Source organism: Cytobacillus sp. FSL R5-0569 (assembly GCF_038007265.1).
In the GTDB taxonomy this organism is placed as follows: Bacteria; Bacillota; Bacilli; order Bacillales; family Cytobacillaceae; genus Cytobacillus; species Cytobacillus kochii.
Genome location: NZ_JBBOWW010000001.1, coordinates 4,611,048 through 4,668,718, shown reverse-complemented (window position 1 = coordinate 4,668,718; position 57,671 = coordinate 4,611,048). Strand labels below are relative to the sequence as shown.

Sequence of the window (57,671 nt, the reverse complement as noted above, 5' to 3'; positions counted from 1 at the left end):
CAAATGCCAACTTATCAATTTGGTCTGATTGAGGGTAGCTTTGCTGTGGGCATGTTAGTAATGAGTACGATTCTGTCGTTAAAAGCAGAGATGAAAAATAAATCATTCAGTATTGGAATTGGTATGGTGTGCTTGGGAATATTGTTAATGTTAATAGGGATGCCACAACTGATAGAGATTTCTAATCAAGTGGTCTTCGTTTATTTAATAGGGATCGTGCTACTCCTAGCGGCAGCAATCATGATTATTAATATTCCGGTGATGGTACTCATTCAAAAAAGTACAAAAGATGAATATCGTGGAAGAGTGATGGCCATACTCGAAACAGGTGCGAGTGCAGCAACACCTTTAGGGTATATCCTATTTGGTTTATTTCTTGAATGGTGGCCAATATGGGTGATCATGCTCGTTTCAGGAGGCAGTATTATTTGTATGATTCTTTATCATACAAGAAATAAACAGTTTTTTAACCTATTACAACAAACTGACCAAACCAAGGTCGTTTCAACCGAAGCATAAAAGGGAAAATCGTAATGAGAACCTTCTAGAATGATTGAACCTTCATTCTTGGAGGTTTTTTGCATGATTGCCTGTTTTCTATGATAGATAAGGATGATTTGGTTATGAAAGAATATATTTACACGAAATGAAGCATTCATTCAGTTGAATACCTATCCATGAGTGTATACAATAATAGATGCGGGCTTGTGCCCAATTTGAGAGGTGAATCTATTTGAAAAATGTACATAAACTTACTGAAGGGGCAGTTTTATTAGCTGCTTTTGCTGTGTTACTATTGATGTCCCTTTATTTGCCGATTATCGGAACGATTGTCACTTTCGGCTTACCGGTTCCATTTATGTTATTTGCCGCTAAAAATAAGCGTAGTGATGCGGCTATCTTTTTTGTTGCGGCTATTTTGATTTCATTCATTGTTGGAACCATTACAGCCATTCCATTAACCCTTATCTTTGGCTTAACAGGTTTAGTGATTGGAGAGTTAATTAAGCTGAAGAAAGAACGGACAGCGATGTTGCTCGGTGGTTCTTTAGCGTTTTTAGCGATGTTTTTACTCGTTTTTGCTGGCATGAACGTGCTATTGAATATCAATTTTGTTGAGGAACTAAAAGTAGTTCTTGAGCAATCAATGGATATGACAAAAAACATGTTATCTACGATAGATAATAATGAAGCAGAACAAATTATCAAGCAGTTAGAAGCGACAATTACTGCATTAGAGACATTACTTCCAAGTCTCCTTGTGCTTTCTTCTGCAATGTATGTATTTATTATTCAGCTGATTGGCGTACCCATTGTCAGGAGATTTGGTATTGAAGTGAAAAAATGGCGTTCATTTGCCGATATCAGTTTCCCGAAAAGTATTTTATGGTATTATTTATTAACCATCCTTGCCCAAATTGTCATGAGACCAGAGGAAGGTTCTTTTACAACGATGGCCATTATGAATCTCCTTTTCGTTTTACAGCTAATTATGGTGATTCAAGGGCTCGCCTTTATCTTCTTCTATAGCAGATTAAAGAATTGGCCAAAGATTGTGCCTATTGCCATCCTCATATTTACCTTTTTAATGCCAATCTTCCTTTATATTGTGAGGATATTAGGTATAATTGATATAGGATTTGATTTAAGAAAACGATTAGATAATAGGGATGCATAACACTACTGTTTAGGAGTTGAAAACATGCCCTCGTATTTAGAAAAGAAAACGATGCGTTATTGCCTGTTTGCTTTAATTGGTGTAACCGTCGTTCTTCTAGCGATTATGGCGTTGTACAATTGGATATTGAGTCTCGTTGCGCTCCTCCTTTTCGGCATTCCTTTCTACCTATTATTTAAGTTTGATTATGAGCAGAGGAAGGAAACAGAGGAGTACATATCGACCTTATCTTACCGTGTGAAAAAGGTAGGGGAAGAAGCATTAATGGAGATGCCAATTGGAATTATGCTGATTAATGATGAGTATTATATCGATTGGACGAATCCTTATATGGCATCATGCTTTGGGGAAGATACATTGGTAGGGAGATCACTTTATGATGTGGCAGATGCCTTAATCCCTATCATTAAGAAAGAGATTGAATCAGAAACCATTACGCTAACAGATCGCAAATTTCGTGTGGTACATAAGCCTGATGAACGTCTGCTTTATTTCTTTGATGTAACAGAGCAAACGCAGATTGAAAAATTATACGAAGATGAACGTACCGTTATTGCTATTATCTTTTTAGATAATTATGATGATTTAACACAAGGAATGGATGACCAGACAAGAAGTAGTTTGAATAATCTTGTCACCTCTATTCTGAATAAATGGGCCATGGAAAATGGCGTTTTCTTTAAGCGCGTATCTTCAGAGCGGTTTATCGCCGTCTTTAACGAAAGTATTTTGGATCAATTTGAGAAAAGTAAATTCACCATTCTTGATTTTGTCAGAGAAACGACGGCAAAACAAAATGTGCCACTCACATTAAGTATAGGTGTCGGAGCAGGGGTTTCCGATTTGCCAGAACTAGGTGTCTTAGCTCAGTCTAGTTTAGACCTTGCTCTCGGTAGAGGTGGTGACCAGGTAGCAATTAAACAGCCAAATGGGAAAGTGAAATTTTTCGGAGGGAAGACGAACCCTGTCGAGAAACGCACGAGGGTGCGGGCACGCGTTATTTCGCACGCTTTAAAGGAATTAGTCTCAGAAAGTGATAAAGTCATCGTCATGGGTCATAAACGACCGGATATGGACGCAATTGGTGCTGCCATTGGTATTCAGAAGGTAGCAGAGATGAACCATCGTGATGGCTATATTGTCGTTAATAAAGACGAATTTGATCAAAGCGTAAATCGTTTAATGGGTGAGATAGAGAAAAAAGAAGAGCTTTATGCGAAATTCATCACGCCAGATCAAGCGTTAGAGCTGGCAACTGACGATACTTTACTTGTTGTTGTTGATACCCATAAGCCTTCTATGGTGATAGAAGAGCGATTGCTTGCTAAAATAGAAGATGTAGTTGTGATTGATCATCATCGTCGCGGCGAAGATTTTATAAAAAATCCGCTGCTCGTTTATATGGAGCCTTATGCCTCTTCAACAGCAGAATTAGTGACGGAATTGCTAGAATATCAACCGAAGAATCGTAAAATTGATATGCTTGAGGCGACTGCACTACTCGCTGGAATTATCGTTGATACGAAGAGCTTTACGTTAAGAACAGGCGCCAGAACCTTTGATGCAGCATCTTATTTAAGAGGACTAGGAGCGGATACAGTCCTTGTGCAACGATTCTTGAAAGAAGATGTCGACACGTATATTAAACGGGCGAAAATCATTGAAACGGTAGAATTTTACCGAAATGGCCTTGCCATTGCTAAAGGTGCTGAGGACGATATATACGACCAAGTGTTAATTGCGCAAGCAGCCGATACATTACTGGCAATGGACGGTGTGACAGCTTCATTCGTCATTTCTTATCGTGCTGATGAAATGATTGGTGTGAGTGCTCGCTCATTAGGTGATATTAACGTACAGGTCATTATGGAGGCGCTAGAAGGGGGCGGCCATTTGACAAATGCTGCTACTCAATTAGATGATGTCTCAATCAATGATGTGGAAGGTAAATTAAAAGAAGCAATTGATGAGTATTTAGAAGGGAGAAAAGAAGAATGAAAGTCATTTTCTTAAAAGATGTTAAAGGAAAAGGGAAAAAAGGTGAAGTGAAGAACGTAGCAGACGGCTATGCACATAACTTTTTAATTAAACAAGGACTCGCTGTAGAAGCAAATAACTCAAATGTGAGTTCATTGAATGCACAAAAAAAGAAAGAAGAAAAAGAAGCAGCAGCTGAGTTAGAAGAAGCGAAACAATTAAAAGAAACATTGGAGAAGTTGACACTCGAATTTTCAACAAAAGCTGGAGAGGGCGGTCGTCTATTCGGTTCGATTACAAGCAAGCAAATTGCCGAAGAATTAAAGAAGGCGCATGATATTAAAATCGACAAGCGTAAAATCGAATTAAGTGACGCCATTCGTACTTTAGGATACACAAAAGTACCGGTTAAACTGCACACAGAAGTATCAGCTACGTTAAATGTACATGTAAAAGAAGCCAATTAAAGAATTTAACAACGCATCAAAAGAATTCATGGTAAAATAATAGAGTGAAAAAATGTGATCGGTGAAGGCTGATCACATTTTTGTCATCTAACGTGTTTAAAATGTGTCAGTATGAGGGGGTTCTATTTGTTTTGAGTGAATTATTTGCTGATCGTCTCCCTCCGCAAAACATAGAGGCTGAACAAGCTGTTCTAGGCGCAATCTTTCTGGAGCCTTCCTCGTTAACAATGGCTTCAGAACTATTAATTCCTGAAGATTTCTATAGAGCGGCTCATCAAAGAATTTTTAATGTCATGCTGAAACTAAATGACAAGGGAGAAGCCGTTGATTTAGTAACAGTAACAGAAGAATTAAACGCAGCCAAAATGTTAGAGGATACAGGCGGAGTAACTTATTTAAGTGAACTAGCTGCATCTGTTCCAACAGCAGCAAATATAGAATATTATGCTAAGATAGTAGAAGAAAAATCGATCTTACGTAGACTCATCCGTACGGCAACAGACATTGCCCAAGATGGATATGCGAGAGAAGATGAAGTTGAATCACTACTTGGCGAAGCAGAAAAAAATATATTAGAAGTATCGCAACGTAAAAATGCAGGAGCTTTCCACAATATTAAAGATGTGCTTGTGCGTACGTATGATAATATCGAGGTCATGCATAACCGTAAAGGTGATATCACTGGAATAGCGACTGGGTTTGCTGAGCTTGATCATATGACAGCAGGCTTTCAACGCAATGATTTAATTATCGTTGGCGCTAGACCTTCCGTTGGTAAAACAGCTTTTGCCTTAAATATCGCGCAAAATGTTGCTGTAAAAACACAAGAAAATGTTGCGATATTTAGTTTGGAGATGGGGGCTGAACAGCTCGTTATGCGTATGCTTTGTGCGGAAGGAAATATCGATGCACAACGTCTCAGAACAGGTTCTTTAACCGATGATGATTGGGGAAAGCTGACGATGGCGATGGGGAGCCTATCGAATGCGGGCATTTTTATTGATGATACACCTGGTGTTAGAATCACTGAAATTCGTTCAAAATGTCGTCGCTTGAAGCAGGAACATGGCTTAGGCATGATTCTCATCGACTATTTGCAGCTTATTTTAGGTAGCGGCCGTTCTGGTGAAAACCGTCAGCAAGAAGTCTCTGAAATCTCTCGTTCCCTAAAAGCACTTGCGAGGGAGCTGCAAGTACCTGTTATTGCCTTATCTCAGCTATCCCGTGGCGTTGAGCAACGACAAGATAAACGTCCAATGATGTCTGATATACGTGAATCAGGAAGTATTGAGCAGGATGCTGATATCGTTGCCTTCTTATATCGTGATGATTATTATGACAAAGAGTCCGAAGACAAAAATATCATCGAAATCATCATCGCAAAACAACGTAACGGCCCGGTTGGTACCGTCCAGCTCGCCTTCGTCAAAGAATATAATAAATTCGTCAACCTAGAAAAAAGATTTGACGATTCATTTGCTCCGCCTGGGGCATAAAGAGGGAAACAGCATTTGGCTGGTTCCCTCTTTTTTAATGGAAGTCGCGACAAATGGGTAAATATAAAAGGAGGGGGGAGATTTGCATGTGTTTTGAGATAGATATTGGTGGTGAAGCGGAAGTGGTTTAGGGGCAAAAATGATAAAGATAACGAGGCAAAAGCGAATTGCTCGTCCATCAGGGGAAAAATGTGAAAGATAGCAGAGCAACAGTGAATTGCTCGTACATCAAGAGGAAAAAGCATAAACATATCCGAGCAAAAATAATCCCCCATATATGTAATAAAAATCAATACGATATAGATAATAGTACAAAAACCACCTAACCTTCTTTTTATTTTCGTATATTTACTAACGGAGTTCAAATAACTGAGAAGCAGTAAAAACAGGTGTCACCCAACCCTTGATGCAAGATTACACAATTGTTTCACGAACGTATTTTTCGTTATATGAATAAAATGTTCGTGTTTTATTGACTTTATCATAATAAAATTGTAGAATTAGTTTGTTTGATAAGGGAAAAAGAAACCTCGGAGGTGCATTCGTAATGTCATCAGTAGTTGTTGTAGGAACACAATGGGGAGACGAAGGTAAAGGGAAAATCACGGATTTTCTATCAGAGAATGCGGAAGTGATCGCAAGATATCAAGGCGGTAATAACGCTGGACATACAATTAAATTTAACGGTGAAACGTATAAATTGCATTTAATTCCATCAGGTATTTTTTATAGTGATAAAATTTGTGTCATTGGTAACGGGATGGTCGTTGATCCAAAAGCATTGGTACAAGAATTGGCTTACTTACATGAAAAAGGCGTGACAACAGATAATTTACGTATAAGTAACCGCGCCCATGTCATTTTACCTTACCATTTAAAATTAGATGAGGTAGAAGAAAACAGCAAAGGCGATAACAAAATTGGTACAACGAAAAAAGGAATCGGACCTGCTTATATGGATAAAGCCGCTCGTGTTGGAATCCGTATCGCAGATTTATTAGATAAAGAAGTATTTGAAGAGAAGCTAGCTCGTAACTTAGCGGATAAAAACCGTTTACTTGAAAGAATTTATGAAACTGAAAGCTTCAAAATGGAAGACATTCTTGACGAATATTATGAGTACGGTCAACAAGTGAAGAAATATGTATGTGATACATCCGTTGTATTGAATGATTCACTTGATGATGGCCGTAGAGTATTATTTGAAGGTGCACAAGGGGTTATGCTTGATATTGATCAAGGAACATATCCATTCGTTACCTCTTCTAACCCAGTAGCTGGCGGTGTAGCAATCGGTTCTGGTGTTGGACCAACAAAAATTAAACATGTTGTTGGGGTTTCCAAAGCATACACAACTCGTGTAGGAGATGGACCTTTCCCAACGGAATTAAATAATGAGATTGGTGATCAAATCCGCGAGGTTGGTCGTGAATATGGTACAACAACAGGTCGTCCTCGTCGTGTTGGTTGGTTTGATAGTGTCGTTGTTCGACATGCTCGTCGTGTGAGTGGAATTACAGACCTTTCACTTAATTCTATTGATGTTCTTACAGGTATTGATACTTTGAAAATCTGTACAGCTTATAGCTACAAAGGCGAAATCATTGAAGAATTCCCAGCAAGCCTAAAAGTCCTTGCTGATTGCGAACCAGTATATGAAGAGCTGCCAGGCTGGACAGAAGATATTACAGCTTGCAAATCTTTAGATGAGTTGCCAGCAAATGCACGTCACTACTTAGAGCGTGTCTCTCAATTAACAGGCATTCCATTGTCAGTATTCTCTGTTGGCCCTGACCGTACGCAAACAAATGTGGTCTTAAGCCCTTGGAGACAAAACTAAAAAATAAGCTTTTTAAGATCGTACCTGTAGAAGGTACGGTCTTTTTTTTCTACCTTCAACATTGTATAGGTGTTTGTACAAGCCGTTTTTATCTATTTTCATCTAGTGGGCCAATTCTTGTAACAGATAATGGTACATGTGAAGTCAATGAGTATTGTCAGCCAAATGATGAAGGAATTGCTACGAGGGCAACGGATGGGTTCCGCGTCATTAAACGGACAGGGGGGAACCAAGTATTAGTTTTGATCAAGCCGAATGATGATGAAAACCGAAAGTTAAAAAGAGACATAGCAGTGATAGAAAAGCTACAAAAGCAAAGCGTTGTGACGATGCAGGAATATCATACGCAAAAAAGAAGAGAGTGACGTAAAGATGCAGGGCTTTACAACTGGAAAATGCAACAATTAGTCGTGAAATAAAAGATTTGAAAAATCAATTAGCTTCTCTAATGAGTAGATTGGATGGAAATAATCATCCTTAAAAATCTAAATAAACGACTTCACTATAAAGATGAAAAGGTGGAGTCGTCACTTTTACATAGAGTGATGTTGAGGATAGTAGAATGGTTTAGAAAGCAAAAAATTAGGGCATTGAACGTACAAAGGTGGTGGAAGAATTTGAAAATATTAAAAGGCATTTATTCATTGATCTTGTTTGTAGCAGGAGTCCTTCATTTTGTCCGGGAACGAAATTTTCGTAAGATTGTGCCGGAATCTTTACCGTTTAAAAAAGGGATTGTCCTCATTACAGGTGTGCTCGAGGTCGCATTTGCGATGTTACTTTGGGCGAAAAGAGGTCAAAGTCTAGTAGGTAAGCTGCTTTCATTCTTCATGGTGCTTGTTTTCCCAGCGAATATCAACATGGCAGTAAAAAATAATACTTTCTATAATGGTAAAAAGATTCATCCGTTATTATTATGGATGCGTTTACCGCTACAAATCCCACTTATTTTAGGGGCAATTAAACTCACACATCCATCTATTGAAAAAAAGACTAAATGACCTATGTTATTTAGTTTTTTTCTTTTTTATTAGATAAGTGATGAGAAGATTTTAACTAGAAAAAGTTTTTTAAAAAAAATATTAAAAAAGGAGTGTACAAAGCTATCACCCTATGATAATATAAAAAGCGTCGTCAAGAAAAGAAAACGCTTCAAATTAAAAAGCGAGCCATTAGCTCAGTTGGTAGAGCATCTGACTTTTAATCAGAGGGTCGAAGGTTCGAGTCCTTCATGGCTCACCATTTTTATATTCGTATGGCCCCTTGGTCAAGCGGTTAAGACACCGCCCTTTCACGGCGGTAACACGGGTTCGAATCCCGTAGGGGTCATCTTTTTTAATAGTAGTAGTCATAGGGATGCAAGCGCTCATTCTTTCATTGATTACGAATTTTATATAGATTTGGTCCGGTAGTTCAGTTGGTTAGAATGCCTGCCTGTCACGCAGGAGGTCGCGGGTTCGAGTCCCGTCCGGACCGCCATGATTCACTTGTATAGTGATTATGAAAATTGGATAAGCTGTTTTTATGGCTCAGTAGCTCAGTCGGTAGAGCAAAGGACTGAAAATCCTTGTGTCGGCGGTTCGATTCCGTCCTGAGCCATCAAAAAGGGAGTATGAATTTAATTCGTGCTCTCTTTTTTTATGTTTTTCTCCTTCCTCTATTACAATCATATGACAAAATCCCCCCTTTTCTATGTAGTTTTTTCCTATATTACGTCAAACTATGTCACCATAAATACAGTTTAATTACATTACAGAGACATCAAACTCGTAAAAATGACGATATGGTACATTAGTTAGGTGCAATAGTGATTAGTCTGATAGCACTAATAAGAATCAGAAGGTGTAAAGTAGTATAGGGGGAAGAACCATGAAGCAATGGAAGCAAAGACTGACTACATATACAGAACATACATCTAAGCGTGTTACACATAAATGGAAAAAAGCGGCCGCAATCGTTATGATTGGTGGTTGTTTAGCGTGGAGCGGATCCACATCAGTATTAGCAGAAGCAGAAGAGTCGGATTTGTATTATGTATATATCGGTGATCAATATGTGGGGACAGTTGATAATCCCCAAGTGATTGAAAATATAGTAGAGGATGAACTTGAAAACCAAGGGAAGTCCTATGAGGGCATACAAAAGGCGTTAGACCATGAGCTCTCCTATCTACCTGAAGATGAAGAGAAAGCCTTTAATGAAGCAACTGACAAAGAGTTAACGTCAGAAAACGCGCTGAGAGGGATCTCTATTAAAGCAGATGCTTTCGCACTAGAAATTGATGGTGAAACAGTTGCTTATGTAAAGAATCAAGAAGAAGCGAATGAAGTGCTTCAGCAACTACAGTTACAGTACATTTCTGAAAAAGACTATAAAGAGTTAAAAGAGCGCTCAGAAGAAGAAGAACCACTACCAGAATTAGCAATTGGTGATACCCGACTGTTGAATGCGAAATTTTCCGAGGAAATAGAATGGAAGAAAGAAAAAGTAGATCCGAACAAGGTTCAGTCTGTTGATGAGGTCATCAATTTCTTAAATAAAGGAACAGTAGAACAAGAGAAATATAGAGTTGAAGAAGGCGACTCTATTAGTACGATTGCTGACGAATTTCATTTATCTACAGAAGAACTTGAAGACCTAAATGATATAGGTCAAGAAGATGTACTAAAGGTTGGTCAAGAACTTGTTGTTGAAACAATCGAACCGTACGTTGATGTGATTACGAATAGATCAGCATATAAAGAAGAAGACATTCCCTTTCACACAAAAGTAATAGAAGATGATGATAGGTTGAAAGGGGAAGAGAAAGTAAAGCAAGAAGGGAAAAAAGGAAAACGTAACGTGTTATACCATATGAAAGAATCAAATGGTGAAGAAGTCGATAAAAGTGAACTAAAAGAGGAAATCATTGATGAGCCTGTAGAGGAAATCATTATTAAAGGAACAAAAAATCCAGATGTTGGCGATGGTGACTTTGCTTGGCCAGCAGTTGGTGGATATGTGTCAAGCGAGCTTGGTCATCGTTGGGGGAAGCTCCACAAAGGGATCGATATTGCCAGACCAAGTGATCGAACCATTAAAGCAGCCGATAATGGAAAGGTCATTTCAGCTGGCTTTAGTAGCAGTTATGGCTATAAAGTAGAAATAGATCATCAAAATGGCTACCGTACCTTGTATGCTCATTTAGATTCTCTTTCAGTGAGTGCAGGAGAGACAGTAACGAAAGGCTCTAAGTTAGGTGTGATGGGCTCTACTGGTAACTCAACTGGTGTTCACCTTCATTTTGAACTATACAAAGATGGTCAGTTAAAAAACCCATTAGACTATATTAGTCAATGATCAAAAAAGCGCTGGGACATGAGTGTTTTAGCTAACATTAAGCACGAATAACTCTGCTTTGATAAACAGAAGTTATCGTGCTTTTTTGTGTGTATGACAAGGTTCCATCTAAGAGCGCTCGCAAAACAAAAAGCCCTTCTATCTTGCTTTTCCATAACTTGTACATATATGATACATTACAAATGATGCGTACTTGTATGTAACGTGATAAAGTAGAGTAGGATACATGCTGACGAAATTTTACAAAATGCTTTTACAAGCCCAATAAGCTTAGATATGATAATCTTGAAAAAGATACATGATTGTGACGATAGTAGATAATAATTGGATAAAGGAGAACAACGATGGATAAGAAAATTCTTGTAGTAGATGATGAAAAACCAATTGCAGATATATTACAGTTTAACTTAAATAAAGAAGGCTTCGATGTAACTTGTGTGTATGACGGTGTTTCCGCATTGGAAAAAGTAGAAGAAGTAAAGCCTGATATGATTCTATTAGATATTATGCTTCCACAGAAAGACGGCATTGAGGTTTGCCGAGAAGTAAGAAAGAAATATGATATGCCGATTATTATGCTCACAGCAAAGGACTCTGAAATTGATAAAGTATTAGGGCTAGAGCTAGGAGCAGATGACTATGTAACAAAACCATTCAGCACAAGGGAATTAATTGCCAGAGTAAAAGCCAATCTTCGTCGTCATCAACAAATTGCATCAAAAGTGGATGAAGAAGATGAAAGTAATGAAATTGAAGTTGGCTCACTCACGATTCACCCGGACGCATATATCGTTTCTAAACGCGGTGAAACGATCGAACTAACGCATAGAGAATTCGAATTACTTCATTATTTAGCTAAGCATATTGGACAAGTAATGACGCGTGAACATTTACTTCAAACTGTTTGGGGCTACGATTATTACGGAGATGTTAGAACAGTTGACGTAACCGTTAGACGTTTGCGTGAAAAAATCGAAGACAATCCAAGTCATCCGACATGGATCGTTACAAGAAGAGGTGTCGGATACTACTTGCGAAATCCAGAACAGGAGTAAGTAGAACATGAACAAGGTAGGATTTTTTCGATCAATTCATCTGAAATTCGTCATTATATATGTGTTGCTCATCCTCATTGCCATGCAAATTGTCAGTGCTTATTTCGTCAGGCAATTAGAGGATACGTTAAATGCTAACTTTAAAACAACGATTGAAAACCAGATGAAGCTGCTATCTTATTATTTAGAAGAACAATTTGTGAAAGAACGAGTGCCGGAAGACGGTGATGCCACATTGGAGGTGGACCTGCGCAGGCTATTGCAGGACTACAACACTGATGATATTAGTGAAGTCGCCGTTATTGAGGGCACGTCTATGAGAGTGCTAGGGACATCGAATGTTTCTGATCAATCAAAGGTTGGTCAGAAGATGTCTAATGCGCTTATTCGTACGTCAATTAAAAATGGTCAACCGAATGAACAGGATAGTGTCATTAATGGCAAACGAGTATGGATCTACATTAAACCAATTATTATTGATAATGACGTAAAAGGTGTGATTTATGTCACGTCTAAAATTGAGAATGTCTATACACAGATGAGGGAGATTATCAAAATCTTCTCAACAGGTACAGCAATTGCTCTTATTTTAACCGCTGTGCTCAGTGTGTTACTTGCGCAAACCATTACAAGACCTATCACCGATATGAGAAAACAAGCGTTAGCAATGGCAAAAGGGAATTATTCTAGAAAAGTAAAAATCTATGGCCAAGATGAAATTGGTCAATTAGCTATGACCTTTAATAGTTTGACTAGAAAGCTGCAGGAAGCACAAGCTACCACTGAAGGGGAAAGAAGGAAACTATCATCTGTCCTCACCTTTATGACAGATGGCGTTATTGCCACTGACCGCAAAGGGCGTGTCATTCTCATCAACGAACCTGCTGCAGAAATGTTGCATGTTTCACGTGAAACAGTCTTATCTAATTCAATTGTTTCATTATTAGGGTTGGAAGAAGACTACACATTTGAAGAGCTACTTGAAGAAAGAGAATCGGTTATCTTAGATTATAGTGATGAAAAGAGCAATCTTATTTTAAGGGCCAATTTTTCAGTTATTCAAAAGGAAACAGGCTTTATTAATGGACTTATAACCGTTTTACATGATATTACCGAGCAAGAAAAAATTGAAGAAGAGCGCCGCGAATTTGTGGCTAACGTTTCACATGAGCTAAGAACACCACTAACGACCATGCGCAGTTATTTAGAAGCATTAACAGATGGAGCGTGGCAGGATAAAGAGATTGCTCCGAATTTCCTTGATGTCACTCAAAATGAGACGGAGCGTATGATTCGTTTGGTCAATGATTTATTGCAGCTATCGAAAATGGACAGTAGCGACTATCAATTAAATAAAGAGTGGGTTGATTTCACACAATTCTATAACCGAATTATTGATCGCTTTGAGTTCACGAAACAACAAAATGTCACTTTCGAACGTAGGGTGCCAACAACGGCTGATTTTGTTGAGATTGATACAGATAAACTCACTCAGGTGCTTGATAATATCATCTCCAATGCGATGAAATACTCACCTGAAGGAGGAAAGATTACCTTCAGTATTGAAGAACAAGAGGGGTATTTAATCATAAGCGTGGCTGATGAAGGTATGGGTATACCGAAAGAAAATGTATCAAAAATCTTTAATCGTTTTTATCGTGTAGATAAAGCAAGAACAAGAAAATTAGGAGGAACGGGATTAGGACTAGCGATTGCCAAGGAAATGGTAGAAGCGCACGGTGGTGAAATTTGGGCGGAAAGTATTGAAGGAAAAGGAACAACGATCTCCTTTAGCTTGCCGTATATCCGTTCCGAAGAGGATGATTGGGAATGACCTATGAGAAGATAAAGAATATCCTATTAATTATCTTAGTAGGTTGTAGTATCTTATTGACGTTTAATTTATGGACGTATCGACCTAATTTAACGCCTGTCGAGAACCCAGGACAAGCGATTGAACCGATAGGAGATGACAAAGAGTATAGTGAAGTCATTAGACCTAGTCAGCTTATTCATTTCTACGATGATAAGAAAATTGGAACAACCTTATCTGCGGAAATCGACCAAATCACTAATGATATGAACAAATGGGAACTATTAAATCTAGCTAATGTCTCCAACGATATCGGTTCATTACATGAATGGATAGAAGAGTCAGGACATTCTATAATGGTCTACCCAGATGACGTTTCACTTAATGCTTTTCGCGAAGTCATGCCCAATATAGATAAGAACGCTACCGATTTTTCATTTGACACAATGATGATTGACACGACTTCTATAGAGGATGATGTCGGTTTAGCCTATTTTATATCGAGAGATCAAGGTACGGTCTACCGTGGAGAAGTACAAGGTCCATCGATGGCTGATTTCCGTACGAAGTATTACGAGACGGCCAGTGAAGATGAAGATTTCTATTCGCTTCTTGGTTATAAGGGCCAGAATGATCGCGTGATTTATGTACCGGATGAGCATATTCCTGTATCGACACAACGCATCTATTTAATGGATAAAATCAAACCACGTACATTGATGGAGTCATTATTTAGTGATCCATCTGTTGTACAAGAGAGTACAACTCAACCATCCATGATTGAATATACCGATAGTACGAGTATTATGCGTGTCTATGAAGATCGCAATATGATTTCTTATAAAAATATCTCTTCTGTTGTTGGTGATGAGTTTGTTGGGATGAATCTACTGCGACGAAGCATTGATTTTATGAATGCACATAAGGGCTGGACAGGCAATTATCGTTACTTTGAAGAGGTACCAGAGAGTAATAAGGTTGTCTTCCGATTATTTCATAACCAACAAGGAATTCCCATCTTTAGTGATTATCATCGAGCGAAGATAGAAGTAGAGCTTGGCGATACAGACATTAATGAATATACGCGTAGCAACTTCGCACTCGGAACGATTGTGAGTGGTGGGGAGGAAAGCCGTTTACTATCCGGTAAGGAAGTCATCGAAGAGATTGAGCAGCTGCCTAATTTTGAGCGTAACTTGCTGCAAGATGTAACGGTGGCTTACGAGATGAAGGTAGAAAAGAATGTGGCTACAACTAATTCGGAAATCATCAATTTGCAGCCAGCTTGGTATTATCGTTATAATAATGAGTGGAAGAAGTTTACCAAGGATGAGTTTATACCAAATTGAGGCAGGAGGGGAAAGTAGATGGATTGGAGCAAAATAAAAACCATTTTTATACTGACCTTTCTTGTGCTCAATGTCTATTTATTGTATGAGTACTTTACTGTCGTCCAAGCAAAAGAACAAGAAACGGAATTTCCTTTATCAAGCACGTTAGAAGAAAAATTAAAGGATGATGACATTTCGTACGACGCAAATATTTTTACGACAGAAGAAGTCAGTGGCCAGTTGTTACGGGCAACTCCTAAAGAGTTTGAAAAAGATGAATTGAAGAGCCTGAATGGAGAAGACATTAAGGTTGATGGCGGTGTCGAGTATATATTTGATGTCAATAAGCCATTGATGAAAGTAAGTGAAGACTTTGATCCAAAGGAATTAGAGTCCTTTATTCAGAGTCAAGTCTTATACGGTAATGAGTATCGTTTTTGGGAGAAGAAAGGCAATACCATTACGTATTATCAAACATACCAAGAGAAAATCATCTACCAAAATAAAAATGCTGAACTAACCTTCTTCTTAAATGAAAATAATGAAATTGTCTCTTATACACAAACATACTTGGAAACGATTGAACCAATTGAGGATGATCAAAAATTGATCAAGCCGCCATCTGAAGCATTATCTTCTCTATACAATAGTGGCAAGATCCCGTCTGGAAGTAAAGTATCAGAACCAGAGCTTGGGCTTCATACGTATGTCGATATGAGTAATCTTCAAGTATTAACACCAGCTTGGCGCTTCGTCATTGATGGTGAATACAGTCTATATGTACACGGATTCGAGCTAAATGTACTCGAACTAAATAAAAATGAGAATAAAACAATGGAGTGAGAGAAACCTATGTCTTTTCAATTTAGCGTTCTCGCGAGCGGCAGTACGGGGAATGCCATTTTTGTAGAGACCAACACCCACTCCTTTTTAGTGGATGCTGGCCTCAGTGGCAAGCAAATGGAAGCATTATTTAAAGAAATTGATCGTGATATGAGTCGTTTAGACGGGATACTTGTGACACACGAGCATAGTGACCATATAAAAGGTGTCGGTATTGTTGCAAGGAAATATGGGCTCCCGATCTATGCCAATGAAAAAACATGGCAGGCGATGTCTCCGTTAATTGGACAAGTCCCAACAGAGCAGAAATTCACCTTTGATATGGAAACCGTAAAAACCTTCGGCGACCTCGATATTCAATCATTCGGCGTCTCACATGATGCAGCCGAACCGATGTTTTACGTTTTTCATCAAGGCGAGAAGAAACTTGTGCTCATCACAGATACGGGATATGTAAGTGATCGCATGAAGGGACTTATTTCAAACGCCGATGCCTATGTATTTGAAAGTAATCATGACGTGCAAATGTTAAGAATGGGACGTTACCCATGGAATATTAAACGTCGGATTTTAAGCGATGTCGGCCATGTCTCCAATGAAGACGCGGCGATTGCGATGAGCGAAGTGGCCGGTGATCGCACGAAAGGCTTTTATCTTGCCCACCTAAGTCAAGATAATAATATGAAGGACTTGGCACGCATGGCTGTCGCACAAACACTTGAAACAAAAGGCATACGCGTCGGAGAGCGATTCCAGCTCTTTGATACAGATCCGAAAAAACCTACAGCTTTAACAGCTGTTTAAGGCAAGAAATAATGGGTAGAAGGAAGGGGAGGCTTAGATGCTACCCCTTCCTTTTTTGCGCTTTTTACCAAATCAGAAAGAAAGTATGAACAAATTCGTAAGATTTTCTTGTCTTATGCATTTTAGTATTTGTCTTTTTTCATCTATGCGTATAATAATAGTAGCGGAGTAAGCCTCTACACGTTTCATCAGGTAATCTTTCTCATTCCTAGTATGTTTCTAATGAAGAAGAGTTATGATAACACTAGGGAAAAAAGAGACCTCATTTTTTATAAAAATAGAAGGATATATCTTAAAAAAAGAAAATGGTATGAAAGGGTTGGTTGTGTAATGGGCTATTATGATGATCATTATAATCGTGAGGGTCGCACCAAAAAGGGAAGTAAAGCAGGTTACATATTCTCTAGTCTTGTCGGTGTCATTATCGGTGCATTGCTCGTTTTATTCGTTGTTCCCCAAATGAACGGGGGCTCTAATGGGGGAGAAACATTAGGCTTATCAAACACAGATGAAAACAGCCAAGTAGAAACGAAAAAGGTATCGGTAGATGTGGAAACAGAAATCACATCAGCAGTCGAAAAGGCAAGAGGAGCGGTTGTTAGCATCTCCAACATCCAATCGGCAGGCATGTGGTCGAATGGACAAAATGGTGAAAGCACACAAGGAGTAGAAGCAGGCTCTGGCTCTGGTGTCATTTATAAGAAAGAGGGGGACCATGCCTTTATCGTGACGAATCACCATGTCGTCGACGGTGCGGAGAGGCTTGAAGTCAATCTCTTCAATGGTGAGAAAATTGCAGCTGAGCTCGTAGGCTCCGACGTATGGACAGACTTAGCTGTACTTGAAATAGATGGCTCGATTGTAGAGGATGTCGCAGAATTTGGTGATTCCGATGCTCTATCAATTGGTGAGCCTGCGATTGCTATCGGAAATCCACTCGGTCAATTTGAAGGCTCAGTCACAAAAGGGATTATTTCCGGCTTAAATCGGACCGTACCAGTCGATATCGATCAAAACGGTACAGTCGATTGGAATGCTGAAGTCCTACAAACAGATGCAGCCATTAACCCAGGAAATAGCGGTGGGGCACTCGTCAATATTAGCGGACAAGTCATCGGCATTAACTCGATGAAAATTGCTGAATCCTCTGTGGAAGGCATTGGGCTTGCCATTCCGATTAATTTTGCGCAAACGGTCATCAGTGACTTAGAACAGCATGGTGAAGTGAGAAGACCATATATGGGCGTACAAATCGCTTCAGTAAGTGATATCCCTGCCTATTATCAAGAAGAAGCGTTAAAACTTCCGAAAGATGTAGAAAATGGTGTAGTTGTGAGCGGAGTTGAACCCAATGGTCCAGCTGCAGAAGCAGGGCTGAAAGAAATGGATGTCATTGTTGAGCTAGATGGCGAAGAAATTACCGATGTCTTAGATTTACGCCACCATTTATATGGTCAGGACGTAGGAGATGAGATGAAGGTGAAGTATTATCGCGAAGGTAAATTAGCAGAAACAACCATGGCATTAAAAACCGAGAATACATTCTAAATTCATCCACAGGAAAGTGAAGGCATCACTTTCCTGTTTTTTTTAGTTTTGATAAGATGAGATGTGGATAAATTATAAATAGATAAATGAGGAGGCACCGAAGATGATTTATAGCTGTGAAGAACATATTGATATCGCCATCGATACCATTGTAGACGAACACGAAACCTTCCCAGTGTTAACAAAATGTGCACCAGAAGAAAACTTATCAACAACCTGTGAATTCTGCCCCAACCCAGCCATATATATGGTGGCGAACAAATAATCCCATACAAGATGTGGATAGAAAATGTGGATATGTGGATAACTTCTGTGGATATTCTGTTTATGGTGTGAGGATGACCTGTGTATATCTTTTGAGGGATGAAATGAGACTGGGACATAACTAAATGAGCTAACCTCAAAAAAGAACAATAACAAATTGATCTTAAAACATCATTTGCAAAAAAAGTCCGTTCCATTGCGCTACAGTCACTCGCTTTCCGCGGGGAGGGGCTGAGCCTCCTTGGCATTGCCTGTGGGGTCTCAACTTTCCCTCTATTTCCCGCAGGAGTCGAGTGTCTTCCGCTCCATTTCACTATTCTTTTCGTATAAGGGTTCAAATCACATAAAAAACCGAATGATTAGATGCTAGAACTCCTAATCATTATCATTCGGATAAATCATTAGCTAGAATACTTATGTCCCAACCTCTTTCATCATTTTACTCATCTAATTCCTCTAGTCGTTTGATTATTCGTTGACTATGTTTATCCTCGGGATTTGTCTTGTACGCTTTAAATGCCTCAGTAAATTTCTTATCTAATAATAGTTGATCGGCTTTAGTTAGTGTTCTTGTTTTTAAGTAAAAAAAGGGAAGATGACCGATCGTATCATTACCTAAGCGGTAGCCGTTGCTTCTCGTCAGTAATTCATCATTTTCATCGAAAGCGTCAACAGACCAAGAAAAGCGGTTGTTTGGGTTGGTGAAAGCGAGTAATGTAATAGGATCCACAGAATTTGGCTCATCCCCTGACATAGAGAGTCCCACGGTATAGTCATATAAGTCCTCCACTGGCACATCTATTTCGTTTGTTGCAATATGTGAGCGAAAGGGGCTAAAATCGAACCAGAATTTAATTTCATCTCCTCTTCTAGGAGCGGCAGCGATGAAGATCAATGGTTTCAACTCAAGCTAATCTACCTTCTGAGAAGCGATCACAAGCGTATCTTAAACCATATTTTTCTACCAGCTGGTAATCCTTCATTAGCCAAAAAAGCAGTCTTTAGTAGATAATCACCATAGGGCATCCATCACTTCTAAATACGCCTTTTTATTCTGTTTTTAACGTTCTACAAGATGCAAGAATACGGCCCCTCCTCTCAAGATAGAATCGAGTTTAATACATAGATACTAAGAGATTTGGAAAGGTTGCGAAAAGAAGAAAATTTTTTCAGGTAACAACTAGGACCATCAATAAGTCTGCAGCCTTTATGGTAAACTAGGGAAAGAAAAAAGCACGGAAGGAAGGCCAAGTATGAACATCACAATCGTATCCGTTGGCAAACTAAAAGAAAAATACTTAAAACAAGGTATCGACGAATATAAAAAACGCTTAAGTGCCTACGCCAAACTAACCCTAATCGAAGTACCAGACGAAAAAGCCCCAGAATCCATGAGCGCTGCCGAAATGGAAGAAGTCAAACGCAAAGAAGGCGACCGCATACTCGCCCACATCGCCCCAGACACCTTCGTCATCACCCTAGAAATCCAAGGCAACATGCTCACCTCCGAACAACTCGCAAAGAAACTAGACGAGCTCGCCACTTATGGTAAGAGTAAGATTGCTTTTGTTATTGGGGGATCTCTTGGGACTAGCAAGGAAGTGGAGAGTCGGAGTGATTTGGCGTTGAGTTTTTCGAAAATGACGTTTCCGCATCAGTTGATGAGGTTGTTGTTGTTGGAGCAGATTTATCGGGGGTTTCGGATTAATCGGGGGGAACCGTATCATAAGTAAATGTGAGTATAAAAAGGAGCTATCTAAATCGTTGTTATAGCAACGTTCTAGGTAGCCTTTTATTTTATAGAAGAGAGCTTTTTTCCAATCATGATATTTCACCATTCTAATATTAAGCCACTCTCAAAACTAATGATAAACATAGGAACCATATAGTATTTATGAGAGCCTATTATCGTGGAAATAATTGAAAGTCCAATAAAAGAGCATAGTAAACAACAATTTTTTTAATCTAGAAGTGAAGTATTGTTTGTTATTATTTATCTAAAACCTCCTAAGTTGTACCTAATATTTGAGAAAATAAAATTCATTTCACAAAATCATAGAAGGCACAGAACCGTATCATAAGTATGACCTGATAAAAATGAAGGGACCATAATTTAGTTTCCTTTGTTTTCTAGTTTTTCAATAAGCTTTTGTAATTTTTCTTTTGCATGGTTTTTTAGTAAAAAGAAAAGTCTGTGATTGTTTCTCTAAATGAAACAAAGAAAATCTAATTCTGTATATCAAAGATCACCATTTAGTGGGAAAGGATTACGTGAATTGTATATTACAGTACTATCTAACTAATTTCGTAGTTTATAATAAATTAGAAGTAGAATGTATTTCAGGTTAATAAACATCAACTAATTTCGAAGCTAAACATAATATTATTCATTTATTCGGAGGTATTAAAATGGCGAAAGTTTTTTATGATAAAGTTGGCGATCGAGAGAAGGTGTATGCCGCTGCCGATATGTGGCGAGAGAAATGCGTTATTAATGATGGGTCATTATTATTTGATGACACATCTGTTTGGACGCTTGAAAATTTACAAGTACTGAAAAAGCGCTTTAATGATAATCCGCAATATGAAAATAAAACTACATTTGATAAAAAATTTGAGTTACAGCTAAAAGGGTCAACTGATGCAATTTATCAATTAGCGATGGAAGTAATTTATGTTTATTATTTATTTCCATATTATAAAACGATTAGCTACAAAACCAAGTTGAGTAAATTAAAGGACATTGCGAGCTGGAACAATATTTATTATGTAGATAAACATCCATTGTTAAACGCGCTTGAACTTGGGATTGGTGCAACCGGTACATACTATAACACAGCGAAGTTTGAAGAGCTTTCGTTCGTTATCCAATTTTCTATTAATATGAAACAGCGTACAAATGACGAACGACGAGCAATTATTCAAGACCCATGGAAGCTCAAAGAGATGATTGTGCAAACAAAAGAAATAATTGGGAAAAATGTACAGATGCAGCATATTTTTGCGCATTTATTAGCACCGGATTATTTTGAATGTATGGCTAGTTCAGGACATAAAAAAATGATAGTCGAAGCATTTAAAAACCGCATTCCATCTACACAGGAAAGAGATATTGATAAAAGGTTATATGAAATTCGCCAAGTGTTAGAAAAGGAAGAAAAAGGAGTTGTGAATTTTTATCACAATCCAGACTTGCTAGAAACATGGAACCCCACGTCTTCAAAAACAGTCGTAGAACCAACTCCGCCAGTAAAAGAACCATCGGCAGGTTATTCAATCAGTAAACCAATTGAAATTATGAGCTTAGGAAATTTAGTTTTTGAAAATGAAGATATTCTACAAAGTCAAATTCAAACCGCGTTAAATAGTGGAAAACATATTATTTTCACTGGACCTCCTGGCACTGGGAAATCAAAGCTTGCAAGTGATATATGTAAGCAGATAGGGGTAGCAAGCAAGCTTGTTACAGCTACATCAAACTGGACAACATACGACACAATTGGCGGGTACAAACCAACACAGGAGGGACAACTGTTTTTCGATCCGGGTTTATTTTTACAATGCTTTAAAAATAAAAATGATGAAAACGTCAATGAATGGTTAATTATTGATGAGATTAATCGAGCAGATATTGATAAAGCATTTGGTCCGTTATTCTCTGTATTAACAGGAGATGAAACGGTACTACCGTATAAAACACAAGACGGCTCTCAAATTGTATTGAAGCATCAAAATAAAGTGGTCAAGGATGTTCAGCCATCTGATTACATCGTTCCTAAAAATTGGCGTATTATTGGCACAATGAATACAATTGATAAATCATCATTGTTTGAAATGAGCTATGCATTTATGCGGAGATTTGCCTTTATTCCCGTGTCCGTACCGAAAATAATTACTGAATCGTTAATTAGTAGATATTTAGATGCGTGGTCTATCCAAGGCTACCAATATACGGATGAGTTAAGAAGATTATGGGAAATACTGAACCAATACCGAAAACTCGGTCCAGCTATTGTGTATGATATTGCGAAATACACGATTGAAAGCGACGGCGATTTTACATCCGCAATCATTTTATATGTATTACCTCAATTTGAAGGGGTAAGCGACTATAAAATTCAAACATTTATTCGTCAGCTCAATGAACAGATAGGGGATGTTGTCGCTATTAGTTTAATTAGCGATTTTATTGAAGATTTCTTTCAAATTGGTGTTGTAGATGAAGCATAGTTGGATGATTGAAGAAGTAGGAAGTTACTTATATGGCTATTTGAAGGATGGAACAGTTCAAATTGATTCTATTTTAAAACAAAATGGATCCATTGATCGACTTCAGGACTTATTAAAACTCCGACTAATGAAACATGAACGTACGATTGCTTTTATGAAGTCGCTTGGTAACGGGTTAACTTCAATTAAATCGAGCACAAAAGCAAATATTCAAGAAAGTTATTATGAAGTGCGTGGGGAAGTTAAATGGCAGGAAACGCTTCAAAAGCGCATGCAGTCAAATCCGAAAGACCGGTTTCATTTTACGATTCAAGAATCGGAACGAACGTTTAATACAGTGGAAAATGTAGTATTAAAGGAAGTACTTGGTAAGATTGATTCATATTGCTATGAAGATCGATTTTTAATGCAATTTAATTCCCGGTCATGGTATCAAGACATAATGGTTGTTCGAAAAAATGTGCGTATCGCCCTAGAACATAATATTTATGTTTCACGTATTGCAGAGCAGTCAGTAACAGATCGAATGATTGAAAAAGTAAAATTGCATCGTAAGCCAATTTATCGTGAAGCAGCATATATTTTAGAACGTATTCGAAAAATTGAAAAAGGTGATTATACTCAGCAGCAATTACTAGATGTGCTACATGAATTTTTCATTCTTCCAGCAAATGAAGACGTATTATTTGAACTATATTGGATTGTGCAAATTTTAAAGCAGCAAAGCAATGTAGTTTATTCCATTATGGACGGTGGGACAAAGGTAGCAAGCTGGGTAGATAGTGAATATGATGTTAGCTTATACCATAATAGTATTGGCTCAGGGCATGTAAATTTTATCATTCATCGTGATGAGCTTTTGAATAGCTCTAATGCTTATTTAAATCAAGAAGTGAAAGCTATTAATATTTACAACGCATTGGCAAAAAAGTTTTTTTCGGTAGAAAAGTCATCGATTTATTGGCGTGGTAGACCTGATATTTTAATTGAAAGAGTGCATCGAGGAACGAACAAGCTTTGTTCTATTATTATAGGGGAAATTAAAAATACAGAATCATTGGAATATGCATCAAAAGGCTTAAAGGAGCTAACGCAATATATGTCTTATGCAAAAAATAGTGCTAATGAGTATATAGCTGATACTGATATAGACATACAAGGAATATTATGTTTAGGTGAAATATCGCTAAATGAGTCATATATGGATAATGTACAAGTAGTTTCTTTACGAAATAAAGAAATGCTATTAAAAAATTCAATTATTTAAAATAAAACGGCACTTAGCCACATGACGCAAAACCGTGTCATAAACAATTAGTCTCCTTGTTAAAAAGCAATTCAATACCATTGGATTGAGTGTAAACAACAGCACAAATAATTATTTGTTACTTTAGAAGCTATTCACTCAATTGAATGGCTTTTTTATTATAGTATAATATATACAAATAATTGGATCGATCTGTAAACGGAGTGAAGAAATGATTGAGCAACTTATTATTGAATTATCAAAACGAATAAAATACATCAAAACCTCAAATATACATAAAATTACAAAGGTGGACAATCAAGGAATACATATAGAAACAGAATCATCCAGGGATGAATACAATAGAGGTGAAAGGCATTCTCCGTATGTAGATATTGATTTTAATTTTATATTGAATGAGTGGAAATCATTTACTAAAGAAAGAACAACCACTGTCGATAAGTTAATGACAGAAAGTGAAAAAAGTACGTTCATTCTATCTTACTTCGCCCAACTACCTTTTGTTGAATTATTGACCCAAGGTGATAAAGCAACCATCAAGTTAAAGGAATTCAAGACAGATGAGTTGCCGAATGAGCAGTATGAAAAGGTAATCACCTTCTTAGATGAAGTGAAAATTGGAAAATACGACACTGAGCAGCTCAGTAAGCAAGTCGAAGGTAATCTATATAGGGTTAAGTCAAGAGCCAGGCAGGATGCAAAATTATTAGGTTTGGTGAATGAATTTAATGAGATCAATCAAAGTCAGTTCGATGCTTATAAGGCAGCTGAAAATAAAGGTGATTTTGTAAAGAAGATCATTATGAATCAAGGGTATTTTAGAGCAGCCCTTATTTGCCTTGATTTATTAAGACATCTACCTAAAAGGGACAAAAGGCTGGCTCTTGAAGAACTTGGTATGCTAATTGTGCGGAATTCTAGGGGTGAAAACCTAATGGTAGAGTCGGTAGCTAAAGAGAGAACGCACAATTTATTAATATGGTTACAAAGTACAACTTTAATTGATAAAGAGTGGAATCCAACAGAGCCTTATTTTGACACTTTAAATAAAAAGGAGCAGATCATGTCTCAAAATATACGAGAGAAATTAATCAGGATTGCGAATCAATATTTAGCTGCAAAGAGGGAAGCTTTCGGGGGGCACCAATTGGGACCCTTTGTTCGAAGTGAGGTGACCGCGGCTATACATAACCTTCCTTTTATTGACCCTTCCGAATATGTTGTGACTGGATCGGTGGGGCAAGGGAACTGGGCGTCTGTTCCTTGGATTGCGATCATGAATCGCAAAATTACTGTTTCGACGCAGAGGGGTTATTATATTGTCTATTTGTTCAGTGAGGATATGGAAAGTATCTATCTTACATTGGCCCAGGGGATAACGGAAACTTCTAAGGATGAGATGCTGAGAATTAAAGCTGAGATGAGGGGGTCTATTCCCGCAAATAGCAAGGTTAAGATAGATGATCATATTAATCTGGGAGAGAGTAAGAAGGCAAAGGGCTATGCGCTATCTACTGCGGCATATATTCGTTATGATGTGGATCAGATGCCAGGAGAAAATGTGATTTTGGATGATTTAAGAAGCATGATCAAAATATATGAGAATTATATCTCGCTGAATGATCGTACTATTTATGATAACTCTTTAAACAATAGTGATGAGGAGATAATCAGGGAGAAAAGCTATGAGTTTTTGCCCACAAAGGATTTAATTAATCACGTCTATTCTTACATACAAAGCAAAGGGTTTTATTATCCAAAAGAGGAAGTCATCAACTTATATCTTTCTTTGAAAACCAAGCCGTTTGTGATCCTTTCCGGTATTTCTGGAACGGGGAAAACCAAGATGGTGCAATGGTTTGCCGAGAGTGTTGGTGCCAATGAGAAAAATGGCCAGTTTACATTGATTCCTGTGCGGCCTGATTGGAGCGATGGTTCGGATTTATTAGGTTATGTAGATATTAAGGGAGATTTTAAAGAAGGTCCTTTAACAAAAGCCATTAAAGCAGCACATAAGCATCCAGATCTGCCTTATTTTGTTCTTTTAGATGAAATGAATTTGGCACGGGTTGAATATTATTTCAGTGATATTCTCAGTGTCATGGAGAGTCGTCGGTTGGAGGATGGGAAGGTGGTTACATCTGCTTTATTATCGGAAGAGGTTGCGAATGAGGTGATTACACTGCCTAATAATCTATTTGTGATTGGCACAGTTAATATGGATGAAACGACACATCCGTTTAGTAAAAAGGTGTTGGACCGTGCAAATACAATCGAGTTTAATCGTGTGGAGTTGGATCATTTATCTTTTCTTCAAGACCTTGAAGAAGCTGAGCCTGTGGTGATAGGGCAGAATCAACTGGCTTCAGAGTATTTACATCTGAAGGATCTTTATAAGGAAGATACGGAAATGATCGAAAAGGCAACAGCTGAGCTCGTGAGAATTAATCAGTCTCTCCAGCTAATTAATGCCCATATAGGTTACCGGGTGAGGGATGAAATTTCTTTCTATCTTGCCTATAACAAGGAAGGAGGATTATTGACCTTTGAGGAAGCATTTGATCATTGTATCCTTCAGAAGATCCTGCCTCGTTTATCCGGAAGTGACGCTAGAATTGATCAACTCCTAAGGGAATTGTATCAACTATTCACGAATACGGCGTATCAGGACGATGAGAATGCGTCGTTCGATGTAGAGAGTGTGCTGTACCCTAGGAGCGTCAGGAAAGTGGTTGAGATGCTGAGGAGGTTACAGGCAGATGGCTTTACATCCTTCTGGGTATCATGATGATGTTGAATTAGTGAAGATCGAAACGGAGGATATGTCTCTTGTGGTGAAAGGTAAGCCGTATCACGAGCGATATGAAGGATTGAAACAATACCGGGCAATGGATCGGCATGATGTCATGCAGTTTTCTGTTCATGGAGAAAAAGTAAGTCAGGTATTGATTTATAATATTGAAACACAATTGCTTAAGGAATCCTCTCAATTACGGCCAATTTTTTTCGAGAATGGTGTGTATCAAGTCATTGTCGTGCCGAAGACAAATAGAGAATTATCTTTTTACCATGAACATCCGGGCTTAAGACAAGCCGTCGCTAAGGTAGAGATAGCCAATACATATATGTTGATGGGTAACTTACGATTCCAGAATGAAGTCGGGTTAACCACTTTTGAAATTAGGGACGGTAGTCAAAAACTGTTAGATGTGACGTTAGAAGTGTTTCCAGCAAAGCTTGATTATCGAAATGATTATAAAAAGCTTCTGGAAGAGGTGAACGATGAAATTTATAATCTCGCCTTCCATTTTATTCGCAAAACCTATTTAGGGGCTAGATTGAAACTCGAAGGCAAGCCTTCAAGAAGTGAATTTTACCGTCTCATTAGTAAGCATTTTGATCAGTTCATTCAAGCCGTTAACCAAATTGAACGGCAGCCACATCATCTTTTACATAAGACCTATGAAAAGGTAAGAGGAGATCAATTAAATAAATTAGACACGAGAAGTCGAACCTATTTGCAGAAAAGGCCGCATTTGTTTACGGAGGTTAACAAGGGCATCTCAATTCAGAACAACCATAAAACATTTATGCCTATCGAAGGTCTCCGGATGAAAAAAGAACTTACCTATGATACGTTGGAAAATCGATATGTGAAATGGATGATGCAACGGGTATCTCATAAGCTCTATGATTTACTGGAGACATTAAGACATAAAGGCATGAGATGGGAAGTCGAAGTGGATACGGACCTTTTAGACAAGTTGATTGAGATGATTAAGCAATTAGAAGCGAAGCAAAAAAGCCCCTTTTGGAAAGGCATCAAAAAACTAGATCGCTCTATTCATAGTTTAGTGCTGCAGATGGCACCAGGCTATCGAGAAGCATTTCAAATTTATTTGACAGTGTCGAAAGGGTTGATGTTACAAGGAAAGCTGTATCAAATGTCGGTGAAAGATGTAGCTACACTCTATGAATATTGGACATTTTTGAAGCTTGGGCAAATCCTTGATAAGAAGTATCTACTGATCAGTCAAGATATCATCCAGGTCAACAGGGACGGGTTGTTTGTAAACCTGCAAACGAATCGGTCGGCTATGCGAAAATACAAACACCCTTATACGAAAGAGGAGATTATTCTAACATACCAAAAGTACGAAAGCGGTTTGCCTACCATCTCTCAAAAGCCAGATACGATGCTTAGCATTGCGAAGAAAGGCAAGGATTTTACCTATAACTATGTATTCGATGCCAAATATCGTATCGATTACGCCCAAGAAGGCAGTTATTATCAAAATCGATATAAGCACCCCGGGCCACTTGAGGATGATATAAACACAATGCACCGTTATCGAGATTCGATTGTAGCCTATAATGAGGGGCCGTATGAACGAACAGCCTTTGGCGCCTACGTCCTTTTTCCGTGGTCCTTTGAAGAGTTGTACCAAAATCATCACTTCTATAAGAGCATTGATAAGGTCAATATTGGTGGCTTGCCATTTCTCCCTAATGCAACAGGCTTAGTCGAAAAATTTGTAGAGAGACTGATCGAAAAAAGCCCTGAAGAAATCCAACATGAAGGCATCTTACCAAGAGGGTCATTAGAAGAATGGCATTCCAATTTGGAAGAGAAAGTGCTTGTTGGCCTTGTGAAAGATCGAGAAGAGTATATTCAATCTAAACAGACAGGCAGCTATCGTATTCCTATCACTAAGCTTAAATCAGGCTGGCAAGAGACAAAGTATATCGCTCTTTACGTAAAAAAAGGTGTTTTAGAACAAAATGGAGTCATCTGCTATGGCAGGGCCAAAGAAATAAGACCTGAAAAAGTAGGCAGCGAAGAATACATGCAATTTGAAGTGGACCATTGGATCAACTGCAACCCAATCATTAAACCTGTAGGCTACGGTGTGGCTGTCTATATGCAGACCACATTAAATCATTTGAAAGAGTCGACAGAGCTCCCAGAACTATTTATGAGATCGAAAGAAGAAAAAACGCTCTGGAGAATGCTAAGAAGGGTCTCCGATAAAATATCTATTGAACTGGACTCAGTAGAAATCGATATAGCAACTAAGGTAGAGGAATACAGGATTAAGAATGTTTTAATCAAAATCAATAAAGACAAAAGGGAAGTGTCTCTGATAGGGAAAGATGATCAGAAAACAGTTAGTCTAGATACTTTGCAAAGGAATCCTTCTTTTGTTTTTAGGGAGTTGGTTGGTTTGTTAGGGAGGGGATCATAAACACACCAATCAAACTCTGTTTCAACATGAAATGGAAGGGAAGTGAGAAGAAGCATTCCCACTATTAGTAGGAAACTTCTTCTCTTTTTTTGCACTTCTAATGGATTGTCAGGTTTATCTCCAAAACGAAATTTTGTCAGTACTTAATCGAATGGATTCGTATCCAGCTAATTTGGCTTTACCAATTGAAAGGATCATTACGGGAGTATATCGTTCTTCATCCAATTCAAAAGTTTTTGCTAGCTGATCTGCTTCAAATCCCGCCATTGGATTTGTATCATATCCGTGCGCACGAGCTACTAACATTAATTGCATTGCAAAGAGACTACTATCGATTTTTGCAATTTCAACTTTCATTTCTTTTGATAGTGTTGGATAGATTGATAGAATGGTCTCGAGTTGGCTATTTCTCACTTCAGGCGGCATTTTCCCTTGTTCTACAGCTGTATTAAATATTTCTTCTGCATACAAATAGCTTTTTGTATCACCAAAAATTAATAACATGGCAGAAGAAGTATCATTTTGTAATGTATTGAAACGTACAAGAGGTTTAAGTTTTTCTTTTCCTTCGGGAGTATCTACAACAACTACACGCCAAGATTGCATATTTGCAGAGGATGGCGCCAAACTAGCTTCCGCAATAATCTCGCTTAACTCTTCTTGCGATATTTTAAAATCTTCATCATAATGACGAACAGAACGCCTTCCTTTGACTATATCGACGAAATCGTTATTCAGAATATGGTTGAACATAAAATCGCTCCTTTTGATAACTTTAGATTATTTTGACATTTTATATGCCATTGGTTATCATAAGCACATTATGAACTATGAACCTAAGTTTATAGCAATAAAAAAGAGGTCATATGATGAAAATAAATGAAGTTTCGAAATTAACGGATTTGCCCATATCCACATTAAGATTCTATGAACGCAAAAATCTAATTCCTGACTGTTATATTGAGCGAGATGTAAATAATTATCGCGTATATGCTGAAGAAATTGTGGAGTACCTTGAGGATGTAAAAGCACTTCTATGCGCAGATTTTTCAATAGAAGAGATAAGTATGATGGTCAATCAACAAATGAACTTATCATACGATGAAAAGAAAACAATCGTTGAACAAAAAATCAAAGAAATAGATGATATCAGGAAACAATTAACCAAATCAAAAAAGTTTTTGCAGGACATTTTGGAAGGGAAAGCAGCGTTTCAGACGAAATGTTGAGAAAATTGTTTTTTCTCAACAATTAATAGGCACCGCAAAATGGAAGACCAAGATAAACTGTTACAGTTAAAAAATACTGATGATAAATTTAGTAGATAGATTGCATTATAATTGGTATGTAATAACTAATTACCTTTAAAGATATCTGTCTTTTGTTTTTAGAAAATTGAGTTGTTTTATTATGCATAAGCGAAGAATTTGAGGAGAAAGGCTAGTTGGTGATGACGAATCACTGCAAACATTATAAATAAGAAGAGGGTCTTTTAATATAATACTTCATCAGTTTATTTAAAGATCCCCCTTCATCTTAATAAGAATATGAGGGAGAAGGGGATAACAGTAGATGTCATCACTTATTCACAGGATACTTCTTCCCGTTCTTCACAATCTTATCCTCTATAATCTCTTTTACATCTAAGTTTAAGTCAGAACATAACATTAAGGAGTAAATTAGAACATCTGCGATTTCCTCGCGAATATTTTCTCCATTTTCTTTGAGTGCTTTTTCGCTGCTGATCCATTGGAAATCTTCTAGTAGTTCAGCTGCTTCGATAGAAATTGAGATGGCAAGGTCCTTTGGGTTGTGATATTGTCTCCAGTTCCTTTCATCTCTAAAATCGTTAATGGTGTTGATTAAGTTCCTAATATCGCTCATAAATTAATTTCCCCTTTTTAAGTCAAGTAGTCTCTGTCTTAATTTAGGATCTGTGGCGTAAATATATAATCCATGGATGCCTCGCTTCATTAGTACATTAATAGAATTTAAGATAATTTCTTCTTTAATTTCTTGATTTTTTTCAGGCAGTAAATCCGTTCGTGAAATAAATGCTCCGGTATCTTTATATTTCAAAGGATCAATGACTAATTTCCTTTGTTCGACATCGTAGCTCACCGATGGACCAAGGACAACGCCAACGTAATTTAAGTCAAATCCTTGTACAGTATAAATGGAGCCAACTTCCTTAATAGAATTTGGGTTTTCTGCCCATGTTGTACTATCTTGGGTGCTATTCCAAGGCATATTGATTCCATTTTCATCAACTATATAAGTATTACCGTCTTTTTTATGTAAATAATCAAAGGTTGAGACAATACGAGAAAGACCGAGTTCTTTGTTTTTCTTTTTAATAGCTGTTTTGAACGTACCTGGATCTTCGAAAAATTTAAGCTCGAAGGTTGAGTCATTTTCTATTGGTAACGGTAGAATCTTTTTTGCAACAAAATTGTCAATCCACTTAATTGTTTCTGGATTAGCATTCATTCTCATTTGATCTTTAAGTACTAACGTCTTAGCGTTATATTGTCTAGTGATTTCTGCTAGTAATCGATCATTCCAATAACTCTTAATCTTCAAAACTTGGTTTGGGTCAAAGATAACAATGGTGATTTTACTACGTTTTATGATTTCATCTAATTGGTTTTGGTAGCGAAAATTGTTATAAGAATCTTCCTTTGTAAGAAGCAAATGCGCTTCGTCTATTAAAACGATATCTGCTATTTCTTGCGCCCTTGTCTTTTCGTTAATAAACGGTGTCGGTTTCATCAGATTCTTTTTCTTCAAGTTGGGTAGACTGTTGGCAATGCTTTTATATGTCTTCAACATCTCAGTGTGATTCACCAGCAAATAATTGTCTGTTCCATATAATAAAGAGCTATCATCTTTGGCTAGATCCTGAATGGTATTAAACAGAGAGCTTAAAAGAACACTTTTACCAGTCCCCGCGTCACCTTCAATAGCAAAAACATGATTCCCGTTCTTCTTAATATTTTCATTACAAAATTTGAGAATTTCATTTTTAATATCGAGTTGTTGAGGGTTAAGCTCTTTATATGGAGAAAGTTTATAAATATCTTTATTCCTTAGGTTTTCAACAGTATCACTTACGATTTTTTCTTCTCTAAGCTTCTCCCAAATCATTTGGAAGAGTTCTTCATTATAGAAGGATTTCTGATAATAATTATGCATGACCCTAGAACGTGTTTGACTAACATTTTGCAATTGATAGTGGTTATCAGCAATGAAATAGTTAATTAAGTTCGACTCAATATTGTAGGTCGCAGACTGATTGAATTTTTCATGTCCAATTAATATAGAATGGCTCAAATTTTTCCGTTTTTTATCTTCTCGATGCTTTTTCAAACGTCGTGAAGCTTGAACCGTCTGTCCAATATAGGCGGACGGTCTCTTTTTCTCGTTATATAGTATATATAAAATAGGATAGTTATTTAGGTGCAGTGTCTTTACAGCATTTACATGATCACGAGTAAAACTTATCTTTTCAAATACTAATCCATTCATGTTTTTATCCTCAGTATGTCTTTTTTTATATAGTATCATATATTACAAATCAATTGTTATATATTGGGGGTACAGTATTTGTGAAGGTATGTTAGGTTAAATGATGATTAACTATATATACGACACATTAAAAAACCATGAAAATTATGGATGAAATGCCGATAATTTTGATAGATAGGTTATTCCAAATACTGGATCGTTATATCCTGCTAAAAGGGTTTAATAAGTTTTTAACAAATATTTGATAATGGGAGTGAGAAGTTGAATAAAAGGGAAGATATCATAAATGCCTGGATTACAATAGAGCAGCTTTCTGAAGGTGATATTAATAAAAAAGACAAATCGCTAAAGCTGTTACATAAAAAGGAAGATGACTGGCATTATTTTTTCTCAGCCTTTTTAATTAAACAAAAAGAACAGCAAAATGTCTCAGAAAAGCAATTTAAAAAGTCAGGATTAGTATTTTATTTTGATATTTTTAATTTTCAAGAAGTTGTTGATATTTTAAGGGAAAAATACAAGATTGCTAATACATATGAAGAGGTAAGTAACTCAGATAAATTTACTTTCTCATTATTTTTTGATAATCAATTAAATTTCATAGCAGACAAATTGTTTTTTACTATGAGTGGCTATATTCATCAGCATGGTGTTTTGCCTGAAGATATTTTAAAAGTTGAAACCTCATTTAGAGAAAACTTGGTTAGGAAATTTCACGAAGATTTTAATGTCGCGATTTCCGAACTTTTACAAAAGTATCATGTATCCGAAGAGAACTTCCGCTATGCATTTGTGAAAAACTTAGATAATGGAGATGTCAATTTACATTCATTCTTTATTGAAGATCTAACCAAAGCAAAGACAATAACTAATGAAAACTTGAATCGATTTTTTAATGGTTTTTCTGGATATAGGAAAAATTTAGACGGGAATAAAAAATCAATTCACTTTAACTCAAATATTTTTGAGACAATCTTACAACCTAAATTTTATCCATTAGGGCGTTTCCCCAGTAATCCTGATTTTTCGCTTTCATTTATGCAACAAGTTGCTGTAAACCTTGCTTTAAATGATAAAAATGATATTCGAAGTGTTAATGGGCCACCAGGGACAGGGAAAACTACGCTCTTAAAAGACATATTTGCTGATTTAGTAGTACAACAGGCAGCGGAAATTATCAAGTTTCCTGATAAAACTATTCAAGGAAATCTAGTTTATTGGAAAAATGCAAGACTTGGAACATTACCCCAATCGATTTCAGATAAAAACATGATTGTTGCAAGTTCAAACAATGGGGCAGTCCAAAATATTGTGATGGAGTTACCAAAGAAAGAGGAAATTGATATTGCATTTCAAAAACAACTAGAGGAAGCGAATTATTTCAAAGATGTCTCTAATTCTAAATTGGACGGTAAAGGTTTCGGGAAGAATCGCGAAATTGAAAGTGAACTTTTAAATGATGAAAATTGGGGTGCATTTTCATTAGAAGGTGGTACGTCAAAAAATATTAATAAGTTACTTTTAAATATTGAAGTAATTGAAAAAGATCTGGAAGAAAATTATCAAGCAAATACAAGTGTAAGTGTATATCAAGAGTTCTTACAAAAATATGAAAAGATAAAAATTGTAAGAGAGAAAATACAAGAGTATAGTGAGAAAATATATTCTCTCAAAAAATTAAAAAATAAACATAAAGAGCAATCCATCGCTTTTGAACAGGAGAAACAAAAAAGAGAATCGATTTTGGAATCACAAGATAAAGAAGCTAGGCTTGAACTAGAAAGAAATAACCATGAAAGTGTAAATCTGCAAAAAGATTTATCGGATATTGTCATTGAACTTGATAACATTGCTAATATGTATACTCAAGCAGAACGGAATTATGATGTTGTTATTTCACAAAAGCCAAGTTTTTTATGGGTTCAAAAGATATTTAAAAAGTCAAAAGTTGAACAATATTCAAGAGAACTCAATAATGCGAATGATCTTTTAAATGATCTTTCTCAACAGAAAACAAAAATTTTGAACGATCGCAAACTACTAGAAAATAGGAAAAAGGATAATGAGATAAAAGCTGAGAAGATTGAAAGAAAAATTCGGATCATTCAAGATGACTTCAAAAAATGGATGACTACTCAACAAAATAATATTAAAAAAATCGAAAATGAAATTAAGCTATTGGAAGAACTTAAGTTTCAAAGTGGAATAAGTGAACTGGATTTTTCACTCCCGTATGATGAACTACAAAAGTCTAATCCGTGGTTTACAAGGCAATTTCGAGTTTTACAATCAGAATTATTTATTTCTGCCTTGAAAGTTAGAAAGCAATTCTTGTATGAAAACAGAAAAAACTTAAAAGCTGCTAGGATTATTTGGAATAAGCAGTCTGAATACATAGGGAAACAGAATGGGTATCAGTTAATTTCAGAATCATGGCAATGGTTGAATTTCGCTATCCCTGTTGTTAGTACTACATTTGCTAGTTTTGGAAGAATGTTTAAAAATATGAATGAAAACTCAATTGGTAATTTATTTATCGATGAAGCTGGTCAAGCTTTACCACAAGCGAGTGTTGGTGCAATATTAAGAAGTAAAAAAATTATGGTTGTTGGGGATCCGTCACAGATAAAACCAGTAGTGAGTTTAGATTCAAATGTATTGACCTTGATTGGAAGACATTACAAAGTTGACGAGAAATTTGTTGCTGCTGATGTTTCTACTCAAACTATTGTGGATGACACAAGTCAGTATGGATTCAAAAAAAATGATGATGAATGGATAGGCATACCACTTTGGGTACACAGGCGTTCAAACTATCCAATGTTTACGATTTCAAATGAAATATCTTATGATGGGTTAATGGTACAAGGGAAACCTGAAGAAAAGTCAAATGGTAAATCAAAGTGGTATCACTCAACTGGGAAAGCAAATGATAAATTTGTTAAAGAACAAGCTGATTTATTGAAAAATTTAATTATAGAAGGTTTGCAAGAAAGTCCAGCATTAGCAGACGATATCTATGTTATAACTCCTTTTAGAAATGTGGCATATAAACTTGCACGTGTATTAGATGAGATTAACTTCACGAAACGGGAAAATGGAAAAATAGCCAATATCGGGACTGTTCATACTTTTCAAGGTAAAGAAGCAAAAATTGTCTATTTTGTTCTTGGAGCTGACTCAAATAGCAGTGGGGCAGCAAGGTGGGCTGTTTCTGATCCAAATATGATGAATGTTGCAGCTACACGAGCAAAAGAGGAATTTTATATTATTGGAGATAAAAAATTATATGCATCCCTTGGTAGTGAAGTGGCAAATAAAACAATTTCTATTATTGATGATTATAATGAAACTAGAACAAAAGTTTTTTGACCAGAGAAAAAACCGAATTCTTAATCGAGAATCTGATATGCTCCCCTATAGGTAGACAGATAAAAAAATAAAATCTGGCTACTAAAAGGGGAGTATATTTATGTCTAAAAGAGCTCATCCACTCGAAGTTAGGATAGAAGTAATAAATACATTAAAAGATGGTATTTTATCTGTAGCGGAGATAATGAGAAAGTATAAAGTTAGTAGAAGTGCCATTCGAATTTGGAAGTATAAATTTGATATGTATGGATTTGAAGGTCTTAAAGAATCGACCTCCTGGAAAACGTACCCGAAGCATTTAAAAATATTAGCCATGAAGGACTATCTGTCCGGCCACTATTCTTTAGAGGAAATTGCCAAAAGATATAAAATATCAGATGAGTCTGTCCTCAGGTTATGGTTGAAGAAGTATAATAGTCATAGTGAAATAAAGGATACGTCAAAAGAAAGGACGAGCTCTATGACTAAAGGAAGAAAAACAACTTGGAAGGAACGAATTCAAGTGGTACTTGATTGCTTGGGGAACGGAAAAGATTATCAGAAGACAGCTGACACTTTTGAAGTGTCTTACCAACAAGTTTATACATGGGTTAAAAAATATGAAGAGAGTGGAGAGGAAGGTCTTCAAGACAAACGAGGGAGGAATAAAACAGAAATAGAGTTAACACCAGAAGATAAAATAAAACTCGAAATGAAAAAACTAGCACAAGAAAATGAACGATTACGTGCAGAGAACTTATTCTTAAAAAAGTTGGAGGAACTCGAAAGGAGGCGGAAATAAGCAGGATTCGATTTAAAGATAAGTATGTCGCCATACAGGAACTACATGAGAAAGAGAATCTAAGCATAGTTCTTCTGTGTGATATCGCGGGCGTCACTCGGAGCGCTTATTATAAATGGCTAAGACGTCAACCGACTTCCCAAGAGATTCTGAATGAAGCTATTATGAAAGAGATGAAAATCCTACATATTCAAATGAAGGGGATCTTCGGCTATCGCCAAATGACTCTTCATTTGAATAGAAAATTTAATGAGGCACTGAATCATAAGAGAATCTATCGATTAATGAAAGTGGCTCAATTACGCTCGGTGATTCGAGTGAAGAAAAAACGATATAAACGTTCTATCCCCCAATATGTCACGGAAAACATATTAAATCGTGAGTTTACAGCTAAAAAGCCAAATGAAAAATGGGTCACGGATGTCACAGAATTTAAATATGGTTCCTCCCAAAAAGCTTATTTAAGTGCCATTCGTGATCTCTATGATGGTTCTATTATTAGTTATGTTCTCGGGCATTCTAATAACAACGAACTGGTGTTTGATACACTTGACCAGGCGACAAAGCATTTAAAGGGAAAGAAGCCTCTCATTCATAGCGACCGTGGTTATCAATACACCTCCTATGGATTTAAATGTAGGATGAAAAAGTTAAAAATGGCTCATAGTATGTCTCGCGTTGGGCGATGTATCGATAATGGACCTATGGAATCCTTTTGGGGAACACTGAAATGTGAGAAATATTATTTACATAAATTTATGACCTATGAGGAACTTTCCAATGCCATAACGGAGTATATTCACTTCTATAATCATAATCGATACCAAAAACGACTAAACGGCTATAGCCCTATGGAATATAGAGCTATAGCCGCTTAGGTAACTTTTTATTATTTCCACTGTCTACTTGACAGGGGGCTGTTCAATCTTCATTCGGATTTCGAGTTAGCTCTGATTTTCTTTGTTTTAATTGTTTATCAAATCACCTTTCGGTTTTATAGTTGTGTCATGTAGTTATGCCCCACCTCTTTGGAATAATCATATTATGATTCAATCTTTCCCCCTAAAACAGAAGTGTGGATGTTTGGTTATTGATATATGGAAAATGAATAGCCCTTTTGTTATAAAACTACGCATTCTACTTAGGGGTGAAAGTGCAGGGTATTAAAGTTTTAAATTCAATGAAATAGATGGATAGAATTAGTATCATTTTTTGAGGAACACCTATAACTAACAATTTCTATACTCAGGATTAGTTGATGATGTTCTTAAAAGATATTTTTGGAATAGTAGTTAAAGACAGAAAAGAGGGGTACCGACATGAACAAACGCGACTACCTAATAAAGACTTTCTCAAGAACAAAAAGAAAAGACTATGAAAACTATATTTTAACGGCGATTTGGCATAAGTTAGACAATATGAATATTAAGCCGGTAAGCCAACAGTATGTGAAGCGGCAAAATGGGCGATATGCTTTGATGGACCTTTATTTTCCCCAATTAAAGATAGGGATAGAAGTAGATGAAGCCTATCATCTAAATAATCATACAGAAGACAATTTACGTATGGATGATATTATTTCGGCGGTTTATGAGGAATCTATTGAGGATTTTCAAGTGTATAGAATGGATGCGACGAAATCTATAGATGAGATAAATGCTAGAATCCACGAAGTTGTATCTATTATTAAAAATAAAGCGGCGGTAGTGAAAACGACATTGAATTGGATGACATATGAAGAAGAATTAAGCGAATTAAAACAAAAAGAATATCTCTCTATTCACGATAATGTGCAATTCAAGGACATAAAAGATATCGCCAATACTGTATTCGGTAAGAATGCTAAGAGGTATCAATTGAGCTATTTTCGAGTGATAGATAAAACCTGGTTATGGTGTCCGAAACTCTCCATCGTAGAAAACGGGGATACAAAATCAGTTGCCAGCGGTTGGTTAAATCTATTGGCAGAAGATTGGACTTACATAGATGAATCTCACCAGGACGTTGCCATCGCCAAAGAAAGAACAAAAAATTATATGGAAGAAATGAATGTTGGCCGAGAAAGAGCAGTATTTGCAAAATACAAAAATAATCTCGGCTTTAATAGTTATCGATTTGTAGGTGTCTTCAAAATTTCAGGGGTTTCACCTGATAATGACGAGTTTCTTAGGTATGATCGTATAAGTGAACGGGTTAGAATTGTTTAATTGTATTTATAGAAGTGGTCAGGTGGGGGAAGGAGTATAATTGTATATTCCCCCATTTAATCCCAATCCTTATAATCGTTTATTATAGTTTTCTATTCACCAACGACTGATCAAAAAAAGCCAAAATCATCTCTAATAACGTTGTGATTGTTATATTTCCACCCTCCATCCCATGGTCAGCGCCTTTAACAGTTAGAAGCGCAGCATTAGGGAGGTTTTCATATATTAATCGGGCTTGAGAGACCGGAACGATTTTATCGTCTTCACCATGTATGATTGAAAAAGGTATGTTCTTGCTTTTGTCGTTGATGTATGGGATAGGGTTTGTTTTTTTGGCAAGTTCCGCATTTTTTTGAACGGTTATTTCTCCAATAAGTTTGGCTTCATGAGAATTTTCTAGATCATGCCATCCGCCCATTTTGAGTATATCAATAGGGGCTGAAACTGTAACTACACAATTTATATGAGTCGGGTAATGAGGATGCCCTGATCCTCCTTCTAATTCATCATTTCCAATAGATGTCGCTAAAAGAGCTGAGAGGTGTCCGCCTGCGGAGTGTCCCCAAACCCCTATTTTTTCAGGATGAATATGGTAGTTTACATGATTAGCTCTTAACCAGCGGACGGCTGCTTTACAGTCATGAATTTGCGCGGGGAAAATTGCTTCACCACTCAATCTATAATTGATGTTGATGACAAAATAACCATTCTTAGCAAAATATGAATTCCATTCTCGACCACCTACTCCAGCTTTATCTCCACTGGACCAACCTCCACCATGAATATAAATGATTACCGGCATTGGTTCATCTGGAAGTTTGGTAGGGCGAATAATATCTAACATCAACGGTACCCCATTTACTTTACCGTATTCAATATCTTCAATAAGTACAGTAGTCATGAAAGCTCGCACTCCTTACTCTTTAACAATATAATCCGGAAACGCCCGCTTCAAAGAATTCTCCTTCGCACCTTCACTAGATTCCACATGTATGAAATGATCATTTAAATAAAGGCTGTAAGTTCCTTTAGGAATATTGTTCATTTCCTCGAGGTCACTTATCACTTGTGTAAAAATCTCTTCACTAGGTTCTGCTTGTTGCTCTTTCATAAACAATTGGATATTAATTTGGAAGTTTTCTTTATCAAATAAGCTTTCCTCATACGCATCTCTTAGCGTTTCAATATTCGAATCAGGGTTTTGTAAATAAAGGTCATACACGGGTTTGATGGCGGCATCATCAGGGTCAGTAGAAATAAAATAATAAGGCGTCATAAAGCCATGTCCACCAACATTTTCAAGCGCTGCTTCTGTTTTACCAACCACTTCTCCTTCTGCAACCAATGACTCAAAGTAATCATCAAGCTTCTTGAACTCATTGCTAAAAATCATATGATATAACCCGCCCTTCATAGCGTTTTCTACTTGAAAGGCTTCGGCTGAAATATGCTCGGTCATTACTTTCTTTTCTTTTTCATCAATTGGTACAACAGCGTATGTATAAAAATGAGGTTCACCCACCGATTCCACAAAGACCGTGGCGGCATCTAATGCTCCGACTACATTGTGCACTACGACTTCGGTTTGGTAGTTTTCTTGAAAAAGTGCGACTGCGGCCTTTTCAATTTGTTCTCGATGATCTTCGGCAATCTGATCGGTTTCTTTTCCGTATGGTAAGGCATAGCCTTCACCGTTGTATTCCGCCACACTTACTAAGGCGTCATCAGAAGCATTTGTCTCACTCGTGTCAGTTGGATTAGAACATCCACCCAACATGATGATTATTCCCAGACAAAAAAGAGAAATCTTAAAGATAGGAACCATTTTTGTTTACTCCCTCCAAAAAGATCTTCCTTTTATTGTAGCGAAGAAAGTTAGATATTTACAGATTCGTAGGTGAAAAATTACCCTTTTTATGCAAAAATAGGAGATATGGAATAGGGGAACGAGGGGAGATTGTATGAAGAATAAGGGGATTTTTATTACCACTGTATGGCTTTTATTAGTGCTTATGATTTCGGCTTGTGGAACTACTGGTAATGAGACACATAAACAGTTGGATACGGAACAAACAAAACAAGTCCCTACCCAAAGCGAAAAAGAACAGCCTCCAATCACTCATAATGAGAATTCTTTAAAAGAGACGTATATAAAAGAATTCAATCGTACGCAAAAAGAGTTGGAAGAAGTAAAACCAGCGGATGCTTCCACTTATGCAATGAAAAAAGTAGAGGGTGATCGATATGATGCTTGGGATGCGTTGTTAAATGAAGTTTATCAGGTGTTAGAGGAGGAACTTTCAACAGAAGAGATGGATCATCTAAGAGAAGAACAACGAAATTGGCTCAATGATAGAGATGATACGGCAAAAAATGCGTCATTAAAGTTTGAAGGTGGAACACAGGAACAGCTAGAATATGTATCGGTGCTAGCCAATCTTACTGAAGAAAGGTGTTACGAGCTAATCAATACCTATTTGTAGTAGTAGGCCAAAAACTCCCTATACCCATCCCACGATATATCTGCTTTAATTAGTATAGTAGTGCAAATTGTTTGAAGTAGGTAAAGAATCGAGGAAGAGAAGTTGAAAAAGTTCAAGAAGTTTTATTTGGAGATTACGAGTGTTTGTAATTTGGCTTGTAGTTTTTGTCCGCCGACAGAACGGGCGAAGCAGTTTATTTCTTTGGAAGATTTTGCGAAGCGGTTGGATCAGATTAAGCCGCATACGGATTATATTTATTTGCATGTAAAGGGTGAGCCGCTGCTTCATCCGAAAATTGGGCAGTTGCTTGATATCAGTCACGAAAAAGGCTTTAAGGTCAATATTACAACCAATGGGACGCTCATTAATAAGAAGAGGGAGAAGTTATTGAACAAGCCGGCTCTAAGGCAGATGAATTTCTCACTTCACAGTTTTGATGGCCATATAGGTTCGGAGGATAAAGAAGGATATGTAAAGAGTATTCTTTCGTTTATTAAGGAAGCGACGAGTCAATCGGAGCTGATTGTGTCACTAAGGCTATGGAACTTGACGCAAGATAATGCGACGAATTTGGAGAAAAAACGAAATAGAGAAGTGCTGGAAATCATTGAAAAAGAATTTAACTTGGATTATCGCATTGAAGAAAAGGTCGTACCTGGTAGCGGTGTGAAAATTGCTGATCGTATATATATTAATCAAGATTATGAATTTCAGTGGCCCGCTCTTCATGAAGAAGAGGATGATGGCAAAGGCTTCTGTTACGGCATGCGTAATCAAGCGGGCATCTTAGCCAATGGTACCGTAATTCCATGCTGTTTAGATGGGGAGGGTATCATCAATCTCGGCAATATTAATGAAAATTCTTTTTCGGAGATTATTGAAATGGATCGAGCAAAGAATCTCGTTGATGGTTTTTCGCGAAGAGAGGCTGTCGAGGAATTATGTAGGAAATGTGGGTATCGTAAACGGTTTGGGAAATAAAAAGGGAATCTAGGTCAGCCTAGATTCCCTTTTTTACCATTCCTTAGGCTCATAATTCAACTCTCTAAACAATTGATTCTTCTCCTTCTTAGACAAATCGCGCCATTGTCCAGGCGGGAGGGAACCTAAGTTGATATTCATGATGCGAATCCTTTGTAAACGTAATACGTCGTAGCCGAATTCAGCACACATGCGGCGAATCTGGCGGTTGAGACCTTGTGTTAAAGTGATTTGAAAATCAAATTTGGATAAGGGGACGATTTTACAAGGTAGGGTAGTGGTCCCTAAGATTTTCACACCTTCTGACATCTGCTTCACGAATTCAGGCGTGATCGGTTTGTCGACAGAAACGATATATTCTTTTTCATGCTGGTTTTCCGCACGTAAGATCTCATTCACGATATCACCGTCATTGGTCATTAAGATTAAGCCCTCTGAGTCTTTATCTAAACGGCCGATATTAAATATGCGTAATGGGTGATTCACGAGGTCAACGATATTCCCTTTGACACCCTTTTCGGTTGTGCTCGTAATCCCTACAGGTTTATTGAGCGCAATATAAACATTATTTCTGGCTACACGGATTTGATTACCGTCTACACGAACGTCATCGCCGGGTTCGACTTGAGTACCAATCGCAGCACGTTTCCCATTAATGGTGACTCTCCCGTCAGCAATTAATTTATCCGCTCCTCTTCTAGAAGCCTTTCCTGATTCACTAATATATTTATTAAGGCGCATATTGCCACATCCTTTTTAAATGATTCGTTAAGTACTAACTATACTTATTTTAAGGAATAATCACAAACGTTTCTGCTATTTTTTTTATTAAATGCTTCGTTTTTCTTATCGTTCTACATAAGGTGTTTACTGAATTTGATACTAACATAAACGCAAAAGAGAAGTATGATAGATTAAGAGTGTCACAAAACAAGGAAACTAAAGGACCCAATTTGTTTATGTAAGAAAGGTGGGTTGTTTTGCTAAAAATACTACGTTATGTCTTATCTGTAGTTACTCTCTTATTTGCTACATATGGAGTAATGACCGAAGATTTTACGTTTGTGGGTATCATGATTTTATTCTTAAGTCTTACTATGTTGGCTTTGGGTATCGAAGCATTTAAGAAAGAAGAGAAGGGAATGGGCGTATTTCTCATTGTTGTATTTTTATTTTCCTTTTATGTATCCATTGAAAGACTCTTATGAAGTTAGAGCCTATAAAATATTTTTTCCATTTCCCAACCATTTTAAGATTATAATGGAAAGAAAAAGGTTGGAGATGATGGTTATGTCGAACACGGTTTCCCTTAGAAAAGGAGCAAATATCCAACTTCCAAAAGAGGGATTAGTTACAATCGAGGTTAAATGGCAAGGAGAGGTTGAATTAGACATTAGCGCTTTCCTAGTTACAGGGGACGGTCATGTACCTTCGGATGATTACATGGTTTTTTATAACCAAAAGAAAGATCCGGAAGAGAGTGTCTTTCTGCAACAAAATAAAGAGAAGCTAGTTGTGTTTACCATAAATTTAGACAAACTATCTTCAGTAATTCAAAGCTGTTCGTTTACCGCTACGCTTGATGGGCAGGAATCATTTCGTACGGTTCAAGGACTAGCCATTACTGTTAATAGTCCTCAAGGAATGGTTCATTATGAGGTAGATGATGCGACAGAAGAGCGGGCGCTAGTACTTGTGGAGGTCTATCGCTATCAGTCTTACTTTAAATTCCGCGCAATAGGAAGAGGGTTTAATGGTGGGTTAAAGCCTTTAGCTGAATCGTTTGGTGTAAAGGTAGCGGAAGAAGAGGCGCCTTCTGTTCCGGAACAAAAGCCCACACCATCAAATGCACCCATTCATCTATCCAAAATTGATTTGTTAAAGAAGAAAGTAACCATTTCTTTAGAAAAGAAGAAAATACAGCAAGTGAGAGCACGGGTAGCGGTTGTATTTGATGCTTCTGGGTCGATGTCACTTTTATATGAAAAAGGCGTGGTACAGCGCGCATTCGAACGTGTTCTAGCAGTTGCTGCATGTATGGACGATGATGGTGAATTAGATGTGTGGTTTTTCGGTTCTAAGTCTATGCGGGCAAATAGCGTAACAGAAAAGGATTATGAGGGTTATATTGAGAGAACTTATCCTCGTCCCAAAATATTTAGTGGGCTAGGAGTAGGAAATAACGAGCCTGTGGTGATGAAAGATGTCATTAAGAAATATGTAAAGGAAGACCCTCGCAGTGATTTACCTACATACATTATCTTTTTTAGTGATGGCGGCATTTATTTGGATCATAAGATATCAAAAATCCTTATTGATTGTTCCAAGGAAAACTTATTTTGGCAATTCGTCGGCATTGGCAATGCCAATTATGGTGTACTACAAAAACTGGATCAATTACCTGGAAGAGTCATTGATAATGCCGGTTTCTTCGCATTGGATGATTTAGATAAAATTACAGATGATGAATTATATAATCGGTTATTAGATGAGTTCCCATCATGGCTGACATCAGCTAAACAACATGGCATGATTCAATAAAGTGATCGCGTTTTGAGGGTTGGATTATGTGTATGAACAGACCGTTTTTCTTTTTCGTATTTGGATACTGTATAATAGAAGTTTATGAACGAGAATAATAAGAAAAAAATGAGGTTTTTCACATGACCAAAAAGAGTTTTTCAGATTATCCATTAAGCAATGAGATGATAAAAGCGTTGGATAGTTTAGATTATCATACACCAACAGAAGTACAAGCAAAGGTGATACCGTTAATACTTGAGAAGATTGACCTTGTGGTGAAATCACAAACAGGGAGCGGGAAAACGGCTTCTTACGCTATTCCGATTTGTGAGTTAGTCGATTGGCAGGAAAATAAGCCGCAGGCGATTGTCTTGACACCAACAAGGGAACTGGCGGTACAGGTGAAAGAAGATATCATCAATGTTGGCCGTTTTAAACGGATTAAGGCAGCAGCAGTCGTTGGTAAACAACCGTTTCATATCCAAAAGAATGAGTTAAAGCAGAAAGTGCATGTTGTCGTTGGTACGCCTGGGCGTGTGCTTGATCATATTGAAAAGGGTACGCTCGCGCTCGATGAAGTGAAATATTTAGTCATTGATGAAGCCGACGAAATGCTTAATATGGGCTTTATCGAACAAGTTGAAGCGATTATTGACGAGATGCCGAAACAGCGGAATACGTATCTTTTCTCAGCTACGCTACCTGACCGCGTAAGAACGTTATCACTTGATTATATGAAAACTCCTATAGATATTGAGGTCAAAGCTAGCGGGCTGACCACAAAGCAAATAGAACATAGTCTTTATACGGTATCAGAAAACGAGAAGTTGTCATTGTTAACGGATGTGACAACTATTGAAAATCCAGATAGTGCGATTATTTTCTGTCGAACGAAGGAGCGCGTTGATACACTTTGTGACGAGTTAACCGATAAAGGGTACGATTGTGATATGATTCATGGAGGTATGGAACAATACGATCGTTTAGAAGTAATGGAAGACTTCCGCAGAGGCGAATTTCGTTACTTAGTTGCAACGGATGTCGCGGCAAGAGGAATTGATATTGATCAAATCACGCACGTTTTTAATTATGATATTCCGTTAGAGAAGGAAAGCTATGTGCACAGGACAGGAAGAACAGGGCGAGCAGGACATCACGGTAAGGCGATTACCTTTGTGACACCGCGTGAAGATAAATTTCTTAAAGAAATAGAAGCATATATTGGCTTCCAAATCCCAGCATCTGAAGCGCCTTCGAAAGCGGCAGTGTCAGCGGCGAGGCCGGCATTTTTAGAAAAGCTGAACAGCGAACCACCATTAAAAGAGGCGAAAAGCGAAAAGTTAAATAAACAGATCATGAAACTCTATTTCAATGGCGGTAAGAAAAAGAAACTTAGAGCAGTCGACTTCGTTGGAACCATCGCTAAAATAGACGGTGTCACCGCCGATGACATAGGGATTATTACTATCCAAGATACGGCATCCTATGTAGAAATTCTAAATGATAAAGGTCCGCTTGTGTTGGAAACAATGAAGCATACAACTGTCAAAGGAAAGCAATTGAAAGTCCATGTGGCGAGGAAATGAAGATAGAGAGGGGAAGAATCAGTCGGATTCTTCCCCTCTCTTTAGAATACACCCCATATGTATATAATTAAGTGATTTATTTCTGAAACAGTATTAGGGTGGGGTCTTTATTATCCATTTCTTCTCTCTCACACAATCTGTTATGATAGAGGTAAGAAGGTTTACGATGGAGGAGTTTGGATCATGCCTCGTTTTAATGATGCGCAGTTAGAGTCGATACGGGAAGAACGTAAAGAGCAAATTATGAAAGCCGCTATGAAGGTATTTGCGGAGAATGGAATTAAGTTGACGAAAATTAGCATGATTGCCAAAGAGGCAGGAATTAGCCATGGTCTTGTTTATCATTATTTCCAATCAAAAGAAGAGGTACTATTTGAGAGTTTAGAATGGTCAGTTGCATTAGGAGAGTCTCAAGCATTCTTAGAAAAACTGAAACAAGAAGAACGAACGCCCGTTCAAAAGATACATAAATTTACTACCTTTGCACTGACTTCAGGATCAAATCATGTTTTTCGTGTGATTCAACATTTAGAACATAGTGAAAATGTACCTCAGCATATCCTTGCTGTATATAAAAATATTGGGCAAATGTATATTGAATTCTTTCTCCCTATCTTTATCGAGGGACAGCAATTAGGAGAAATCATGGCAGGGGACCCTGAAGAATTAGTTGGATTATTCTTAACGGTCATCTCAGGTATTATGGCAGACGACCCTGATTGGTGGAAGGATAACATTGATGAGAAAGTATCTATTCTATTGCGTATGATTACCTCAAGATAAGCAAATAAAAAAGCGTAAGGCATTACAGAGAGAAAAAATCCTGAAATTCAGGATTTTTATTTTTTTTGACATGTATTTTGAGAAATGGTTATAAAAATAAAAGGGGGAATGAATTTATCAAAGGAATAGGGAATAAATTGACAAAATGATTAGGCATCTAGTATTATTGACTGAATGAATCAATCAATAATTAAATTTAACATATAAACTATTCCTTGAATAAATTGCCCAAATTATTTTTTTAATTAAATATTGACTCATTAAGTCAATCATTAGGAGGTATTGTATGAACGAGACAGTTATTTATGTTCGAAATCTAAAAAAAGCCTATCGTAATCAGCAAGTACTAGATGGTTTGAGTTTTGATGTAAGGCGTGGTTCTATTTTTGCGTTATTAGGTGAAAATGGGGCTGGTAAAACAACGACGGTTCGCATTTTATCAACATTAATTCAAGCAGATGACGGGGTAGCAATGATTGCTGGTTATGATACGAAAACCGAAGCTAATCATGTGAGACGGAAGATAAGTTTAACTGGACAGTATGCAGCGGTAGACGAGTTATTAACAGGTGAAGAGAACTTAGCGATGATGGGCAGGCTCAATCACCTAGATAAAGAACTTATAGCGAAAAGGACAGAAGAACTGCTGGAGACCTTTGAGCTCACGAAAGCAGCTCGTAAGAAAGTAAAAACTTACTCTGGAGGGATGCGGCGTAGACTTGATATTGCTATCAGTCTGCTTGCTGCACCAGAAGTGATATTTTTGGATGAACCGACAACTGGTTTGGACCCACGTAGCCGACGAAAGATGTGGGATATGATTAAATTACTTGCCAATCAAGGCGTGACAATTTTTCTAACGACACAATATTTAGAAGAGGCTGATCAGCTGGCAGATAAGATTGCTATTATTGCTGAAGGGAAAATCATCAAAGAAGGAACGGCCGAAGAACTAAAGGAAGTCATTGGAGAGGAGACATTAGAGTTAACCTTTGCCGATACAAGTGGGTACCATGAAGCACAGAATTATATGTCAGGTGAAGTAGATGAGGAAGCGAGAAAGATTTCGATACCTATACGCTCAGTGAGACAACTAAGAGAGTTGCTGAATGATCTATATGTAAAAGGAATTGAACCAGACGCGATTGTTATACGACAGCCTACACTGGATGATGTTTTTATTAAAATGACGGAGCATAATAAAGTGGAGGTGTTAGTAAATGGGTGATGCAAAGTGGATATGGGCATTAAGAGACGGTTTAACGATGTCAAAGCGAAGTCTTATGCATATTTTTCGTGACGTGGAATCATTATTAATGGCAATTGCCTTACCGGTTTCCATCATGTTGCTATTTGTCTATGTCTTTGGTGGGGCAATCCAAACAGGGACTGATTATGTAAATTACGTTGTTCCAGGGGTTATAATTACTTGTGCAGGGTTTGGCAGTTCTTTAATATCCGTTAGCGTGACAAAGGATATGAGTGGAGGCTTATTCGAGCGATTTCGCAGTATGCCCCTTCAACCTTCTTCTTTATTAGTAGGCCATGTTGTTGGAGGATATCTTCGTAATATGATTGCTACATTAGCAGTTTTTATCGTAGCTCTTCTGATTGGTTTTCGTCCAGAGGCTGGGTTGTTAGAGTGGCTTGGCGTTTTAGGGATATTAACGCTCTACATGATTTCGATTAACTGGTTATTTGTCGTCTTAGGTTTACTAACGAAAAATGTTGAAACAGCTGGTGCATTCACTTTCCCAATGTTATTCCTACCCTATTTAAGTAGTGCCTTTGTCCCGACAAATACAATGCCTGCATGGCTAGATGCCTTTTCCAAACATCAACCAATGACTCCATTAATTGAGGCACTAAGAGGGCTGTTAATTGGTACACCAATTGATTATAATCTTTGGTTAACGATTCTTTGGTTTAGTGGATTGTTAGTGCTCTCCTATATAGCAGCAACTCTTTTATTTCGGAGACGGAAAAATGAGTAGAGTAAGTCTCGGTGGTTTGACGAAGCGCCTTCTTAACAATGCCTATGATATTGATGATGTAAATCTACAAGTTCAATTTTAATAGATTAGGAGGGGGGAAAGCCCTCTCCTCTTTTCATACCCTTCTCCCAGGATAAAACCGAGCCTCCTCCACCATTTTATTCTCCTTCGCCGTCACCTCAGCTGGTGTCAATTTAAAAACCATCGTATAACTCCCTAAAGAAGATTGGTATTTTTCCACATGAGTTTGAGCCAGTTTTTTATCGTAGTATCCGGGGACGTATTTATCGAGCATGCCTTGCATAGCGGCGGTGGCTTCTGTTATGTCGGTTACGGCTTGGAGTTGCCCGAAAAGCATAACGCTCATATAGGCAGTGTCCGTTTTCGCCGGAATCGGGCTAACCATTGTACCGTAATCTTCTGCGATGGTGAAACAGCAATGAGGGTTCTCGCGGATTATTTCAATTTTTCTGCCGGCAGCAGCACCGTGAAAATAGAGCGATCCGTTCATCCAGGTATAGTTTAACGGAACGACGTAAGGATGATCACCATCAGTTAATCCCAGATAGCCTGTACGTGTATTACTTATTAGTTGTTCAATTAGGGCCTGATCTGTGCACGCTAATTTTTGATTGCGAATTTCATATAACATTTCCATCCCATCCTTCTTTGTAAATGTTAAAATAATCGTAAGAAAAATCTGTATTTAAGAAAAGTGCCAGAAAGGGAAAGTTTCTTGGGGACAGTTGGGGGTTATGTGGGATGGAAATCACACCATTTATTCACAGGGGAAAAACGATACCACTTTATAGTCAGCTTTATCATTGGATGAAGACAGAAATTGAAGAGGGACGGCTATTGCCGGGAACAAAGGTGCCATCGATTAGGCAACTGACCCATCACTTGCAGATTAGTAGAAATACTGTGGACGCAGCGTATCAGCAGTTACAAGCAGAAGGATATCTTGAGAGTATACCTCGCAGTGGGATTTGGGTGGCAGAAATAGAGGAACGACTCTCGCAATCTTCAGAAGAGGTATCACCAGCAATAATTGAAAGGAAGTCATCATCTAAGACGATGATTGACTTTGAATATGGAAACATCGATGTAGAAAAATTCCCTTTTAAAAGTTGGAAAAAATCTCTCTCTCATGCCATCGAAGAGGAAGGACAGACGTTATCTCAGTATAGCGATAAGCAAGGAGAATGGTTATTACGGCAAGAGATTGCCACCTATTTATTGCAATCAAGAGGAGTTCATACGAGACCAGAGCAGATTTTGATTACGAGTGGCACACAATCAGCAGTAGAGATTATTTGCCGACTTTTGAAACTGCAGGGAAAAGAGGTGGCGATAGAAGAGCCGGGCTATAGTGGGGTGCGTACCGTCTTTGTTGATCAAGGCTGTGAGATGGTCCCTGTGCCGCTCGAGAAAGATGGTTTATCTATCTATCATCTACAGAAAAGTAAGGCAAAAGCCGTTTATGTGACCCCTTCTCACCAATTTCCGTTTGGGATGATTCTTCCAGTCGGTAAAAGAACGCAAATGCTTAACTGGGCTTATCAATCAGCTGGTTATATTATCGAGGATGATTATGACGGGGAGTTTCGTTATCAAGGTCAGCCTATCCCCTCGCTCAAATCGCTAGATGAAGAAGAAAAAGTCATCTACTTAGGAACTTTTTCAAAATCATTTCTCCCTTCCATGCGCATGAGCTTTATCGTTTTTCCACCTTCATTAATGAAGCAGTACGGACAGATGTTTCCTGATTATAATCAGCCAGTTTCACCAATGATACAAGTAGCTATGGCTAAGTTTATGCATGCAGGTGATTTTGAACGGCATATTCGGAGAATGAGAAAAACATATCAGAGAAAACATCAAACACTATTAAATAGTATTGAGCAACATTTAGGCAATAAAGTAAAAATTATTGGGGAAAAATCGGGCTTACATATCCTCCTAGAATTACAAGGGCATGCAGCACCACAAGTGATTGAAAAAGGGTTAAAAAAAGGTGTAAAAGTTTACACCCCTTCACGTTTTTGGCTATATCCAATTAGCGACAGCCAAAGGTATATCATGCTTGGGTTTGGTGGACTATCCATTGAGGAAATTGAAGAGGGAATTGCGCTTTTAGCTAGTTGCATATAAACGAAAGTGATCCCACTTTAAAAGTGGGATCACCATTCCTATTATTTTTTAACAACAGGAATCCACATTTCACCGTATACTGTACCGTTGTCCTCACTCATTTCCACTGTTGTGTTTGGTCCGCCAACATAGGCATAGTCAGTCATTTCTACTAATGCTTGACCAAAGGCCACAGCTGTTAGTTGATTACTTAATTCTTGAGCGGAGTCAGCTTTCCCTTCGACAACGAGGTAGGGTCCTTTAGGAAATTGGATAATTCTCGTTGCATCAGGTAATGTCTTTTCTGTCATCACGCCTGCATAATGCATCATTTTGTTATTGACCGCTTCGTTGACTGCGAAAATATAATTATTGTCTGCCACGGATTTAAGCTGCTCAAGTGTGCCATCCTTTTTCACAGTTTCCCAGAAATCGCTTTTCTGTTGATTGATGCTTTCTTGGTCTCTATAGTCCGCTACAATTTCAATTCCAAAGCCTAATACGGCGAAACCTTCTTTTTCTTGTAATGAGTAATTAGCCATTTTTATCGTCCTTCTTTCTTGAAATTTGACCAAATGATTGGTGTTTTCATTTGATGAGTTTATAATAACTTTAAATCATGTCAAAAAATGACACTGTTTAGGAGACTGAGATGAAAAAGGTTGAAAGAATTAATGTCATGATGCGATACATTAACAATCGTGCCCATTTTACGATTTCAGAAATCATGCAGGAATTTCAAATCTCTCGGTCAACAGCGATACGAGATATACGCGAGATCGAAAGTATGGGTGTCCCTCTTGTTGCGGAAGTGGGAAGAGACGGTGGTTATGCTGTCATGAAAAACGCTGTACTTCCCTCTGTTCGCTTCACTGATAATGAGTTAAAAGCACTATTTATAGCCTTTATGGCAACGAGAAACTTGCAATTACCTTATTTAAAGAGTCGCCAATCGTTAGCTGAAAAATTACTGGGTCTGATTTCAGAAGCCCAACAAGATGATCTCGTGCTTTTAAATAAGATTCTCTTATTTGAAGGAACGAACCCTCATAATCCTGAACTCTTAGAACTATCCGATTTACCTCATCCGATGTTAGAAAAACTGATTCAATTGATACTAACAGACCGTTATATGACCCTTTCTATTAACGATGTGGACTATCCTATTTATCTTATGCACCTTTACCGTGAGAAAAACATCTGGTGGGTGGAAGGCTTTGATATAAGCGAAGAAAAGAAAAGGCTGATAGCAGTCGATCATTTGACCGAAGTGAACGTCTTTCATACGAAAAAAAGATTAAGCAGAAACAGCATGCTAAAAAAGATGGCTGAACATCATGTGAAAGACAATATCGTCATGAAACTTGGACCAAAAGCCATTGCTCAATATAAAAAGTATCATCCTTTCAATGTGGCCCTTACCTATACAGACCCCTATCAAACAACAGCTATAGCAAAAATATATGTCACCATGGAGAAACGAGATCAACTAGAGGAAATAGCCAGTTGGTTGCTCTTTCTTGGTGAGGATGTAGAATTGGTGGAGGTGCCGAGAGAGGTTTATACAGCTTTAGAAGAGAGGCTCTATAGACTTCAGAAGAGAAAGAAAAGCCAATAAAAACGCCAACCCAGCAATAAGCTAGATTGGCGTTGCGTTATGCGTATGATGTTTTTCGCCAAAAAGCCCCTTTGTCACAAGAGCTAATCGGTGGGAAAACTTCTTCGGTTTCTAGTTGGATTTTCTTTTCCTCGCCGGTTGGACTAGGTGTACGCGTCCCATCTGTATAACCATCCCATTCGTAGTAAGCATGAGCAGTGGAACGTTGACCTGTTTTAAATCTCTCTCCAATTGCCATAAATCTTACCTCCTTTAGGGGTGTTTGTCTCTATTTACCCGCGTTTATACAGGCTAAACCAGAAGCAAGTCCAACTTTATTTTGAGGTCTTTTTTTCGGAAAACCCTCAAAAAGAAAAAGCCAGTAAGCGCAAGGCTTCTGACACAGTATGATTTTTAACCATTTCGATGGAAGTATTACTTGTTCAAGGTCCTCATCCATTTTGCTTAACGTATCTTTTCCGCGTTTTGTTGGTAGAACCCCGTAATGAAAAAACATGTAATCCATGCAGTTGTTGTAACGATTATAGCTAGAAATAACCCCATAGCCTGCATGAAAATATCCTCTCCTTGATAGGATGGCTCAAGAGTGATGTACAAAAAAGTAAATAAAACGGTTAATCCCATGTAGAAACTACTTCCAATAGTGGCTAACTTTAATCTATCCCCTTTTGAGCCCTGCCAGGCTTTATTTACTGCCACCCATAAATAGATGCTTGTGCATACGGCTAAAACCATAAAAATTAAGTGAACATAGGGAATGACAAAATAGCCCACAATATAAAGAGCAAGAATGGTAGTAGAAAATAGGGCTGTATTCATGAAGAATAGGAGAATTCCAGCTCGCCAATGTGACTGGAACCATGGCGTCTTTTTTAAAAGATGCACGAATGGATTCCCCTTGCCAAGTTGAGAGAGGATGGGGTTTTTAAAGAATATCATAACTAACATGATGAGTGAACCAACAAATAATATTAAAGTCATTGTAACCCTCCATAATAAAATTATTTCATATATAGGATACAAGGTTATTTATTGAAAAACAATAAAAATTTATCGATATATTTAAATTCCTCATATGATATATTTGACAGAAGTAGAGGAGATGTGAATGATGAAACTCATAGGTAGTAATATTTATTTAGCAAGTCCCCAATTGAAAGAATTTCCTTATGTTTGGAATATGCTTAATGATAAGGATGCACGAAAGTTTACGGGAGGCATTCCTCAAATAAGTTATGTCGAAAGAGAGTTATTATATGCTGAGCAATGTCAGACCTTTGGTGAAAACGGTAATTGGGAATTATCCATTTATTCTAGGCAAAATAATGATTATTTGGGCTATGCAGGTTTTACTTTTGACGATGTCAATGAAAGATACTACCTCATGTATGGATTAGACAGGCAATATTGGGGAAAAGGTTATGCGACAGACGCAATCACCTTACTTCTAACATTTGCAAATAAAAAATTAAATATTTCTACTATTTATGCGAGTGTTCATCCTAAGAACGCTTCGTCTATCCATTTGTTAAAGAAATTTTCATTTGCAAAAAGGGATAACGAAGATCTTTATATTCTTAGTAGTTAAAGTTACTGGAAGTAAAAGAGGGTAGCTATTTTTTTATTTTCATAAAAGAAGAGATATAATAAAACAAATATGATACAAAAGGAGAGGCGATAAGAATGCCAGAAAGACATGTGTCAGGCTGGAATTTGCAAAATAGTTATAAGAAGCTGTCTCCCGGTCTTTTTACAGAAACAAAACCACAGCGAGCAAGTGATCCCGAGATGGTGCAATGGAATAAAGAAGTAGCCGAAAGTTTAGGGATTAACAAAGAGTGGTTACAGAGTGATGAGGGCATTAAGGTGTTAGCCGGAAACCAATTGCCAGAGGGCAGTGAGCCGATTGCACAAAGCTATGCAGGACATCAGTTTGGTCATTTTAATCGCCTAGGTGATGGGCGCGCCATTCTTTTAGGGGAACAGTTGACGGTAAACGGTGATTGCGTTGATATTCAGTTAAAAGGTGCCGGTAGAACACCGTATTCTCGCGGTGGGGATGGCCGTGCGGCGCTTGGACCGATGTTGAGGGAGTATCTCATCAGTGAAGCGATGCATGGTTTGGGCATTCCAACAACGAGGAGCTTAGCCGTAGTCGAAACGGGTGATGATATTGCACGTGAAACTTTATTACCAGGGGCCATTTTGACACGAGTAGCGGCGAGTCACATTCGTGTAGGCACTTTTCAATTTGCAGCTACCTTCACGAAACCGGAAGAATTGCAGGCGTTAGCTGATTATACCATTGAGCGTCATTATCCTGAGATTTTAAAAGAAGACCATCCATACGTGGCCTTGTTGCGTAAAGTGATCGAAGTTCAGGCGGGTTTGATTGCTAAATGGCAAGCGGTCGGTTTTATTCATGGTGTCATGAACACGGATAATATGACGATCTCTGGAGAAACGATTGATTATGGTCCATGTGCCTTTATGGATACGTATGACCCAGCAACGGTATTCAGCTCTATTGATGTTCAAGGTCGTTATGCATACGGAAACCAACCTTATATGGCGGGGTGGAACTTGGCGCGCTTCGCAGAGTCACTGATTCCCTTATTACATGATGAAACCGAGGAAGCGGTGAAAATTGCGCAAGAGGAAATCGGCGAATACAATCGTATCTATATTCAGAAGTGGACCGGAGAAATGAGGGCAAAACTCGGTCTGTTTACAGCAGAAGAATCAGATAAGGCTCTTATTCATGATTTACTCGAAATCATGAAGGAGCAGGGGGCGGATTATACGAACACATTCATTGCCCTGACCTTTCGAACATTAGATCAGCCAGCGTTCAAAGAGTGGATAGCTCGTTGGCAAGAGCGGTTAAAGAGACAGGAAGCTTCAGAAGCGGAAGTGGAACAGTTAATGAAAAATCATAACCCAGCTGTTATTCCACGAAATTATTATGTTGAAAAAGCATTAACTGCAGCGGTGAACAAAGGGGATTATCATTTATTTGAGGAGCTATTAGCGGTGCTCGCTCATCCATATGCACATACGGCAGAGCAGGAGAAGTATAAAGAGGTACCGGTACAGGATGATAATTATCAAACATATTGCGGGACGTAAAAGAAGCGGGGAATGTCCCTTGCTTTTTTTACGCATGTTTATGGGGATTTTTGTAGGGCTTGCAAAAATTGATCGGATACGGCGAGATACCGAACGGGTCAAAAATCGGAAGCAGTAGGGAAAACTGGTTGGATTAAGCAGGAAACGCGTCAAAAATCGGTGACAGTAGGAAAACCTGATAGGTTTAAGCAAGAAACGCATCAAAAAACGGAGACAGTAGGAAAACCTGATAGGATTAAGCAGGAAACGCGTCAAAAAACGGTGTCAGTAGGAAAAATTGGTTGGATTAAGCAGGAAACGCGTCAAAAAACGGTGTCAGTAGGAAAACCTGATAGGATTAAGCAGGAAACGCGTCAAAAAACGGAGACAGTAGGAAAACCTGATAGGATTAAGCAAGAAACGCGTCAAAAAACGGAGCCAGTAGGAAAACCTGATAGGATTAAGCAGGAAACGCGTCAAAAAACGGAGTCAGTAGAAAAAACAGATAGGATTAAGCAAGAAACGAGTCAAAAAACGGAGTCAGTAGAAAAAGCAGATAGGATTAAGCAAAAAACGAGTCAAAAACCCGCGTCAGTAGCAAAAATTGCTTGAATCAGCAGTGAAACAGAAGTAACAGCCATAGGCAATTGCAGTCAACCACCTACCACAAAAAAACACACGAACCTACAGCCCGTGTGTTTGCTAACTTAGTTCTTCTCCATCACCGCAAAATAATTCCCTTCGTTATCGGCAAAGTTGAATACTTTACCAAAAGGCATTTCAACGAGCTCGCCTACTGTGACTTCTTTATTCTTGTATGTTTGGTAGAGCTTTTCAATGTCAGTTGTATAAAACATTAGAGATGGTGTCCCAAGGTTTAATTCAGGGCTCATCTTTGCCACGGTTTGTTTATCTTGAAGGACAATGGTTGTTTCTGTTTGTTCGGACGAAGCAACCTCATACCATTTAAAATCCCCTTCGTCATTTTCCGCGATCAGTTTGAAGCCGATTTTTTCTATCCAAAATTGCAAGCTTGTTTGTTGGTCGTTGACGTATAACATGATTTGTCCTAGTGATAGGGTCAAAATAATTGCCTCCTTTATCTTGTCGCTTGACTATCCATATATATGACTTCCCACGTATGTCCATCAAGATCTTGAAAGCCCATTTGATACATAAATCCAAAGTCTTTTGCTTCAGATGCCAATCTACCACCAGCATCTAGCGCTTTTTTAATGATTTCATTGACTTGGTTTCTACTTTCAGCAGCAAAGGATGTAATGACCTCAATTTGGTCATTAGAATCAATGATGTTTTTGGCGGTAAAGTTTTTAAACTGTCCCTCTGTCATCAGCATGGAAAAAGTATGTTCATTG

At 37.7% G+C, this 57,671-nt stretch carries 50 protein-coding genes, 4 tRNA genes and 1 pseudogene (2 of these 55 cut by a window edge); 42 read left to right on the top strand and 13 right to left on the bottom strand.

What is annotated here, in order from left to right:
- The 20 genes and pseudogenes from MKX78_RS23610 to MKX78_RS23515 all read left to right on the top strand — a co-directional run.
- Window positions 1–519, top strand: the final stretch of a protein-coding gene (locus tag MKX78_RS23610; protein ID WP_341052669.1) for an MFS transporter. 753 nt of this gene lie to the left of the window's left edge; 519 of the gene's 1,272 nt are visible here — the last part of the coding sequence; its start codon lies off the left edge, out of view; the stop codon is at window positions 517–519.
- Between the two features lie 214 nt (window positions 520–733).
- On the top strand, window positions 734–1,678 hold the full coding sequence (locus tag MKX78_RS23605) for a YybS family protein (protein WP_224937002.1): 945 nt from the start codon (window positions 734–736) through the stop codon (window positions 1,676–1,678).
- A gap of 24 nt (window positions 1,679–1,702) precedes the next feature.
- A complete protein-coding gene (locus MKX78_RS23600; RefSeq protein WP_251162474.1) occupies window positions 1,703–3,676 on the top strand; it encodes a DHH family phosphoesterase in 1,974 nt (657 codons plus the stop codon).
- On the top strand, window positions 3,673–4,122 hold the full coding sequence (gene rplI / locus MKX78_RS23595; protein WP_095371350.1) for a 50S ribosomal protein L9: 450 nt from the start codon (window positions 3,673–3,675) through the stop codon (window positions 4,120–4,122). The genes MKX78_RS23600 and rplI overlap by 4 nt, the downstream gene beginning before the upstream one ends.
- Window positions 4,123–4,253: 131 nt before the next feature.
- On the top strand, window positions 4,254–5,618 hold the full coding sequence (gene dnaB, locus MKX78_RS23590; RefSeq protein ID WP_224937000.1) for a replicative DNA helicase: 1,365 nt from the start codon (window positions 4,254–4,256) through the stop codon (window positions 5,616–5,618).
- 547 nt (window positions 5,619–6,165) lie between these two features.
- Window positions 6,166–7,458, top strand: a complete 1,293-nt coding sequence (locus tag MKX78_RS23585) for an adenylosuccinate synthase (RefSeq protein ID WP_341052663.1) — start codon at window positions 6,166–6,168, stop codon at window positions 7,456–7,458.
- Window positions 7,459–7,565: 107 nt separating this feature from the next.
- Window positions 7,566–7,709, top strand: a pseudogene (locus MKX78_RS23580) (peptidase G2 autoproteolytic cleavage domain-containing protein); the annotation flags it as partial.
- A 366-nt stretch (window positions 7,710–8,075) separates the two neighbouring features.
- Window positions 8,076–8,459: a DoxX family protein gene (locus tag MKX78_RS23575; protein ID WP_341052661.1), complete on the top strand. Its 384-nt coding sequence runs from the start codon at window positions 8,076–8,078 to the stop codon at window positions 8,457–8,459.
- Between the two features lie 165 nt (window positions 8,460–8,624).
- A tRNA-Lys gene (locus tag MKX78_RS23570) sits at window positions 8,625–8,700 on the top strand.
- Between the two features lie 15 nt (window positions 8,701–8,715).
- A tRNA-Glu gene (locus MKX78_RS23565) sits at window positions 8,716–8,787 on the top strand.
- 73 nt (window positions 8,788–8,860) lie between these two features.
- Window positions 8,861–8,937 (top strand) — tRNA-Asp (locus MKX78_RS23560).
- Window positions 8,938–8,984: 47 nt separating this feature from the next.
- Window positions 8,985–9,057: transfer RNA gene (locus tag MKX78_RS23555), tRNA-Phe, on the top strand.
- A 270-nt stretch (window positions 9,058–9,327) separates the two neighbouring features.
- Entirely contained in the window at window positions 9,328–10,797 is a 1,470-nt protein-coding gene (locus MKX78_RS23550) for a M23 family metallopeptidase (RefSeq protein ID WP_341052659.1), read from the top strand.
- A 344-nt stretch (window positions 10,798–11,141) separates the two neighbouring features.
- Window positions 11,142–11,852, top strand: a complete 711-nt coding sequence (gene yycF / locus MKX78_RS23545) for a response regulator YycF (RefSeq protein ID WP_095371356.1) — start codon at window positions 11,142–11,144, stop codon at window positions 11,850–11,852.
- 7 nt (window positions 11,853–11,859) lie between these two features.
- The gene (gene walK / locus MKX78_RS23540) at window positions 11,860–13,686 is read left to right on the top strand and encodes a cell wall metabolism sensor histidine kinase WalK (RefSeq protein WP_095371357.1); all 1,827 of its coding nucleotides are present in this window, start codon (window positions 11,860–11,862) and stop codon (window positions 13,684–13,686) included.
- Window positions 13,683–15,014, top strand: coding sequence for a YycH family regulatory protein (locus MKX78_RS23535; protein ID WP_095371358.1), 1,332 nt, complete (start codon window positions 13,683–13,685; stop codon window positions 15,012–15,014). Before walK ends, MKX78_RS23535 begins: the two co-directional genes overlap by 4 nt.
- A gap of 18 nt (window positions 15,015–15,032) precedes the next feature.
- Window positions 15,033–15,839 (top strand): two-component system regulatory protein YycI, encoded by an 807-nt coding sequence (locus MKX78_RS23530; protein WP_095371359.1) that lies wholly within the window; start codon window positions 15,033–15,035, stop codon window positions 15,837–15,839.
- A 9-nt stretch (window positions 15,840–15,848) separates the two neighbouring features.
- Complete coding sequence (locus MKX78_RS23525) at window positions 15,849–16,643, top strand: MBL fold metallo-hydrolase (protein ID WP_095371360.1); 795 nt, start codon at window positions 15,849–15,851, stop codon at window positions 16,641–16,643.
- Window positions 16,644–16,973: 330 nt separating this feature from the next.
- A complete protein-coding gene (locus MKX78_RS23520; RefSeq protein ID WP_224936994.1) occupies window positions 16,974–18,191 on the top strand; it encodes a S1C family serine protease in 1,218 nt (405 codons plus the stop codon).
- Between the two features lie 103 nt (window positions 18,192–18,294).
- Window positions 18,295–18,456, top strand: a complete 162-nt coding sequence (locus MKX78_RS23515) for a CxxH/CxxC protein (RefSeq protein WP_224936993.1) — start codon at window positions 18,295–18,297, stop codon at window positions 18,454–18,456.
- A 438-nt stretch (window positions 18,457–18,894) separates the two neighbouring features.
- Here the strand turns inward: MKX78_RS23515 and MKX78_RS23510 are convergent, their stop codons facing one another.
- Window positions 18,895–19,359 (bottom strand): hypothetical protein, encoded by a 465-nt coding sequence (locus tag MKX78_RS23510; RefSeq protein WP_341052656.1) that lies wholly within the window; start codon window positions 19,357–19,359, stop codon window positions 18,895–18,897.
- Between the two features lie 349 nt (window positions 19,360–19,708).
- Between MKX78_RS23510 and rlmH the strand changes: the two genes are divergently transcribed.
- The 5 genes from rlmH to MKX78_RS23485 all read left to right on the top strand — a co-directional run bounded on the left by rlmH (window position 19,709) and on the right by MKX78_RS23485 (window position 29,198).
- Window positions 19,709–20,188, top strand: coding sequence for a 23S rRNA (pseudouridine(1915)-N(3))-methyltransferase RlmH (gene rlmH / locus MKX78_RS23505; protein WP_341052654.1), 480 nt, complete (start codon window positions 19,709–19,711; stop codon window positions 20,186–20,188).
- A gap of 676 nt (window positions 20,189–20,864) precedes the next feature.
- On the top strand, window positions 20,865–22,685 hold the full coding sequence (locus MKX78_RS23500) for a MoxR family ATPase (protein ID WP_341052651.1): 1,821 nt from the start codon (window positions 20,865–20,867) through the stop codon (window positions 22,683–22,685).
- The gene (locus tag MKX78_RS23495; protein ID WP_341052648.1) at window positions 22,675–23,952 is read left to right on the top strand and encodes a hypothetical protein; all 1,278 of its coding nucleotides are present in this window, start codon (window positions 22,675–22,677) and stop codon (window positions 23,950–23,952) included. Before MKX78_RS23500 ends, MKX78_RS23495 begins: the two co-directional genes overlap by 11 nt.
- A 211-nt stretch (window positions 23,953–24,163) precedes the next feature.
- Complete coding sequence (locus MKX78_RS23490; RefSeq protein ID WP_341052646.1) at window positions 24,164–26,740, top strand: MrcB family domain-containing protein; 2,577 nt, start codon at window positions 24,164–24,166, stop codon at window positions 26,738–26,740.
- The gene (locus tag MKX78_RS23485) at window positions 26,712–29,198 is read left to right on the top strand and encodes a restriction endonuclease-like protein (RefSeq protein ID WP_341052644.1); all 2,487 of its coding nucleotides are present in this window, start codon (window positions 26,712–26,714) and stop codon (window positions 29,196–29,198) included. The genes MKX78_RS23490 and MKX78_RS23485 overlap by 29 nt, the downstream gene beginning before the upstream one ends.
- Before the next feature lie 114 nt (window positions 29,199–29,312).
- Here the strand turns inward: MKX78_RS23485 and MKX78_RS23480 are convergent, their stop codons facing one another.
- A complete protein-coding gene (locus tag MKX78_RS23480) occupies window positions 29,313–29,951 on the bottom strand; it encodes a nitroreductase family protein (RefSeq protein WP_341052642.1) in 639 nt (212 codons plus the stop codon).
- 116 nt (window positions 29,952–30,067) lie between these two features.
- Between MKX78_RS23480 and MKX78_RS23475 the strand changes: the two genes are divergently transcribed.
- On the top strand, window positions 30,068–30,427 hold the full coding sequence (locus MKX78_RS23475; protein WP_095371373.1) for a MerR family transcriptional regulator: 360 nt from the start codon (window positions 30,068–30,070) through the stop codon (window positions 30,425–30,427).
- Window positions 30,428–30,776: 349 nt separating this feature from the next.
- Here MKX78_RS23475 and MKX78_RS23470 read toward each other — a convergent pair whose 3' ends face one another.
- A complete protein-coding gene (locus tag MKX78_RS23470) occupies window positions 30,777–31,082 on the bottom strand; it encodes a nucleotide pyrophosphohydrolase (protein ID WP_322909903.1) in 306 nt (101 codons plus the stop codon).
- A 3-nt stretch (window positions 31,083–31,085) separates the two neighbouring features.
- Window positions 31,086–32,726 carry a DUF2075 domain-containing protein gene (locus MKX78_RS23465; RefSeq protein ID WP_322909902.1) on the bottom strand — a complete coding sequence of 547 codons (1,641 nt, stop codon included), beginning with the start codon at window positions 32,724–32,726 and terminating at the stop codon, window positions 31,086–31,088.
- Between the two features lie 261 nt (window positions 32,727–32,987).
- Between MKX78_RS23465 and MKX78_RS23460 the strand changes: the two genes are divergently transcribed.
- The 3 genes from MKX78_RS23460 (at window position 32,988) to MKX78_RS23450 (ending at window position 39,086) form a co-directional block, all read left to right on the top strand.
- Complete coding sequence (locus MKX78_RS23460) at window positions 32,988–36,098, top strand: DEAD/DEAH box helicase (protein ID WP_322909901.1); 3,111 nt, start codon at window positions 32,988–32,990, stop codon at window positions 36,096–36,098.
- A 100-nt stretch (window positions 36,099–36,198) separates the two neighbouring features.
- Window positions 36,199–37,757, top strand: a protein-coding gene (locus tag MKX78_RS23455) for an IS3 family transposase (RefSeq protein ID WP_341051231.1) whose coding sequence is annotated in 2 segments (ribosomal slippage) — window positions 36,199–36,853 and window positions 36,853–37,757 — 1,560 coding nt in all. Because the reading frame shifts where the segments join, the coding sequence is not laid out codon by codon here.
- A 441-nt stretch (window positions 37,758–38,198) separates the two neighbouring features.
- On the top strand, window positions 38,199–39,086 hold the full coding sequence (locus MKX78_RS23450) for an AbaSI family restriction endonuclease (RefSeq protein ID WP_341052638.1): 888 nt from the start codon (window positions 38,199–38,201) through the stop codon (window positions 39,084–39,086).
- An 82-nt stretch (window positions 39,087–39,168) separates the two neighbouring features.
- Here the strand turns inward: MKX78_RS23450 and MKX78_RS23445 are convergent, their stop codons facing one another.
- Both MKX78_RS23445 and MKX78_RS23440 read right to left on the bottom strand, forming a co-directional pair.
- Window positions 39,169–39,987: an alpha/beta hydrolase gene (locus MKX78_RS23445; RefSeq protein WP_341052637.1), complete on the bottom strand. Its 819-nt coding sequence runs from the start codon at window positions 39,985–39,987 to the stop codon at window positions 39,169–39,171.
- A gap of 15 nt (window positions 39,988–40,002) precedes the next feature.
- Window positions 40,003–40,863, bottom strand: a complete 861-nt coding sequence (locus MKX78_RS23440; RefSeq protein ID WP_322909898.1) for a DUF1672 family protein — start codon at window positions 40,861–40,863, stop codon at window positions 40,003–40,005.
- A 184-nt stretch (window positions 40,864–41,047) separates the two neighbouring features.
- On the opposite strand from MKX78_RS23440, the gene MKX78_RS23435 reads away from it, so the two are divergent.
- Both MKX78_RS23435 and MKX78_RS23430 read left to right on the top strand, forming a co-directional pair.
- On the top strand, window positions 41,048–41,569 hold the full coding sequence (locus tag MKX78_RS23435) for a lysozyme inhibitor LprI family protein (RefSeq protein WP_307318940.1): 522 nt from the start codon (window positions 41,048–41,050) through the stop codon (window positions 41,567–41,569).
- Window positions 41,570–41,671: 102 nt separating this feature from the next.
- Window positions 41,672–42,550, top strand: a complete 879-nt coding sequence (locus MKX78_RS23430) for a radical SAM/SPASM domain-containing protein (RefSeq protein WP_095371383.1) — start codon at window positions 41,672–41,674, stop codon at window positions 42,548–42,550.
- Window positions 42,551–42,583: 33 nt separating this feature from the next.
- Here MKX78_RS23430 and rluF read toward each other — a convergent pair whose 3' ends face one another.
- The gene (rluF, locus tag MKX78_RS23425; RefSeq protein WP_095371384.1) at window positions 42,584–43,291 is read right to left on the bottom strand and encodes a 23S rRNA pseudouridine(2604) synthase RluF; all 708 of its coding nucleotides are present in this window, start codon (window positions 43,289–43,291) and stop codon (window positions 42,584–42,586) included.
- 239 nt (window positions 43,292–43,530) lie between these two features.
- Between rluF and MKX78_RS23420 the strand changes: the two genes are divergently transcribed.
- The 6 genes from MKX78_RS23420 (at window position 43,531) to MKX78_RS23395 (ending at window position 49,436) form a co-directional block, all read left to right on the top strand.
- Window positions 43,531–43,758, top strand: coding sequence for a DUF3953 domain-containing protein (locus MKX78_RS23420; protein WP_307318935.1), 228 nt, complete (start codon window positions 43,531–43,533; stop codon window positions 43,756–43,758).
- An 82-nt stretch (window positions 43,759–43,840) separates the two neighbouring features.
- Window positions 43,841–45,091, top strand: a complete 1,251-nt coding sequence (locus tag MKX78_RS23415; protein ID WP_307318932.1) for a vWA domain-containing protein — start codon at window positions 43,841–43,843, stop codon at window positions 45,089–45,091.
- Between the two features lie 122 nt (window positions 45,092–45,213).
- The gene (locus MKX78_RS23410) at window positions 45,214–46,659 is read left to right on the top strand and encodes a DEAD/DEAH box helicase (RefSeq protein WP_322909895.1); all 1,446 of its coding nucleotides are present in this window, start codon (window positions 45,214–45,216) and stop codon (window positions 46,657–46,659) included.
- Window positions 46,660–46,842: 183 nt separating this feature from the next.
- Window positions 46,843–47,442 carry a TetR/AcrR family transcriptional regulator gene (locus MKX78_RS23405; protein ID WP_224936956.1) on the top strand — a complete coding sequence of 200 codons (600 nt, stop codon included), beginning with the start codon at window positions 46,843–46,845 and terminating at the stop codon, window positions 47,440–47,442.
- 286 nt (window positions 47,443–47,728) lie between these two features.
- A complete protein-coding gene (locus tag MKX78_RS23400) occupies window positions 47,729–48,670 on the top strand; it encodes an ATP-binding cassette domain-containing protein (protein WP_341052625.1) in 942 nt (313 codons plus the stop codon).
- Window positions 48,663–49,436 carry an ABC transporter permease gene (locus tag MKX78_RS23395; RefSeq protein ID WP_251162435.1) on the top strand — a complete coding sequence of 258 codons (774 nt, stop codon included), beginning with the start codon at window positions 48,663–48,665 and terminating at the stop codon, window positions 49,434–49,436. Before MKX78_RS23400 ends, MKX78_RS23395 begins: the two co-directional genes overlap by 8 nt.
- Window positions 49,437–49,551: 115 nt before the next feature.
- On the opposite strand, the gene MKX78_RS23390 is transcribed toward MKX78_RS23395, so the two are convergent.
- Window positions 49,552–50,088 (bottom strand): pyridoxamine 5'-phosphate oxidase family protein, encoded by a 537-nt coding sequence (locus MKX78_RS23390; RefSeq protein WP_307319531.1) that lies wholly within the window; start codon window positions 50,086–50,088, stop codon window positions 49,552–49,554.
- Window positions 50,089–50,198: 110 nt separating this feature from the next.
- Here MKX78_RS23390 and pdxR point away from each other — a divergent pair, with 110 nt between their 5' ends.
- Window positions 50,199–51,590 (top strand): MocR-like pyridoxine biosynthesis transcription factor PdxR, encoded by a 1,392-nt coding sequence (gene pdxR, locus MKX78_RS23385; RefSeq protein ID WP_307319533.1) that lies wholly within the window; start codon window positions 50,199–50,201, stop codon window positions 51,588–51,590.
- Window positions 51,591–51,631: 41 nt separating this feature from the next.
- On the opposite strand, the gene MKX78_RS23380 is transcribed toward pdxR, so the two are convergent.
- The gene (locus tag MKX78_RS23380; protein ID WP_341052620.1) at window positions 51,632–52,111 is read right to left on the bottom strand and encodes a GyrI-like domain-containing protein; all 480 of its coding nucleotides are present in this window, start codon (window positions 52,109–52,111) and stop codon (window positions 51,632–51,634) included.
- A gap of 110 nt (window positions 52,112–52,221) precedes the next feature.
- Here MKX78_RS23380 and MKX78_RS23375 point away from each other — a divergent pair, with 110 nt between their 5' ends.
- The gene (locus tag MKX78_RS23375) at window positions 52,222–53,187 is read left to right on the top strand and encodes a helix-turn-helix transcriptional regulator (RefSeq protein WP_341052616.1); all 966 of its coding nucleotides are present in this window, start codon (window positions 52,222–52,224) and stop codon (window positions 53,185–53,187) included.
- A 37-nt stretch (window positions 53,188–53,224) separates the two neighbouring features.
- Here MKX78_RS23375 and MKX78_RS23370 read toward each other — a convergent pair whose 3' ends face one another.
- Together MKX78_RS23370 and MKX78_RS23365 are read right to left on the bottom strand one after the other, a co-directional pair.
- Entirely contained in the window at window positions 53,225–53,425 is a 201-nt protein-coding gene (locus MKX78_RS23370; RefSeq protein ID WP_095371392.1) for a YjzC family protein, read from the bottom strand.
- A 206-nt stretch (window positions 53,426–53,631) separates the two neighbouring features.
- Window positions 53,632–54,168, bottom strand: a complete 537-nt coding sequence (locus MKX78_RS23365; RefSeq protein WP_341052613.1) for a hypothetical protein — start codon at window positions 54,166–54,168, stop codon at window positions 53,632–53,634.
- Window positions 54,169–54,295: 127 nt separating this feature from the next.
- Here MKX78_RS23365 and MKX78_RS23360 point away from each other — a divergent pair, with 127 nt between their 5' ends.
- The 3 genes from MKX78_RS23360 to MKX78_RS23350 all read left to right on the top strand — a co-directional run bounded on the left by MKX78_RS23360 (window position 54,296) and on the right by MKX78_RS23350 (window position 56,907).
- Window positions 54,296–54,775, top strand: a complete 480-nt coding sequence (locus MKX78_RS23360) for a GNAT family N-acetyltransferase (RefSeq protein ID WP_341052610.1) — start codon at window positions 54,296–54,298, stop codon at window positions 54,773–54,775.
- 95 nt (window positions 54,776–54,870) lie between these two features.
- The gene (locus MKX78_RS23355) at window positions 54,871–56,316 is read left to right on the top strand and encodes a protein adenylyltransferase SelO (RefSeq protein WP_307319544.1); all 1,446 of its coding nucleotides are present in this window, start codon (window positions 54,871–54,873) and stop codon (window positions 56,314–56,316) included.
- Between the two features lie 159 nt (window positions 56,317–56,475).
- On the top strand, window positions 56,476–56,907 hold the full coding sequence (locus MKX78_RS23350; protein WP_341052608.1) for a hypothetical protein: 432 nt from the start codon (window positions 56,476–56,478) through the stop codon (window positions 56,905–56,907).
- Window positions 56,908–57,002: 95 nt separating this feature from the next.
- Here the strand turns inward: MKX78_RS23350 and MKX78_RS23345 are convergent, their stop codons facing one another.
- Both MKX78_RS23345 and MKX78_RS23340 read right to left on the bottom strand, forming a co-directional pair.
- The gene (locus MKX78_RS23345; RefSeq protein ID WP_328198320.1) at window positions 57,003–57,380 is read right to left on the bottom strand and encodes a VOC family protein; all 378 of its coding nucleotides are present in this window, start codon (window positions 57,378–57,380) and stop codon (window positions 57,003–57,005) included.
- A gap of 14 nt (window positions 57,381–57,394) precedes the next feature.
- Window positions 57,395–57,671, bottom strand: partial view of a VOC family protein gene (locus tag MKX78_RS23340; protein ID WP_307316299.1) — the 3' portion only. Its footprint extends 134 nt past the window's final position; 277 of the gene's 411 nt are visible here — the last part of the coding sequence; its start codon lies beyond the right edge, outside the window — the gene reads right to left on this strand; it ends in the stop codon at window positions 57,395–57,397.

Excerpts from the sequence above, each read along its gene's own strand:
- MKX78_RS23440 (WP_322909898.1), bottom strand. The coding sequence starts at position 40,863 with ATGTTGGGTGGATGTTCTAATCCAACTGACACGAGTGAGACAAATGCT.
- pdxR (WP_307319533.1), top strand. The coding sequence starts at position 50,199 with ATGGAAATCACACCATTTATTCACAGGGGAAAAACGATACCACTTTAT.
- MKX78_RS23525 (WP_095371360.1), top strand. The coding sequence starts at position 15,849 with ATGTCTTTTCAATTTAGCGTTCTCGCGAGCGGCAGTACGGGGAATGCC.
- MKX78_RS23500 (WP_341052651.1), top strand. The coding sequence starts at position 20,865 with ATGGCGAAAGTTTTTTATGATAAAGTTGGCGATCGAGAGAAGGTGTAT.
- yycF (WP_095371356.1), top strand. The coding sequence starts at position 11,142 with ATGGATAAGAAAATTCTTGTAGTAGATGATGAAAAACCAATTGCAGAT.
- MKX78_RS23445 (WP_341052637.1), bottom strand. The coding sequence starts at position 39,987 with ATGACTACTGTACTTATTGAAGATATTGAATACGGTAAAGTAAATGGG.
- MKX78_RS23370 (WP_095371392.1), bottom strand. The coding sequence starts at position 53,425 with ATGGCAATTGGAGAGAGATTTAAAACAGGTCAACGTTCCACTGCTCAT.
- MKX78_RS23515 (WP_224936993.1), top strand. The coding sequence starts at position 18,295 with ATGATTTATAGCTGTGAAGAACATATTGATATCGCCATCGATACCATT.
- MKX78_RS23380 (WP_341052620.1), bottom strand. The coding sequence starts at position 52,111 with ATGGCTAATTACTCATTACAAGAAAAAGAAGGTTTCGCCGTATTAGGC.
- rlmH (WP_341052654.1), top strand. The coding sequence starts at position 19,709 with ATGAACATCACAATCGTATCCGTTGGCAAACTAAAAGAAAAATACTTA.
- MKX78_RS23535 (WP_095371358.1), top strand. The coding sequence starts at position 13,683 with ATGACCTATGAGAAGATAAAGAATATCCTATTAATTATCTTAGTAGGT.
- MKX78_RS23530 (WP_095371359.1), top strand. The coding sequence starts at position 15,033 with ATGGATTGGAGCAAAATAAAAACCATTTTTATACTGACCTTTCTTGTG.
- MKX78_RS23600 (WP_251162474.1), top strand. The coding sequence starts at position 1,703 with ATGCCCTCGTATTTAGAAAAGAAAACGATGCGTTATTGCCTGTTTGCT.
- MKX78_RS23355 (WP_307319544.1), top strand. The coding sequence starts at position 54,871 with ATGCCAGAAAGACATGTGTCAGGCTGGAATTTGCAAAATAGTTATAAG.
- MKX78_RS23450 (WP_341052638.1), top strand. The coding sequence starts at position 38,199 with ATGAACAAACGCGACTACCTAATAAAGACTTTCTCAAGAACAAAAAGA.
- MKX78_RS23410 (WP_322909895.1), top strand. The coding sequence starts at position 45,214 with ATGACCAAAAAGAGTTTTTCAGATTATCCATTAAGCAATGAGATGATA.
- MKX78_RS23475 (WP_095371373.1), top strand. The coding sequence starts at position 30,068 with ATGAAAATAAATGAAGTTTCGAAATTAACGGATTTGCCCATATCCACA.
- MKX78_RS23490 (WP_341052646.1), top strand. The coding sequence starts at position 24,164 with ATGATTGAGCAACTTATTATTGAATTATCAAAACGAATAAAATACATC.
- MKX78_RS23360 (WP_341052610.1), top strand. The coding sequence starts at position 54,296 with ATGATGAAACTCATAGGTAGTAATATTTATTTAGCAAGTCCCCAATTG.
- MKX78_RS23465 (WP_322909902.1), bottom strand. The coding sequence starts at position 32,726 with ATGAATGGATTAGTATTTGAAAAGATAAGTTTTACTCGTGATCATGTA.
- MKX78_RS23400 (WP_341052625.1), top strand. The coding sequence starts at position 47,729 with ATGAACGAGACAGTTATTTATGTTCGAAATCTAAAAAAAGCCTATCGT.
- MKX78_RS23435 (WP_307318940.1), top strand. The coding sequence starts at position 41,048 with ATGAAGAATAAGGGGATTTTTATTACCACTGTATGGCTTTTATTAGTG.
- MKX78_RS23415 (WP_307318932.1), top strand. The coding sequence starts at position 43,841 with ATGTCGAACACGGTTTCCCTTAGAAAAGGAGCAAATATCCAACTTCCA.
- walK (WP_095371357.1), top strand. The coding sequence starts at position 11,860 with ATGAACAAGGTAGGATTTTTTCGATCAATTCATCTGAAATTCGTCATT.
- MKX78_RS23480 (WP_341052642.1), bottom strand. The coding sequence starts at position 29,951 with ATGTTCAACCATATTCTGAATAACGATTTCGTCGATATAGTCAAAGGA.
- MKX78_RS23470 (WP_322909903.1), bottom strand. The coding sequence starts at position 31,082 with ATGAGCGATATTAGGAACTTAATCAACACCATTAACGATTTTAGAGAT.
- MKX78_RS23585 (WP_341052663.1), top strand. The coding sequence starts at position 6,166 with ATGTCATCAGTAGTTGTTGTAGGAACACAATGGGGAGACGAAGGTAAA.
- MKX78_RS23405 (WP_224936956.1), top strand. The coding sequence starts at position 46,843 with ATGCCTCGTTTTAATGATGCGCAGTTAGAGTCGATACGGGAAGAACGT.
- MKX78_RS23495 (WP_341052648.1), top strand. The coding sequence starts at position 22,675 with ATGAAGCATAGTTGGATGATTGAAGAAGTAGGAAGTTACTTATATGGC.
- MKX78_RS23395 (WP_251162435.1), top strand. The coding sequence starts at position 48,663 with ATGGGTGATGCAAAGTGGATATGGGCATTAAGAGACGGTTTAACGATG.
- MKX78_RS23485 (WP_341052644.1), top strand. The coding sequence starts at position 26,712 with ATGGCTTTACATCCTTCTGGGTATCATGATGATGTTGAATTAGTGAAG.
- rluF (WP_095371384.1), bottom strand. The coding sequence starts at position 43,291 with ATGCGCCTTAATAAATATATTAGTGAATCAGGAAAGGCTTCTAGAAGA.
- MKX78_RS23365 (WP_341052613.1), bottom strand. The coding sequence starts at position 54,168 with ATGACTTTAATATTATTTGTTGGTTCACTCATCATGTTAGTTATGATA.
- MKX78_RS23375 (WP_341052616.1), top strand. The coding sequence starts at position 52,222 with ATGAAAAAGGTTGAAAGAATTAATGTCATGATGCGATACATTAACAAT.
- rplI (WP_095371350.1), top strand. The coding sequence starts at position 3,673 with ATGAAAGTCATTTTCTTAAAAGATGTTAAAGGAAAAGGGAAAAAAGGT.
- MKX78_RS23520 (WP_224936994.1), top strand. The coding sequence starts at position 16,974 with ATGGGCTATTATGATGATCATTATAATCGTGAGGGTCGCACCAAAAAG.
- MKX78_RS23390 (WP_307319531.1), bottom strand. The coding sequence starts at position 50,088 with ATGTTATATGAAATTCGCAATCAAAAATTAGCGTGCACAGATCAGGCC.
- MKX78_RS23550 (WP_341052659.1), top strand. The coding sequence starts at position 9,328 with ATGAAGCAATGGAAGCAAAGACTGACTACATATACAGAACATACATCT.